Source organism: Cribrihabitans pelagius, from assembly GCF_048820915.1.
Lineage (GTDB): Bacteria > Pseudomonadota > Alphaproteobacteria > Rhodobacterales > Rhodobacteraceae > Cribrihabitans_A > Cribrihabitans_A pelagius.
This window is the reverse complement of the sequence record NZ_JBMERR010000021.1, coordinates 18,821-75,896: the sequence shown is the minus strand read 5'-3', so window position 1 is coordinate 75,896 and position 57,076 is coordinate 18,821. Positions and strand designations below refer to the sequence as shown.

Sequence of the window (57,076 nt, the reverse complement as noted above, 5' to 3'; positions counted from 1 at the left end):
GACACGCTCGCGGCAGCGCTGACCGCGGCCGATCTGGTGGAAACCCTGAAGGGTGACGGCCCGTTCACCGTCTTTGCGCCCACCGACGAGGCCTTTGCGAAGCTGCCCGAGGGCACTGTCGACACGTTGCTGAAACCGGAAAACAAGGATCAGCTGACGCGTATCCTCACCTATCACGTGGTGCCGGGCAAGGTGATGTCCTCCGGCATCAGCGACGGCATGACCGCCGCCACGGTGATGGGCGACGATCTGACATTCAACACCTCGGACGGGGTGAAAGTGAACGATGCCACCGTGGTCCAGGCCGATATCGAGACCTCGAACGGTGTGATCCACGTGGTGGATTCAGTGATCCTGCCCTGAGCAGGGGCAGTCAGGACTGATCGAAGACAGGGCGGCACGCAGGCAGGCGCCTGCCGGTTATTTCTCCCCCAAGCCCTGGCTGTCCGCAAGGTGGCCCGGGGCCCGGCAGGTGCCGCCGCGGCCGCCCAGCTGACCGGCCTGCGCAATTCATCCCGCGCGCGCACGCCGGCAGCACCCTCTCCCGCCCGGGCGGGAGAGGGCTTCGGTTTTTTGCAGCTTTCCATTGCTGACGATTGCGGCTTCTCAGTTCGCAACGGAAAGAGCTGACCGGCCCGGCTCACTCCCTCTGCGGACGCCTCATGCTTCGCCTGTCAGGCCGGCTGCGTCGATACCGGCCAGCGCAGCCTTTGCGTCATTTTCCGAGGTATCGCCCGTGACCCCAACCGCGCCGATCACCTGCCCCTGTGGTCCGCGGATCAGCACGCCGCCCGGCACCGGCACCACCTGGCCGCCGTAGACGCCGTTCACCGCAGCCATGAAATAGGGCTGGCTTTCCGCCCGCGCCATCTGCGCCACCCCGCCCATGCCCAGCATCACCGTGCCGAATGCCTTGCCCTGGGCAATGGCAAAGCGTCCCGGTGCTGCGCCGTCCTCGCGCTCGAAGGCGAGCACATGGCCGCCGCTGTCCAGCACCACAACCGACAAGGGCTTCAGCGCCTGCGCCCGGCCTTCCTCCAATGTCGCGCGGATGATGCCGCGCGCCTGTGTCAAAGTCAGTTCCGCCATTCGTGGTAGTCCTCCCGATCCCGTGACGTTGCGTAACACGACGAAAAAGGAGGCCAAACGGCCCCCTTTGACTACCCGCAAATTTGCGGAAACTGTTTCTTGCGGTCAGTTCGCCGCAGCCTCACCCTTCAGCTCAAGGCGGCGGGCGTGGAGCACCGGCTCGGTATAGCCGGAGGGCTGCTCGCGGCCCTTGAATACCAGATCGCAAGCGGCCTGGAAGGCGATGCCGTCAAAACCCGGCGCCATCGGCCGGTAGGCCGGATCATCCGCATTCTGCTGATCCACCACCGCGGCCATCTTGCGCATCGCGGCCATCACGTTCTCGCGCGAGACCACTTCGTGGTGCAGCCAGTTTGCCAGGTGCTGGGCGCTGATCCGGCAGGTGGCGCGGTCTTCCATCAGGCCGACGTTGTTGATGTCGGGCACCTTGGAGCATCCGACGCCCTGGTCGATCCAGCGCACCACATAGCCAAGGATGCCTTGGGCGTTGTTCTCCACCTCGCGCCGGATCTGTTCCGGGGTCCACTTGCGGAAGGCCGCCAGCGGAATTTCGAGGATACCATCCACATGGGCGCGGCGGCCGCCGGCCTTGAGCCGCTCCTGCACCGCAAACACATCGACCTTGTGGTAATGCAGCGCATGCAGGGTGGCGGCGGTCGGGCTCGGCACCCAGGCGCAGTTGGCGCCGGATTTCGGGTGCTCGATCTTCTGTTCCAGCATCGCCGCCATCATGTCCGGCATCGCCCACATGCCCTTGCCGATCTGCGCCTTGCCCGAAAGCCCGCACTCCAGGCCGATATCGACGTTCAGCGCCTCATAGGCGCCGAGCCATGCCTTGCGCTTGATGAAATCCTTGCGCGAAAACGGGCCTGCCTCCATCGAGGTGTGGATCTCATCGCCAGTGCGGTCCAGGAAGCCGGTGTTGATGAAGGCCACCCGGTGCTTGGCGGCGCGGATGCATTCCTTGAGGTTCACCGAGGTGCGGCGCTCCTCGTCCATGATGCCGATCTTCACGGTGTGGCGCGGCAGGCCCAGGATGTCCTCGACCTTGTCAAAGATGCGGTCGGCAAAGGCGACTTCCTCCGGACCATGCATCTTCGGCTTCACCACATAGACCGAGCCATGCGCCGAGTTGCCGCCCTCGCGGGCCAGATCATGCATGGCGATGGTGACGGTGATCAGCGCGTCCAGCAGCCCCTCGAAAGCCTCGTTGCCGTCCTTGTCCAGCACCGCCGGGTTGGTCATCAGATGGCCCACGTTGCGCACCCACAGAAGGGCGCGGCCCTTCAGGGTCAGCGCGCTGCCGTCCGGCGCGCTGTAGCCGCGGTCGGGGTTGAGCCGGCGGGTGACGGTCTTGCCGCCCTTCTCCAGCCTGGCCTCCAGATCTCCGCGCATCAGGCCCAGCCAATTGGAATAGGCCTGCACCTTGTCGGCGGCATCGACACAGGCCACGGAGTCCTCGCAGTCCATGATCGCGGACATGGCACTTTCCAGCCGCACATCCGCCAGCCCCGCCTGATCGCGTGCGCCGATGGCATGGGCACGGTCAAAAACCAGTTCGACGTGCAGGCCGTTGTTGCGCAAGAGAACCGCTTCCGGCGCCTTGGGGTTGCCGCGGAAGCCTGCGAATTTCTCCGGCTGCGCCAGCGGCAGGTCGTCCACCAGCAGCTGGCCGTCCTGCACGTGGTAGCGGCGCACATCCGCATGGCTGGCGCCGTCAATCGGGAAGGTCTCGTCCAGGAACACCCGCGCGCGCGCCACCACCCGGGCACCGCGGCCCTTGTCGTAGCCGCCCTTGGGCGCCGGGCTGCCCATCGCGTCGGTTCCGTAGAACCCATCGTAAAGACTGCCCCAGCGCGCATTCGCAGCGTTCAGCGCATAACGCGCGTTGGTGATCGGCACCACCAGCTGCGGGCCGGGCACCGTGGCGATCTCGGGGTCGACGTTTCGGGTTTCGATCTGGAAATCCTCTCCCTCGGGCAGCAGGTAGCCGATCTCCGCCAGGAACGCCTTATAGGCCTCGTGGTCATGCGGCTTCTCGCGGTGGGCGATGTGCCAGGCGTCGATCTTCTGCTGGATCTCTTCCCGCTTTTCGAGCAGCGCATGGTTTTCCGGCCCGAAGCCGTTCACCAGCTCCGCAAGGCCCTTCCAGAACGCCTCCGCCGCGATCCCGGTACCGGGCAGCGCCTGGTTCTCGATGAAGTCCGCCAGCTCCGGCGCAACCTGAATTCCCTGTTTTTCGACCCGGCTCATGATTTGCTCCTTCCGGCGGTACACCACTGTATGCTGCCACCTAACTAGGGCAGAAGTTTCCGATCAGCAACAAAACAGCCTCCCGCTGAAACCAAACGCAATTTCTTGTTTTTCAAGAAAGTGCCAAAAGGATTTCCGAAAGTGCTACAGCGGCCGCCACCTGCCGGCCTTCGCCTCCAACGCAGCAAAAAGGGCGCACAGGTTGCCCTGCCCGCCCTGAGATTCACGCGGATGGCGGCTCCAGTCAATCGGCGGCGCCATCGATCACCGTTTGCACCTCGGCTGCGGCGGCGGGTTCTTCCGCCTTGTCCTGCTCGCCGCCCCGGTCGAACACCATCAACAGCATCAGTCCCAGCAGAACCAGCGCAAAGATCACTACCGCACCGATCCCCAGAAGAGGCGGCTTATGGTTCTTTTTCTGACGTTCGACATTGGTATCCGGCGCCGACATGGCTGAACTCCCTTCCAAACATTTCCTGGCAAGGAGCGGCTTGCCGCCCTGCCCCTACCACTATGAATAACTACGTGCCGGACACCGCTCCGGTTCCCTGAAAACGAGGTCCCCGCCGTGAACGACGCATCCCCCGCCACCGCCCCCGAGACCTTCTACCTGAAGGACTACACGCCGTTCGGCTTTGAGGTGGAGGAGGTCCACCTGACCTTCCGCCTCACGCCGGAGACCACCCGGGTTATGAGCAAGATCCGCTTCTCCCCCAAGCCGGACGCCACGGACAAGACCTTCTTCCTGCACGGCGAAGAGCTGAAGCTGATCTGGGCAAAGATCGACGGCCAGGCGGTAACGCCGGAGCTGGTGGCGGGCGGGCTCAAGTGCGATGTGCCCGGCACCCCCTTCACCTGGGAAGCCGAGGTGGAGATCAACCCGGCCGGCAATACCGCGCTGGAGGGGCTTTACATGTCCAACCGCATGTATTGCACCCAATGCGAGGCCGAGGGCTTCCGCAAGATCACCTATTACCCCGACCGCCCCGATGTGATGTCCACCTTCACCGTGCGGATCGAAGGCGATGAACCTGTGCTTCTGTCCAATGGCAACCCCACGGGCCGGGGTGAAGGCTGGGCCGAATGGCACGACCCGTGGCCGAAGCCGGCCTATCTGTTTGCCCTGGTCGCGGGTGATCTGGTCAACTACCCCGGCCAGTTCACAACCAGGTCGGGCAAGGAGGTGGAGCTGAACATCTGGGTCCGCCCCGGCCCGGACGAGGGCAAATGCGCGTTCGGCATGGAGGCGCTGAAGAAGTCGATGAAATGGGACGAGGATGTCTATGGCCGCGAATACGACCTCGACATCTTCAACATCGTCGCGGTGGATGATTTCAACATGGGCGCGATGGAGAACAAGGGGCTGAACATCTTCAACTCCTCCTGCGTGCTGGCCTCGCCCGAGACCTCCACCGATGGCAACTTCGAACGGATCGAGGCGATTATCGCGCATGAGTATTTCCACAACTGGACCGGCAACCGCATCACCTGCCGCGACTGGTTCCAGCTCTGCCTGAAGGAGGGGCTGACGGTGTTCCGCGACGCGCAGTTCACTGCCGACATGCGCTCGGAGCCGGTGAAGCGGATCGAGGACGTGATTGCGCTGCGCGCCCGCCAATTCCCGGAGGACAACGGCCCCCTCGCCCATCCGCCGCGGCCCGAACAGTTCCAGGAAATCAACAACTTCTACACCGCCACCGTCTATGAAAAAGGCGCCGAGGTGATCGGCATGCTGAAGCGTCTGGTGGGGGACGGCAACTATGCCAAGGCACTGGACCTCTACTTCGAGCGCCACGACGGTGAGGCCTGCACGATCGAAGACTGGCTGAAGGTCTTCGAGGACGCCACCGGCCGCGACCTCAGCCAATTCAAGCTGTGGTACAGCCAGGCTGGCACCCCGCGCCTGAAGGTTACCGAAGACTATGCCGATGGCACCTACACCCTCACCTTCGAACAATCGACACCGCCAACGCCCGGGCAGCCGGAAAAGGCGCCGCGGGTGATCCCTGTGGCGGTCGGGCTGCTGTCGCCCAACGGCGGCGAGGTGCGCGGCACCGAGGTGCTGGAGCTGACCGAGGCCAAGCAGAGCTTCGCCTTCGACGGCCTCGCCGCCAAACCGGTTCCTTCCATCCTGCGTGAATTCTCCGCCCCGGTGATCCTGGAGCGCGAGACCTCCAACGCGGAGCGCGCCTTCCTGCTGGCCCATGACACCGACCCTTTCAACCGCTGGGAGGCGGGCAACGCGCTGGCCAAGGAAACCCGCGTGGCAATGGTGCTTGACGGCGCGGCGCCGGATGCGGACTATCTGGACGCGCTCGCCAAGCTCGTGCGCGACGACGCGCTGGACCCGGCCTTCCGGGCTCTGGTGCTGACCCCGCCCAGCCAGTCCGACATTGCCCAGACCCTGGCAGAGCGCGGCTTCACCCCCGATCCGCAGAAGATCTACGATGCGGCGGAGACCTTCACCCAGACGCTGGCGCAGCAGCTGGAGACTAGCCTGCCCCGGCTCTATGCGGCGACCACGGTTGACGGGCCTTACGAGCCGGACGCCGAGGGCGCGGGCAAACGCGCGCTGAACGGCCGCGTGCTGTCGCTCCTGACCCGGCTTGACGGCGGCGCCGAGGCCGCGCGCCAGTATGAGGCCGCGGACAACATGACCCAGCAATATGCCGCGCTCTCCTGCCTGATGAAGGCAGAGAAAGGCACGGAGCAATCGCAGGCCTTCTTTGACCAATGGCAGGACGACCGGCTGGTGATGGACAAGTGGTTTGCCCTGCAGATCGCCTGCGCCGCCCCGGAGAAGGCCGCGGCCACGGCCAGGACGCTGACCGGGCACGCGCTGTTCGACATCAAGAACCCGAACCGCTTCCGCGCCGTCCTTGGCGCGCTGGCGGGCAATCACGCAGGCTTCCACCATGCCAGCGGCGACGGCTACCGGCTGCTTGCGGAAAACCTTATCGCGCTGGACAAGCTCAATCCGCAGACTACCGCCCGCATGTGCGCGGCCTTCCAGACCTGGAAACGCTACGATGCCGCCCGCCAGTCGCTGATCCGCGCCCAGCTGAGCCGTATCGCTGGCACCGAAGCGCTGAGCCGCGACACTACCGAAATGGTCAGCCGTATCCTCGATGCCTGATCCCTCCCCCGCCGCGCCGGACGGGGACGGCTACCGCTTCACCCGGCAGGGCCGCTCCACCGGGGCCCTGCTGGCGGCGGCAGCCTGGCTTGCGGGGCTTGCGGGCTTGTGGTTCGGGCTTGGCGCCGCGGGCTGGCTGGTGGCGCTGCTGGCCCTGCCGGTCATCCCTGCGGTGCTGGACCTGCTGCGCAACCCCTCCGCCGGGATGACCCTCACCGAAGAGCGGATCGCCTGGTATTCCGGCAGCCTCAGGGACAGCGTGCCGCTGGCGGAAATCGAGCGGGTGCGGTTTGACACGCGCCTGGATCTCTCTGTCCGCACGACGCTGCTCCTGCATGGCGGCAAGCGCCTGCGGCTGCCGCAGGAAGCGACGCCGCCCAACGCAGAGTTGGAGCGCGAGCTGACCCGGCGCGGGCTAACGACCGAGCGCCACCACTTCATGATTTTCTGAGATACCGCAGCAGCTTGGCGGTTTCCCGCCTGCCAGTGCCCGAAAGGGGCGATTATCGGGATTGGGGCCGCAACTTCCCCACTGCCGCCATCTTTGCGCCCCATTGCACCGCCAGCCTGAGAGCATCCAATATGACCGCCACACGACCGGATGCGCGCATGCTGAAAACCTCTCCCCGGGCGCGGGACCTGATGTCCCTCGTATCCCAGTTCCTGCCCGGCCAGGGCAGACCCGCCGCCCCTGCCGCCGCAGCCGCAGCCGCCGTGACACCTCAGGCCGTGCCGGGCCCGGACCCGGCGCCTGTCCGCACCGTTGCCCGCCCAGCGCCTGTAACCGCACTGCCGGCGGGGACTGACGCGCCCGTTCCGATCCCGCCGTGTGCCGAGCCCGCAGACCCCGCCGCCGACCAGGCCCAGGACCGCGGCCAGTTTCTGGCCCGCCAGGAGCGCTGGGAGGACCTCTCCGGCCTGATCCGCGCCGCCGATACAGCCCGCGAGGCCGCCCGCGGCGCCTTGCCGCTGGCTGATCTCATCGCTTATGGCGCCCGCGCCGATGTCGTGGGCGCCGCCGAAGACGCGCTGAGCGTCGATGCCGCCTTTGCGGGCCGCGGGCTTATCCGCGGCGTGATGGAGTTCGAAGCCCTGCGCGCAGGCCATTGCCGCGACCCCTACCTGACCGCGCTGGTGGCGTTGGCCCATATCGACATCGCCTGGGCCTGGCGCAGCAGCTGCGCGGCCGGAAAGCGCAGCTCTGCGGCGCATTTTGCCCGGGCGGAGCAGCTCCTGGCGCCCTTTGCGGACAGCGCGCTCTCGCTCGGCAGCCCGTTTCTGCAAGCCGCACACTGCGCCCTGCTGGCCGGACGCCCGGCCGATCCGGCCACGGCCGGGCGGGCGGAAGAAAGCTATGGCCGGCTGATCGCGCTTGATCCGCGCAACCCGCGTGCGATGCGGGCTTTGGGGGCGCAGCTGCTGCCGGGCGGCGGCGGCTCTTATGCGATGCTGGAACAGGCCGCCCGCCGTACCGCTGCCGCGACTGACGGCGCCTGGGGCGCGGGCGGCTACGCCTGGGCTTATTTCGACGCTCTCGCACTCGACCCCGAGGCCTGTGCCCATGTGGATGCGGAGCTGTTCCTGGAGGGCTTGCGCGACATCCTGCGAACCGATGCCTCGCAGGACATGGTGAACCTGCTTGCGGCCTATTGCACCGTCGCCCTGCCCGCCGGGGCCGGGAAAGCAGGCACCGCCCAGCGTCTGCGCATCTGCGGTGCGGCGCATTGGCTTGTGCACGGCCGCCTGACCGAACTGCACCCCATGGTCTGGGCCCTTGCTGCCGAGGGCTTCGGCAACAGCGCCCGGGTCGGCGCGCTGCCGCGCTTTGCCAGCCGCGGCGAGGCCATCGCGCGCGCGGCCCTGGCGGATCTGTTCCGGGACGGCTCCGCGGACGCAGAGCCGGGAGTGTCCGCTCCCCGCGATCGGGCGGGCGCGGCGGGCTGACGCGCAGGAGGGGGCTCTGCCCCCGGCCCTCGCGGGCCTCCCCCGGGATATTTGGGGCCAGAAGAAGCGGCAGATGGCGGGGCTGGATAGCCAGGGGCCGGCCGCCGAAGAAGCGCGGGCATCTGAGGCCGTTGGAGCGCAGGAGAGGCGCTGCCCCCGGCCCTCGCGGGCCTCCCCCGGGATATTTGGGGCAAGAGGAAAAGGCGGTCGCAGGCGTCTCAGGCAGAGTGGGGGCTCGTCGCCCCCCTTGCCCGCGCGCGCGGTCATTTTTTCTTGAAAGCGTCCATCAGGGCCGCGCCCAGCGCGCCGGTTTGCTGCTCTCGGTTTTGGCCTTTGTGTTGGCCCTTGCCCTGGCCCTTGTCTGGGCCGCTGTTCCGGCCGTTGCGCGGGGCGTTGCCGCTGCGTCCGCCCGTTTTGGGCTTGCCGTTGTCCCGGCCGCCTTGGCGGGTGGCGCGTTCCTCGCGGGCCGAGGCGCCGCCGTCCTTGCGCATGGTAAGCCCGATGCGCTTGCGCGGCACATCGACCTCGGTCACCGTGACCTTCACAACCTGGCCGGTCTTCACCACCTCATGCGGGTCCTTCACGAAGCGGTCGGCCAGCTGGCTGACATGCACCAGCCCGTCCTGGTGCACGCCAATGTCGACAAAGGCCCCGAAGGCCGCGACATTGGTCACCGTGCCTTCGAGCACCATTCCGGGTTTGAGGTCGGTGATCGCCTCCACCCCGTCGGTGAAGCTTGCGGTGACGAAGGAGGGCCGCGGGTCGCGGCCCGGTTTTTCCAGTTCCGCCAGGATATCGCGCACCGTGGGCAGGCCGGCCCCGGCCGAGACGAAATCCTCGGCCCGCAGGGATTTCAGCGCGCCCTCATTGCCCATGATCTGACGGATATCGCGGCCGCAGGCGGAAACGATGCGGCGCGCCACGGCATAGGATTCCGGGTGCACAGCCGAGGCATCCAGCGGTTCCTTGCCGTCCTGGATGCGCAGGAAGCCCGCGCATTGCTCAAACGCTTTCGGCCCCAGCCGTGCCACTTTCAGCAAGTCCCGGCGGGAGGCAAAGGCGCCGTTCTGATCCCGGTGTGCCACGATCGCCTCGGCCAGCCCCGGGCCGAGTCCCGAGACATGCGCGAGAAGCGGCGCCGAGGCCATGTTGAGATCGACGCCGACGGCGTTCACCACATCCTCGATCACCGCCTCCAGCGATTTCGACAGTTTGTGCTGGTCGACATCGTGCTGGTACTGGCCGACGCCGATGCTTCTGGGTTCGATCTTCACCAGTTCCGCCAGCGGGTCCTGCAGCCGGCGGGCGATGGAAACCGCGCCGCGCAAGCTGACGTCCAAGTCCGGGAACTCCCGCGCCGCCAGTTCGGAAGCCGAGTAGACCGAGGCGCCAGCCTCGCTCACCACCACCTTGGTGGGCGCCTTTACCTTGGCGGGCAGGTGTTTCAGCACCTCCGCCACCATGCGTTCGGTCTCGCGGCTGGCGGTGCCGTTGCCGATCGCAACGAGCTCCACGCCGTGTTCCGCGATCAGTTTCACGATGGCTGCCTGCGCCCCGCGCAGATCGTTCTTGGGCTGGAACGGGTACAGTGTTTCGGTCGCAACCAGTTTGCCGGTTGCATCCACCACGGCTGCCTTGACGCCGGTGCGGATGCCCGGGTCAAGGCCCAATGTGGGCCGCGCACCGGCGGGTGCCGCAAACAAGAGGTCCTTGAGGTTGCGGGCAAAGACCTGGATCGCATCCTCCTGCGCGCGGGCGCGCAGGCTGCCCATCAGTTCCAGCATCATTGAAAGCGACAGTTTCACCCGCCAGGCCCAGCCCGCCACCTTGCGCAGCCACGCATCGCCCGGCCCGTTGCCGGAAGCGCCGAGTTCCGCGGCCACCATCGCCTCCGCCCTGGCGGCGCCCGCTTCGGGCTCCGGCCCCACGTCCAGCGTCAGCACGCCTTCGTTCGAGCCGCGCAGCATCGCCAGCGCCCGGTGCGAGGGCACGTCGCGCCAGCGTTCGGAATGCTCGAAGTAGTCGGAGAACTTGGCGCCCTCCTGCTCCTTGCCGTCGACCACCTTGGCGGTGAGCACGGCTTCCTGCTGCAGGAACTGCCGCAGGCGGCCGAGCAGGTTTGCGTTTTCGGTCAGCCGCTCGGTCAGGATGTCCCGCGCACCGTTCAGCGCGTCCTTCACCGCGGGCACGGCTTCGGTGATGCAGCCCGCGGCAAGTTTTTCCGGATCGGCGCCACGGTTGGCCAGGATGGCGTCGGCCAGCGGCTCCAGCCCGTTTTCCTTCGCGATCATCGCCTTGGTGCGGCGCTTGGGCTTGTAGGGCAGGTAGATGTCTTCCAGCTGCGCCTTGGTTTCCGCCTTGGCAATGGAGGCTGCCAGCTCATCGGACAGCTTGTCCTGGCTCCTGATCGAGTCAAGAATGGCGGCGCGGCGCTTTTCCATCTCGCGCAGATAGTCGAGCCGCTCGGACAGGGTGCGCAGCTGGGTGTCGTCCAAGCCCCCGGTCGCCTCCTTGCGGTAGCGCGCAACGAAGGGCACGGTGGCGCCCTCGTCCAGCAGCGCAACGGCAGCGCTTACCTGCTTGGCAGCGGCGCCGATTTCTTGGGCAATGGTCTGACTGATGCGGGCGGAAGTGTCCAAGGCGGCCTCCTGTTGGTCTGCTCGGCCTGCCAGTTCTAGCTGCCCGCCTGCGCCGGGCCAAGAGGACAATGCACCTGCGGCGGCGGGCTGCCAGCGCCGTCAGGACCCTTCCGGAAAATCCGGAGCATGCAGTTCTCCCCAGGTGCGGATGGCATTCATGACCGGGGCAAGCGCTCTCCCGCGCTCAGTGAGATGGTATTCCCACCGCGGCGGGTTCTGCGAATAGGCCCGCCGTTCGAGCACTCCGCTGTCTTCCAGCTTGCGCAGCCGCCCTGACAACGTGTTGGGCGACACTTTCAGCACGTCCTGAAGGTCCTGAAACCTGCGCGCGCCCTCCAGAAAGAACTCGCGCAGGATCAGCAGGGTCCACTGATCCCCCATCACAGTCGAAGCCCGCAGCACCGGGCAGTTCTGGCGTATTTCCTGGCTCATGCAGGAAATCTAGTTACCGGACTTGCAAATGTGAAGTCACTACTTATTTGATAGTAACTTCCAAAATGGAACTTACAGAGACCTCGGATCCACAGGAGTAAGGACATGTTTGAAACGATCGCAACTGCCTGGGTGCAGGCCTTCGCCGTCATACTGCCCGCCTTCGCGGTTGGCATCATCAGCATCGGAGCCCTCAGGTCCGGTCTTCCGGTCTGGCAATCGGCCGCGGGGGTGGCCGTGGCGGCAGCCGTACTGGGGCTCTGGCACCCGCTGGTGGTTATGCTGGCCAAAGCCGGGGTTCTGATGCCGCCGCTGGCGATAACCGACCCGCCATACGCCCTGATGCCGCTGTTCGGCGGGGCCATCCTGCTTTGGGGGCTGGGCCGGCTGACGGTCACCGGCCGGGCAATTCTCGGCAGTTTGGATCACGCCCTGCTGATCAGCATTCAGAGCCTCCGGCTGATGGGGGGCGTGTTTCTTCTGGGCTGGCTGATGGGGGCCCTGCCCTGGCAATTCGCGCTGCCCGCCGGCATCGGTGACATTCTGGCCGGTATTGCCGCGATCCAGGCCCTGCGCGCCCTCAATCGCGGCGACGCGAATTCAGAGGATCTGGTGCGCCGCGCCAGCTACATCGGCCTGCTCGACTTTACCCTCGCCGTCAGCCTGGGCATCGCCACCTCCGCAGGCGCTTTGCAGTTCATGGCCTTCGATAATCCCAACATCATCAACGCCTACCCGCTGGCCCTGTTCCCAGAATATTTCGTGCCGGTGTTCATTGCCTTCCAGCTGTTCTCCCTCGGCGCCCTGCGCCGCAGCAGCCGCAGGCTTGCTGCCGCGTGAACACATTAGAGCGGCAGTCCTTTGGCATTGCCGCTCCGAGCCGGCCGCCTCGGGTCTTTGCCGCAACCGTCAGTCAACCCGGCCCGTATTGGTCCGCGCACCGCTCCTCCGCAGCCTTGCGGCTCTTGCTACCCCTGCCGCGCTGGCCTAGAACGCTTGCCAAACAGAGACATTCGGATACGGCGGAACACCATGCTCGACCTGACATATGAACTCCCCAAGCCCAAGGTGATCGCGGGCGCCAAGCATGACTGGGAACTGGTCATCGGCATGGAGGTGCATGCCCAGGTCAGTTCCAAATCCAAGCTGTTCTCAGGCGCCTCCACCAAATTCGGCGCCGAGCCGAACTCCAACGTGGCCTTCGTCGATGCGGCGATGCCCGGCATGCTGCCGGTGATCAACGAGTTCTGCGTCGAGCAAGCCGTGCGCACCGGGCTGGGGCTGAAGGCGGAGATCAACCTGTGGTCGGCCTTCGACCGCAAGAACTACTTCTACCCGGATCTGCCGCAGGGTTACCAGATTTCCCAGCTTTATCATCCCATTGTGGGCGAAGGCGAAGTGCTGGTGGAGCTGGGCGACGGCACCGCGCGCAACGTGCGGGTCGAGCGCATCCACATGGAGCAGGACGCGGGCAAGTCGATCCACGACATGGACCCGAACATGTCCTTCGTCGACCTGAACCGCACCGGTGTCTGCCTGATGGAGATCGTCTCCCGCCCCGACATCCGCGGGCCGGAGGAAGCCGCGGCGTACATCGCCAAGCTGCGCCAGATCATGCAGTATCTCGGCACCTGCGACGGCAACATGCAGAACGGCAACCTGCGCGCCGACGTGAACGTCTCGGTCTGTCTGCCGGGCCAGTACGAGAAGTACCAGGAAACCCAGGACTTCTCGCACTTGGGCACCCGCTGCGAGATCAAGAACATGAACTCGATGCGCTTCATCCAGCAGGCCATTGAGGTCGAGGCGCGCCGCCAGATTGCGATCATCGAGGCTGGCGGAAAGATCGACCAGGAAACCCGGCTGTATGACCCGGACAAGGGCGAAACCCGCTCCATGCGCTCCAAGGAAGAGGCGCATGACTACCGCTACTTCCCCGACCCCGATCTGCTGCCGCTGGAGATCGAGCAGGACTGGGTCGACGGCATCAAGGCCAGCCTCCCGGAGCTGCCGGACGAGAAGAAGGCACGCTTCATCAACGACTTCGGCCTCAGCGACTATGACGCCTCAGTGCTGACGGCGGATGTGGAATCGGCGGCCTATTTCGAAGCCGTGGCATCGGGCCGCAACGGCAAGCTGGCCGCGAACTGGGTCATCAACGAGCTGTTCGGCCGCCTGAAGAAGGAAGACCATGCGATCACCGAGTCGCCGGTCTCCCCGGCACAGCTTGGCGGCATCATCGACCTGATCGCCTCGGACGCGATTTCCGGCAAGATCGCCAAGGACCTCTTTGAGATCGTCTACACCGAAGGCGGCGACCCGGCGCAGATCGTTGAAGAGCGCGGCATGAAGCAGGTGACGGATACTGGCGCCATCGAGACCGCCCTGGACGAGATCATCGCCGCCAACCCGGCGCAGGTGGAAAAGGCCAAGGTGAACCCGAAGCTGGCAGGCTGGTTTGTCGGCCAGGTGATGAAAGCCACCGGCGGCAAGGCCAACCCCAAGGCGGTGAACGAGCTGGTGGCAAAGAAACTGGGCGGCTGACCGCGGCGGAATTGATTGCAGAAGGGCGCCCCGGAGGCGCCCTTTTTTAGGTGTGTACGCATATCGCATTGGCCGTCCAACCCGCCGAATGCGTGCCCCGAAGCGACCAGCCGCGCATCGGCGGCGCGCGCGGTGGCGATGCGAACCGGTATGGCTGGCAGTTTATCCCGGCAAAGTCCGTACATCCTCTCGAGGGACCGTCCAGCCGCTGCCAAATCGCCACCGCGTGGGGGCGCGCCGGCGATGCGCGGCGGCCTTGTCCCGCGCCGGTTGGGTCAATACCGGAAGCAGGACAGAGAGGCGCTTCCTCCTCCCCCGCCTTGACCTTCCCCGCGCCAGCCGCTTTGCTCCGGTCAAAATCCCAGGGAGGTTTCATGGACCGCACATTCGATCAGGAACTCGAGGACCGGCTGGTCCGCTACGCCGCCATCGACAGCCAGAGCGACGAAACCTCGTCCACCACTCCCAGCACCAAGATCCAGTTCGACATGCTGCGCCTCTTGGAAGCAGAATTGCGGGAGATCGGCGCGCGGGACGTGCAACTCACCGATTACGGCGTGGTCCTGGCGACCATCCCCGGCACTGCGCCGGGGCCGGCCGTCGGCTTCCTCGCCCATGTCGACACCGCGCCCCAGTTCAATGCAACCGGCGTCAAACCGCGGGTGATAAAAAATTACGATGGCGGCGATATCACCTACCCTGACAACCCGGCTCTCGTGCTGTCACCTCGGAAATCCCCGTACCTTGCCTCCAAGAAAGGCGACGACCTGATCACCGCCTCCGGCCTCACGCTGCTGGGCGCGGACGACAAGGCAGGCGTTGCCATCGTGATGACGCTGGCGCGGCACCTGCTGGCGAACCCGGAGATCAAACACCCGAAAATCCGCCTCGCCTTCACCCCGGACGAGGAGATCGGCCGCGGCGTCACCGAACAGCTGCCCAAGGACCTTGGCGTGGACTTCGCCTATACGCTCGACGGCGGCGAGGCGGGCGAGATCGTCTACGAGAGCTTCTCCGCCGACCGCGCGGTGGTGACGGTGAAGGGCGTCTCGATCCACCCCGGCTGGGCCAAGGAAAAGATGGTGAACGCCGCGCATCTGGCGGCGAAGATCGTCCAGACCCTGCCGCAGGCCACCATGACGCCGGAGACCACCGAGGGGCGCGAAGGCTTCCTGCATGTCACCGACATGAACGGCGGCTCCTCGGAAATGGAGATCAAGCTGATCCTGCGCGACTTCGAGCGCGACGGGCTGGCCGCCAAGGGCGATCTCCTGCGCAAGGTCTGCGCGGCGGTGCAGGCGTCCGAGCCGCGGGCGGAGATCACCTGCGAGATCCACCCGCAGTACCGCAACATGCGCTACTGGCTGGAGAACGACATGACCCCGGTCGACCTGGCGCTGGCGGCTTGCAAAGCGCAGGGGATTGCGCCCGTCTCCGCGCCGATCCGCGGCGGCACCGACGGCTCCCGGCTGACCGAGTTCGGCGTGCCCACGCCCAACATCTTCACCGGCATGCAGAACGTGCACGGGCCGCTGGAATGGATTTCGGTACAGGACATGGCCAAGGCCACGGAGGTGTGCCTGACGCTGGTGCAGACGGCGGCGGCAAAGGACTGAGGTCGCGGCGGGAGCCGGAATACTGCAAAAATTCCGGCCCGGAAGAATCGCATTTTTCCGGGCCGTTTCCCTCGCTGAAACCAGCGCCCCGGCGGGCGCGGCCAAATCGCCGCGTCCCTTGACCCTTACCCCCATTCCGCTAAACCTGCAGGCCCAGACAGGAGAGGCTCATGCAAGCTTTTGAGTACAAGGTCGTCCCCGCCCCCGCCAAGGGCACCAAGGCGAAAGGGCTGAAAGGTCCTGAGGCGCGCTTTGCCAATTCGATCGAGCTCCTGCTGAACGAGATGGCCGCTGAGGGCTGGGAGTTCCAGCGCGCCGAGATTCTGCCGAGCGAAGAGCGCGCGGGGCTCGCAAGCTCCACCACCAATTGGCGCAATCTCCTGGTGTTCCGCCGCGCCGTGGCTGCAGAGAGGCCCGGGGACGCGCCGGGCGGCAGCCGCAGGGAACCGGCGGCCCCGGCCGTATCCTTCCGCCACAGCGAAGCCGCCGCACCGCCGCTGGCGGCAGCGCCGGACACCCGCGAAGCACCGGCCCTGCGCAGGGCAGAGCCGGCCAGGCCGCTTGGCGCAGCAGGCGGCGAGGCGCAGCCGGACGTCCGCCCGGCACCAAGGCTCGACACCGGGTCCGGCGCGGCAGAGGCCCGGCCGGGCGCGCAGGCGGAAGAACCCGGCGCGGACGCCGCCGCCAAGACACCCGGCGAGAGGGACTGAGCGGCCCGGCCGTTCCCGGCGCGTGCCCCTTCAGCCCTCCCGCTCCTCAGGCGCCGATGTCGAGCGCGAGCGCGTGGATGCGCGGGACGATATCGCCCAGCGCCTTGTGCACCGCCCGGTGCCGCTTCACCCGGCTCATGCCCTCGAAGGCAGCGGCGCGGATGCGCACCCGGAAATGGCTCTCCCCGGAGCCATCGTCGCCGGCATGACCTGCATGTTTGTGGCTTTCGTTTTCCACCTCCAGCTCGGCCGGCGCAAAGGCCATTTGCAGCCGCGCCTCGATTTCGCTGCTTACGTTCATTTTCCGCTCATCCTCATAAAAAGTGCCGGCGCCCCCCTTCTATCTCCCGCCCCTTAGACTAAACTGCTGCCTCCGAGTCGAATAGATGCGTCTAGAAGGTGCGCCCCATGAGCAAATCCGATCCCTTCGGTTTCGATATGTCCATCCGATCCGCGAAGAAGAAGAATCCGCGCGGGCGGCGGGCCGCCACCGGCGCGTCCGAGACCTCCGTCCGCGTCTGCGACAAGGACGGCTGCAACGAGCCCGGCAAGTTCCGCGCCCCCAAGGCGCCGGACGTGCTGGACGACTTCTACTGGTTCTGCCAGGAGCACGTGCGCGAGTACAACAACTCGTGGAATTTCTTCGAAGGCACCACCGAGGCGGAGCTGAACGCGCAGCAGTCCAAGGACAAGGTGTGGGAGCGCACCACCCGCCCGCTGGGCGACCCGGAAGCGCGCGCCTGGGCCCGGCTCGGCATCGAGGACCCGCATCAGGTACTGGGCGCCAATGCCACCCGCAACCCCGGCCGCTCTGCCGCCACCGGCCGCCGCCTGCCGCCGACCGAACGCCGCGCGGTCGAGATTCTGGAAGCCAAGGACGACTGGTCCAAGGCCGACATCCGCAAGGCCTACAAGAAGCTGATCAAGGTGCTGCACCCGGACATGAACGGCGGCGACCGCAGCCAGGAAGAACAGCTGCAGGAGGTCATGTGGGCCTGGGACCAGCTGAAGGACAGCCGCAGCTTCAAATAAGGCCCTGCGGGCAGGGGCCGAAGTCGGAACACGGATTTTTTTGTGGGGGCGGCGTTGGCCGCCCCCTTTGCGTTCCTGGAGATCGGTAAATGGGGGGCCGCAGTTAATCGCGCTGGCAGACTTTCCTTCGCAGACAACCGGCTCACCGGCGTGTTTCTGGCACAGGCGCAGCAAATACCGCGCACGCTCCGGCGCCCCAATCTCCCCGGCGCGGGACAAGGCCGCACGGCCGCCGCGCATGGCCGGCGCGCACCGTCGAAGCGCAGCTTCTCGTCTCTGGCAGGCATCCAAGCCCGCGCGCCGGCACCAAAGCCGCCCGCCGCGCAAACCCAAGGCGTGCCGGGCTATCCTTCCGGTCACGGCCTGCGGCATCCGCGCGCCGCACAAGGCCCCGCCCATACTTCCGCGACCGCGCATCGTTCCGGATTTTCCCTTAATTTGAACTTATCCCGAAGACGGACAGCAAAAGGGTCCGCCGCCCGGGTCCGCTGCCAGCGCCCGCCCCCGGGCATCAGACCAGTCAGGAGAGTTCACATGCACCGTTTCGTTATCGCCATCCAGCCCGCCTCCCCCCTGCGCCCGCTGGAGATCGGCAAATTCATCGCCGCTGCCCGCCCCCGGGCCCAGGCCGGCGGCGTGACCGGCATGATGACCGGTGGCGGGGCCACCTACTACCAGGTGCTGGAAGGCCCGCAGGACGTGCTGAACCAGATGCTGGACCAGTTGCACGCCGCCGGCCGCTTTGCTTCGGTCCGGGTGATCTCCAGCCGCCCCGCCAAGACGCGCGCCTTTGACAGGCTGAACATGGTCTACGCCAACCCGGCATACCTGGCCCCAGCCGTCCGCACGAGCTTTGCCGCCCTGGAAGAAGCCCGCAGCAACACGCAGCAGGCAGAGGCGGCCGAGGCCTTTGTCGCCACCCACGCCCGGACCGCAGCCTGATCGCTTCCATCTGCCACCCGGTGTGAGGGGCGTCCCGGTGCAGGCCGGGGCGCCCCGCTTTGCCGTTCTGCTCCCCCGGCGCGGAGCAAGGCCGCGGGCTGCCGCGCATCGCCGCCACGCTTCCACGCGGCGGCGATTAGACTGAGGCTGGACACACCGCCGAGAAGGCGCACGGGTTTGGCCAGGATAAACCGCCAGCCACGCCCGTTCAGATCGCCTTCCGCGCGCGCCGCCGAAGCGCTGCTTCCCCGCTTTGGCAGGCGTCCGGGCCCGCCCCGCAGCTCCAAAGCAGACCGCAGCACGAACCAAAGTCGCTGCGGGCTATCCGTTTGGTCACATTCGGCAAAATCTGCGCGCCGCAAGAGCCCCCGGACATACCTTCGCGCCCGCGCGCTCCTTCGGGTTTTCCGCTAATTTTGAGGTGTAGCAGCGGAGACCGCTGCTGCCGCACACATCGGGCGGCATTCCCAAAATCCAACTGCCGCCCGGTGTGAGGGGCGCCCCGGCGCAATCCGGGGCGCCCCGCTTTGCCGTCCCGCACCATCGCGCCTTCGCCCGCTGCCGGTTCAGGATACGCCAATCGCCGCGTCAGCAGGACCCATGGCACGGTTCCCCTTGCCCTTGCGCCCCAGATCAGGCACCAATCCAGCAGATTTGGCCCCTGGACGCAGGGCAGAAGGATAAGGATCGACGGCGATGACCGATGGCTTTGTGGATATGAATGCGAAACCGACCGAAACCATTTCGGTCCGCGATGTCTTCGGTATCGAAACCGACATGACGATCAAGGGCTTCGCCGAGGGCACCGAGCGGGTCCCGGCGCTGGACCCGACCTATAAATTCGACCCCGAGACCACCCTGGCGATTCTCGCAGGGTTCGGCCACAACCGCCGCGTGATGATCCAAGGCTACCACGGCACCGGCAAGTCGACCCATATCGAGCAGGTCGCGGCCCGTCTGAACTGGCCTGCGGTGCGGGTGAACCTCGACAGCCACATCTCCCGCATCGACCTCATCGGCAAGGACGCGATCAAGCTGCGCGACGGCAAGCAGGTGACCGAATTCCACGAGGGCATCCTGCCCTGGGCGCTGCGCAACCCGGTCGCCATCGTGTTCGACGAATACGACGCGGGCCGCGCCGACGTGATGTTCGTGATCCAGCGGGTGCTGGAGCATGACGGCAAGCTGACCCTCTTGGATCAGAACGAGATCATCACCCCGAACCCTTACTTCCGCCTGTTTGCGACCGCCAACACCGTGGGCCTCGGCGATACCACCGGGCTCTATCACGGCACCCAGCAGATCAACCAGGCGCAGATGGACCGCTGGTCGCTGGTCTCAACCCTGAACTACCTGAGCCATGATGCCGAAAGCGCCATCGTCCTGTCGAAGGCGCCGCATTACAACACCGAGAAGGGCCGCAAGACGATCAGCCAGATGGTCTCGGTTGCGGATCTGACCCGCACCGCCTTCATGAACGGCGACCTGTCCACCGTGATGAGCCCCCGGACAGTGATCAACTGGGCCCAGAACGCCGAGATCTTCCGCGACGTCGGCTATGCCTTCCGCCTGTCGTTCCTCAACAAATGCGACGAGCTGGAGCGCCAGACCGTGGCCGAGTTCTACCAGCGCTGCTTCGACGAGGAGCTGCCGGAGAGCGCCGCCAGCGTGAGCCTGGGCTGAGCGGCGGGACCGGGCGGATGCACATCGGCTTGATCGGCGGGATCGGGGTTGCGGCCACTATCGCCTACTACCAGCGCCTGACGGCGGCGGTGGAGCGGCGCGGCGGCACTCTGGATCTCACCATCAGCCACGGCGACATCCAGACCCTGATCCGCAACAACCTGGCAGACGCGCGCGCGCCGCAGGCGGACATCTTCGCGCGCCAGATCGACCGGCTGAAGGGGGCGGGCTGCGACTGCGTGGCACTCACCTCGCTGGGGGCGCACTACTGCGTGGAAGAGATGAATGCGCTGTCGCCGCTGCCCGTGATCTCCGGCGCCGACCCGCTCGATGCGCATTTCGCCGCCCAAGGGGTAAGGCGCATCGGCCTGCTCGGCACCCGCGTGGTGATGCGTACCCGGCTCTACGGCCAGCTGGCGCAGACGGAGGCCGTGGCGCTGGATGACGAAATCGAGACCCTGGGCCAGGCCTATCAGGAGGTGGCCGTGGCCGGGCACTGCACACCGGAGCAGCGCGCGCTCTTCCTCGATGCCGGGCGCCGCATGGTGCAGGATCTGGGCGCCGAGGCCATCGTGCTGGCCGGAACCGACCTGAACCTGGCCTTTGACAACCAGGCCCCGGGCTATACCGTAATTGACGCGCTGGATGTGCATGTATCGGTGCTCGCCGATCTCGCCACCGGGCGCCTCAGCCTTGATGAAGCGGCGATGAAGCAATGAAAAAACCGAACGACAACCCCGCCGATCCGTTCAAGAAGGCGCTCGCCGAAGCCACCAAGGTGATGGCCGACGACCCGGAACTCTCGGTCAGCTACACGGTCGACCCCTCGGGGCTCTCAGGCGATACCATGCGGCTGCCGCAGGTCTCCCGCCGAATGACCCGCGAGGAGGTGCTGCTGGCCCGCGGCACCGCCGATGCGCTGGCGCTGCGGCACAAGTTCCACGATGACGCCACCCACGCAAAGTATGTCCCGCAGGGCGAAATGGCCCGCGACCTCTACGAGGCGATGGAGACCGCCCGCTGCGAGGCGATGGGCGCGCGCCACATGCCGGGCACGGCCTCGAACATCGACGTGAAGATCCGCAACGAGGCGATCCGGCGCGGCTACGACCAGATGAAGACCTCCTCCGAAGCGCCGCTTGCGGCCTCGGCCGGCTACCTGATCCGCCATCTCGCCACCGGCCGCCCGCTGCCGGAAGGGGCTGCCAACATCATGGAGCTGTGGCGCGGCTTTATCGAAGCCCAGGCCGGCGGCACGCTGGAAGACCTTCAGGACAAGATCGCCGATCAAGCCGAATTTGCCAGATTCGCCCGCCAGGTGATCTCCGACCTCGGCTACGGCGATCAGCTCGGCGACGACCCGGACGAGCTCAGCGACGACCAGGACGATCAGTCCGACGACAGCGCCGAGGAGCAGGACGATCCCGACAGCACCGGCCAGGACGAGTCCGAGGATGAACAGGCCGACGCCAGCCCCGAGCAGAGCCAGGAGCAGCAGCAGGACGAAAGCCAGGCCCAGGTCTCGATGGACGACATGGCCGAGGACGATCTCGCCGAAGAAACCGAGATGCCCGACGGCGAGGCGCCGCTGGAGCCGCCTGCGCCGCCGCCCGCCTCCGAGGCCGACCCGGATTACAAGGTGTTCTTCGACACCCACGACGAGGAAGTCGCCGCCGAGGACCTGGCGGAACCGGCCGAGCTGGAGCGCCTGCGCGCCTATCTCGACCAGCAGCTGGAGCCGCTGAAAGGCGCGGTTTCGCGTCTGGCCAACAAGCTGCAGCGCCGCCTGCAGGCACAGCAGAACCGCTCCTGGGAGTTCGACCGCGAGGAAGGCATCCTGGATGCCGGCCGCCTCGCCCGCGTGGTCGCCAACCCCACCACGCCCTTGAGCTTCAAGGTCGAAAAAGACACCGAATTCCGCGACACGGTGGTGACGCTGCTGCTCGACAACTCCGGCTCGATGCGCGGCCGCCCGATTTCCATCGCGGCGATCTGCGCCGACGTGCTGGCCCGCACGCTGGAGCGCTGCAACGTGAAGGTGGAGATCCTCGGCTTCACCACCCGTGCCTGGAAAGGCGGGCTCGCGCGGGAGGCCTGGCTGAACGAGGGCCGGCCGCAGCAGCCCGGCCGCCTGAACGACCTGCGCCACATCGTCTACAAGGGCGCCGACGCCCCGATGCGCCGCACCCGCGCCAACCTGGGCCTGATGATGAAGGAAGGCCTGCTGAAGGAAAACATCGACGGCGAGGCGCTGGAATGGGCCCACCGCCGCATGGCGGCGCGGCGCGAGGCGCGCAAGATCCTGATGGTGATCTCGGACGGCGCGCCGGTGGACGATTCGACGCTGTCGGTGAACCCCGCGAACTACCTGGAAAAACACCTGCGCGATGTGATCGCCATGGTTGAAAAACGCAAGCAGGTGGAGCTTCTGGCGATCGGCATCGGCCATGACGTCACCCGCTACTATGACCGCGCGGTGACGATCACCGATGTGGAACAGCTGGCGGGCGCGATGACCGAACAGCTCGCCGCGCTCTTCGACAGCGACCCCCGCGCCCGCGCAAGGGTGATGGGGATAGAACGCGCAGTCTGAGCCGCCGCGCCCGGCCGCGAACCGAACACCCAAAAGCAAAAGCCCCCGCCCAGCCTCCGGCGGGGGCTTTTGCCTGCAAAGCGGCGCGCGCGGCCAATCCCCCCGGCCGCAGCCCCTTTCTGACCGCAAATACCCCCGCCGGAGGCCGCGCCCGCAGGGGTGCCCTGTTTGCCTGCCCGCATGACCGCTCCCCGCCAGCCCGCCCGCGCGGCCTCTGCCGCAGCAGGCTTGCCTCCTGCCCGGGAGTTTGGAACAACAGGTCAGCAGCCTGCCGCGCCCGCGCGCAGCGCTTTCCGGGCCGGCGCGCTGGCGGCGGCCTGTCCCAGCAGGAGAGACGCCCATGTTCCAGAATTTCGACGTGACCGCCCGCCCGGAACAGGGCCCGCCCCGGTTGGCCGCCCTGAGGGCCGAGATCGCGGCCGAAGGGCTGGACGGCTTCCTGGTGCCGCGTGCCGACGCGCATCAGGGGGAATACGTGGCACCGCGGGACGAGCGCCTCGCCTGGCTCACCGGCTTCACCGGCTCGGCCGGCTTCTGCGCGGTGCTGGAGAAAAGCGCGGGCGTCTTTGTCGATGGCCGCTACCGCACCCAGGTCAAGCGGCAGGTCGCAGAGGACTTCACCCCCGTGCCCTGGCCCGAAGTGCAGCTGGCGGAATGGCTGAAGCAACAGCTCCCCGGAGGCGGCAAGGTGGGCTATGATGCCTGGCTGCATTCGGCCGGTCAGATCAAGAGCCTCACCAGCGACCTGAAAGGCAGCGGCATCACCCTGGTGCAATGTGCCAATCTTGCAGACCGGGTCTGGCCGGACCAGCCCGCGCCGCCGATGGCGCCGGTCTCTGCCCATCCGATTGAATACGCAGGCGAAACCGCGGAGGACAAATGCGCGCGCCTGGCCCGGGGACTGAAGGAGGCAGGCCAGGCCGCCGCCGTCATCACCCTGCCCGACAGCATCATGTGGCTATTGAACATCCGAGGCGCCGACATCGCCCGCAACCCGGTGGCGCATGGCTTTGCCATCCTGCATTGCGACGGCCGGGTCGATCTGTTCATGGCAGGAGCGAAGCTCGAGGGGCTGGACGGCCATTTCGCCGCCTCCGTCCGGCTGGAGCCGCCGGAGGCCTTCCTGGCCGCGGTGGCAGGCCTCAACGGCCGGGTTGCGGCGGATGCACAAACGCTGCCGCAGATCGTGGCCGATGCGCTGGGGGACCGGTTGGACGCCTCGGGCGATCCCTGCGCCCTGCCAAAGGCACGCAAGAATGCGGCCGAGATCGCGGGCAGCGCCGCTGCCCATCTGCGCGATGGAGCCGCAGTGGTGGAACTTCTGGCCTGGCTCGATGCCCAGCCCGCGGGCAGCCTCAGCGAAATCGCGGTGGTAGAGAAGCTCGAAGCCTTGCGCCGCCAGGACCCCGCCCTGCGCGACATCAGTTTCGAGACCATCGCGGGCACCGGCGAGAACGGCGCCGTCATGCACTACCGCGTGACCACGGAGACCGACACAAGGCTGGAAGACGGCCACCTGCTGGTGCTGGACAGCGGCGGCCAGTACTTCGACGGCACCACCGACATCACCCGCACCGTCGCGATCGGCACACCAGGCGACGCCGAGCGCGCCGCCTTTACCCGGGTCCTGCAGGGGATGATCGCCATGTCCCGCCTGCGCTGGCCAAAAGGGCTTGCGGGCCGCGACATCGAAGCCATCGGCCGGATGCCCCTGTGGCTGGCCGGGCAGGACTTCAACCACGGGCTCGGCCACGGCGTGGGCGCCTATCTCAGCGTGCATGAAGGCCCGCAGCGTCTCAGCCGCACCAGCCACATCGCCCTGGAACCGGGCATGATCCTGTCGAACGAGCCCGGTTACTACCGCGAAGGCGCCTTTGGCATCCGGATCGAAAACCTTCTGGTGGTGGAAGAGGCCCCCGCCCTTGACACCGGCGACCCAGAGCGCGACATGCTATGCTGGCGCACGCTGACATTCGCCCCGGTGGACCGGCGGCTGATTGAGGTGCCGATGCTCAGCTCCGAAGAGAAAAGCTGGCTCAACGCGTATCATCAGGAGGTGCGGGCGAAGATCGCCCCTCGGGTGAGCGCTCCGGCGAAAGCGTGGCTTGATGCCGCAACCGCCGTGATCTGAGACCTGGGTGTCACAGTGCCCGGCTACTGTCCGAAACGAACGAACATGATGGGAAGATAAAACATGACCGCGATCCGTATCCGTAAATCCGAAGGCACTTGGGTGGTCCGCTCCGGCGGCGCCGTTCTGGGCGAGACCAAGAATGCGCTGGAGCTGACGGAGGACGGACACGCGCCGGTGATCTACTTCCCGCGCGGCGACATCGCGATGGCCTTTCTGGATCGCAGCAAGAAGACCAGCCATTGCCCGCTGAAGGGTGACACCACCTATTTTTCCATCGTGAACAAATCCTCGATCACGCCCGATGCCGCCTGGAGCTATGAGAACCCGGTGGGCGAAGCCGCGGCGATCAAGGATCACGTGGCCTTCCATCTCAGCGACTCGGTGAAGGTCGAACAGGTCTGATCCGGCCACAGGCCCAAGACGGCCAGCACGGCACCGGCGGCCCGCTCCAGGGCCGCCGTTTTTGTGTCGGAAAGCGGGCTGCAAAACCGGAGCCTGCAAGGCGGCCAGCGGGCGCGCCCGGGTCTTGCGGACAGCCCCAGACCCGCCCCGGCTGACCCGGCGTCTTTGGAAATCGTGAATGTGCGCTGTTGGCTGCGAGGGCCGCCGTGTCCCGGAGGCGGCCCTGGCATGTCCCGGCGCGCCGGAGCGCGCGCATGCCGGGTTCAGATCGGGCCAGGATCAGGCCAGAACGGAATTGCTGAGATAAAGCCGCGCCTTTTCCACCGCCTCGCCGCAGCCGAGTCCGTCCCGGTCGCGCGCGCATTGCAGGGTATAGTCGATCACGGCCATCAGGGCCGCGCGCTCGTTCTCAGATTTGTTCGCTTTCTTGTGGTCTTCGGCCTCTTGCGGGCCAACTGCGGTATTGCGCATTATGTTCCTGCCGAAGGTTGTTAACCTTTGTTATCGCCTGTTTAACATTTTTGGCTCCGGCGCGATTTCGATCAATTGGAATCTGCAACCCGCGGCTGCGACGGGTAAATCTGCGGCGAAACCGTGGCAAAAAAGCGGCGCTCTTCCGCCGATGCCCCTGCCTCCGCGGAGCATTCAAGCTTGAAATCGCTGCATAACGGTTTCGAAAAGAGACCAAATGCGCCAGTCAAGCCCGGAAGCGCGAATCCCCGGCGCGCGGAAAATGCGGGAAATGTGCAAATCGGCCCCTGGCCCGCATCAGAGCATTCGCCCCTCCGCCTGCCGCCGTCAAAGCGGCCTCAGCGGTGCTCTTCCGCGGCGGTGGCGGCGAGCGCGCGGCTGTAGGCCTTCAGCGCATCCACGTGGTAGAGCGCGCCGATCAGCTCGCTGCCGTCGTTCTCCGCCGTCAGCACCGGCAGGAAGGCGACCTCGGCGCGGTCAAAGACCGGCATCGCAGCCTCCAGCGAGCCGGACCCGCGCAAGAACAGCCCCTCCGCAACCAGCGCCGCGCACTCCTCGCGGCTGGCACAGCGGCTGCTGCCCAGAGGCCGCATCACCGCGCCGGTGCGGATCAGCGCCAGCAGATAGGCCTGGGGACCCGCCGCGCAGTGGATGTTGCGCCGCTCGAGCTGCGACAGGAAGAAGGAGCGGTGCACCAGCCGCGAGGCAAGCGCGGTGGACATCGACACCGACACCATCACCGCAAGACCGATCTGCCAGTCGCCGGTCAGCTCGAACACGATGAGCGTGGTCGAGATCGGCGCGCCCAGCACCGCCGCGGTTACCGCCCCCATGCCGGCAAAAGCATAAAGCGTGTGGGTGCCAGAGACGTCCGGCAGCACCGAGGTGGCAATGAGCCCGAACGCCAACCCGGTCAGCGCTCCGATCATCAGCGAGGGCGAGAACACGCCGCCGCCCATGCGCCCGCCCATGGTGATCGCCAGCGCCGCGGTCTTGACCACGGCAAAGATGATCGCCTGCCCCAGAAGCAGCCCGCCGGTCAGCGCCAGCACCGTGGTCTCGTAGCCGACGCCGATAATATGCGGATACCAGATCGCGATCACCCCCAGCATCGCGCCGGAGACTGCCGGGCGCAGCCAGCGCGGCAGGCGGATGCGCTCCTGCACCGAGGTGCCGATGCGGTCGGCCAGGAAGATCGAGCGGATCACCACGGCCGCGACCAGCCCGCAGATCAGCCCGAGCAGCAGAAAGGCCGGCAGCTCGACATAGAATTGCAGCGCGCCGGGGGTGTTGAGGGTGAATTCGGTGACATCGCCGTATTCCAGCCGGTTGATCACCGTGCCCGCGACCGAGGCGATGACGATGGGGCCAAACGCATTGACCGCGAAGTGCCGCAGCACCACCTCCAGCGCAAACAGCGCGCCCGCGATCGGCGCATTGAAGCTGGCCGAGACCGCGGCCGCCACCGCACAGCCCAGAAGGTCGCGCCCGGTGATGCCGTTGGCGTTGATGCGGTTGCTGACCCAGGTGGAGATCACCGCCGCCATATGCACCACCGGCCCCTCGCGCCCGGTGGAACCACCGGTCGACAGCGTCAGAAAGGAGGCCAGCGCCGAGGCCGCGCCTTCGCGCACCTCCACCCGGCCGTCGTGCAGCGCCGCACCCTCGATCACATCGGCCACCGAGCGCACCCGGCCGTCGGGCGTGAAGCGGTCGAGGATCAGCCCGACGACCAGCCCGCCGCCGGCGGCGATGCCGACCAGCACGTACCACGGCAGGTCCTGGGCGAAACTGTGCAGATGCCGCAGATCCGGCGCGCCGTAGACCCAGGCCTGCAGCGCGGTGATGCCCTTGCGGAAGAACAGCGCGGCAAAGCCTGCGGCAATGCCGATCAAGAGCGCGATCAGCCAGAACTGGAACTGGCTGGGGCCGCGGTTGCGCAGGATGCGCCAGACGTCTTTGAGCGCCGCACGCCAGTGCGCGTGCTGGGCAGAGAGGAAGGAACGCAGATCATGCACCATGGGGGCCCGGTGGTCTTTTTCGTCTTTTAAATCATGACACTGCCACCCCGGCAGTTAAAAATCCATCACCTGCAGCAAGCAGGGCCAGGCGCGGGCACGGACTGCGGCCCGGAAGCGTCAGCCAGGCTCAGCCCGCCAGCAGGGCGCGGGCGGCGGCGCGGGCCTCTTCGGTGATGGTGTCGCCCGACACCATCCGGGCCAGTTCGTCGACCCGCTCGGCAGCGGCCAGCGGCACCACTTGCGACAGCGTCATGCCCTCGACCACCTGCTTGCGCACCTGCCAGTGATGGCCGCCAAGCGCCGCCACCTGCGGCGAATGGGTCACGACCAGCACCTGCCCGCCCGCCGCCAAGTCGCGCAGGCGCCGGCCAACAGCATTGGCAGTGGCGCCGCCGACGCCGCGGTCGATCTCGTCAAAGATCAGTGTCTTGCCGCTTTCTTCGCCGCGCAGGCAGACTTTCAGCGCCAGAAGGAACCGGCTGAGCTCGCCGCCGGAGGCGATCTTGTTCAAGGGGCCTGCCGGGGCGCCGGGGTTGGTGGCGACGGTGAAGGCCACCGCGTCCTTGCCCTCGGGGCCGGGCTCGCTGTCCTCGATGCGGGTCTCGAAAACCGCGCGTTCCATCTTCAGCGGCGCCAGTTCGGCCATCACCGCAGCATCCAGCGCCGCGGCACTCTTGCGGCGGGCATCGCTCAGCGCATCAGCCGCAGCGGCATAGGCGGCCTCGGCCGCTTTCAACGTGGCTTCCTGATCGGCCAGGTTCTGCCCGCCCGCATCCAGCGCCGCGAGCTTCTGGCGCAGGCTGTCGGCGTAATCACCCAGATCATCGGGCTGCACCCCATGCTTGCGGGCCTGGGCACGGATCTCGAACAGGCGCTCCTCGCAGTCTTCCAGATCGCCCGGGTTGAACTCCAGCCGTTCCAGCACCGCCTCGACGCCGCCCTGGGCCTCGCCCAGCTCGATCATCGCGCGGCTGAGGGCCGAAAGCGGCTCGTCCAGGCCGGTGTCCTCTTCGCGGCCCGCGACACTTTCCAGCCAGCGCTGCGCTTCGCCCATCGCGGATTCGGCACCCTCGCTGAGCAGTGCAAAGGCGCGGGCAACGTCGCCGCGGATGCGCTCCGCACCCTGCATCCCGCGGCGGCGCGCGTCCAGCGCCGCGTCTTCGCCCGGCTGCGGGTCGAGCTTGTCGAGCTCCGCCACCGCGTGGCGCAGGAACTCCTCCTCGGCCCGCACGGCGTCGAGCGCGGCACGGGTCTCCGCCACCGTCTTGCGGGCGCGGGCGGCGGCGGTCCAGGCGGCGCGCACGGCGGCCAGCTCGGGGCTCACGCGGGCAAACTCATCCAACAGAGCACGGTGGCCGCGCGGGTTCAGAAGGCCGCGGTCGTCGTGCTGGCCGTGCAGTTCCACCAGGGTTTCGGACAGCGCCCTGAGCACCTCTCCCGAACAGCGGCGGTCGTTGACCCAGGCGGTCTTGCGGCCCTCGGCGGTGTTGACGCGGCGCAGGATCAGTTCGCGCCCGCCAGGCAGGCCCGCGTCCTCCAGCACCCGGTGCGCGGCGTGGCCTTCGGGCAGGTCGAACTCTGCCACCACCTCCCCCTGAGCCGCCCCCTGGCGCACCAGCTCGGCGCGGCCGCGCCAGCCCAGCACAAAGCCCAGAGAGTCGAGCAGGATCGACTTGCCCGCGCCGGTCTCGCCAGTGAGCACATTGAGCCCGGGCTGAAAGTTCAGCTCCAGATGGTCGATGATCAAGATATCCCGGATATCCAGCGCGCGCAGCATGGCCCCGCCCCTACACAACGGCTGTTGCTACAGCCACTGCCCCTTGACCGTCTGCCGGTAGATCTGGCTCAGCCAGTTGTTGCCGCGGTCCCTGAGCTCAAGCCCCTGAGCCGTCAGCAGCCTGTAGCTGTCCTGATACCATTCGGTCGATTGATAGTTATGGCCCAGAATGGCGCCCGCGGTCTGTGCCTCGTCGGTGAGGCCCAGCGACAGATACGCCTCCACCAGCCGGTGCAGCGCCTCGGGCGTGTGGCTGGTGGTCTGGAAGTCCTCCACCACCACGCGGAAGCGGTTGATGGCCGAGGTGAAATGCTTGCGGCGCAGGTAGTAGCGCCCGATCTCCATCTCCTTCGCCGCGAGATGGTCGAACGCGAGGTCGAATTTCAGGATCGCCGAATTGGCGTACTGGCTTTCCGGGTAGACCTCGATCACCGTGCGCAGCGCCTGCAGCGCCTGGAAGGTCAGGCCCTGGTCGCGGCCGACCTCGTCGATCTGGTCGTAGTAGCTCAGCGCCAGCAGGTACTGGGCATAGGCCGCGTCCTCGTCCGCCGGGTAGACATCGATAAAGCGCTGCGCGGCGGCGCGGCTATTCTCGTAGTCGCGGGCCTGGTGATAGGCGAAGGCCTGCATGATCAGCGCCTGCTTGGCCCACTCGGAATAGGGATAGAGACGCTCGATCTCGGCGAAATAATAGGCCGCGTCCTTGGTGCGGTCGCGGGCCAGTTCGAATTCGCCGCGCTCGTAGATCTGTTCCGGCGAGTAGGTCTCCAGCGACTCGGCGCGCCTGACCGCGTCGCCATCGGCGCCGCCGCAGCCCGCCAGGACCGCCAACAGAAGAACCGTGCCCAGCGTTTTGGCTGCTGCCCTGATGCCGTTCATCTTGCCTAACCTCACCGTCTTCGACTTGCGGGTGTCCGCCCCGGTTGCCCCGGGTCTAGCACATCCATAAGACCTGCAAAACGCCATAAACGCGTCCGCCCTCAAATGGCAGAGAATGCGCCCCGGGGTCAAGGCAGCAGCGGGATGCGCCGCCCAGGCGGAGACAGGCGGAGCGAGGTTCATCGGGCCGCCGGGCCGCCCGCGCTCAGCAAAAGACCCGGGACAGGGTCCCGGGCCAGTTTGCCGCTCGCTCCAGGTTCTCCGCCTTATGCGACACGCCGGCTTTCCGCCGGAATTTCCGACCAGACCAGACCTTGGCCCGGCAGCCGTGCCGCCATTGCTGCGCCGCAGGAAACCTCGCGGACCGCCCCCGGCTCCGCAAACAAGGCCCGCAGCAGCGTGTTGGTCAGCGCATGCCCCGCACGCTCGCCGACATAGCGCCCCAGGATCGGCCCCCCGGCCAGTGCAAGATCCCCCAGCGCGTCCAGCATCTTGTGGCGGACCGGTTCGTCGGCGTGGCGCAGCCCGGCGCCGCTTTCGACGCGGTCGCCGTCAAACACAACCGCGTTTTCGCCCGGCACGCCGCCAAGCGCCAGCCCGTTCGCCTGCATCGCCTCCACGTCGGCGCGGCGGCAGAAGGTGCGGCTGTCGCAGAGCTCACGCGCAAAGGCGCCGTTGCGCAGGTCCAGCACCTTGCTCTGGCGGCCGATGGCGGCTTCGGCAAAGTCGATGTGGAACTCGATCATCAGGCGGTCGCAGGGCAGAAGCGTGGCGCGGGCGCCATCCTTTTCCACGGTGACCGGCTTCAGCACCTCGTATGCGGTGGCGGGCACCCCCAGCCGCTGGATGCCCTGCTGCATGATGCCGCGCACGAAATGCGCCGAGGAACCGTCGAGGATCGGCACTTCCGGCCCGTCAATCTCGATCAATGCGTTGTGGATGCCGCAGCCGGCCAGCGCCGCCATGATATGCTCCACGGTGGAAACGCCGACGCCAGCCTCGTTGACCAGGCGGGTGCATAGCGCGGTGCGCTCCACAACATCCCAGCGCGCCGGGACAAGGGTGTTGCCCAATGCGATGTCAGTGCGCTTGAAGCGGATGCCATGACCGGCCGGCGCCGGATTCAAAACCATGCGCGCAGGCTTGCCGGTATGAAGACCGGCCCCGTCAAATGCCACTGCTGCCTTGAGCGTATTCTGCACCTTGCGCCTCTTTGAGCTGTTTCCGGCCTGTGTGACCGTGTTGCGACAAACAGGTAAGGTTTTGCCAACATTCTCACAACTCAATCTTTGTAACGGTTTGAAACATGCACAAATGCGGATGGCGGAACCCCGCGCATGCCGACGCAACCCCTTGAACTGAAACGAAAAAGGCCGCCTTTCGGCGGCCCGTTCCGGTCACATTCGTGAATGCTCAGTTGGCCTGGCGGCGCAGGAAAGCGGGGATTTCGATGCGTTCCTGGTCCGGATCGGCCTGCTGCTGCTGCTGTTGCTGCGGCTGCTGCGCGGGCGCCTGGGCCTGCATTGCGGGCTGCTGGCGCACCGGCTGCTGCGGCTTGGAGGCCTGGGCATCGGCGCCGCTGCCGGTCATCCGGTGGATCAGCGAATTCAGGCCAAAGCGGCGCTGGCCTTCCGGCTGGACCTGCTGCTGCGGCTGCTGCTGGTGATGCGGCTGCTGGCCGCGCTGCTGCACCGGAGCGGCGGGCGCCTGGCGCGGCTGCGCCTGCTGGGCCTGAGCGCGCTGGGTCGCGGCCTGCAAGCGCACGATGGCATCCTGCGAGGGCGTGCCGGGGGCCGGCGCCTTGGGTGCAACAAAGGCTTCGGGCTGCTGCGGCGCCACATCCGACTGCGGGCGGAACTCGGGCACCTGCGGGCGGTAGGCCGGCGGCGGCAGGCCGTCATCGGCCAGCGGCTCGGCCTCCTCGAAGACCTCGCCTGCGTCGTCCTGCGCCTGCGGCACGTTCATCTCGGCAAAGAGCGAGGGCTCTTCCTGAGCGGAGGGTGCCGCGGCGGCGGACTGGACCGGAGCCGAGGGGGCTGCGGGCCGGGCCGCCTGCGGGGCGGGCTCCTGCGCAACGGCGGGCTGCTGCTGCTGCGAGGCGGCCTCGGTGCGGGTTTCCTCGACGCTGACGGTCTGGCGCAGCGGCGAGGACATCGGGCGGCGCGGCACCGGCATTTCGGTGTTCACATCGGTCGCATCGATACCGGTGGCCACAACGGAGACGCGCATGCGCCCGTCCATTTCGGTGTCCAGCGTCGAGCCGACGATGATGTTGGCGTCCGGGTCCACTTCCTCGCGGATGCGGTTGGCGGCCTCGTCCAGTTCGAAAAGGGTCAGGTCGTGGCTGCCGGTGATGTTGATCAGCACGCCCTTGGCGCCTTTGAGGCTGATCTCGTCCAGGAGCGGGTTGGCAATCGCCTTCTCGGCCGCCTGGATGGCGCGGTCTTCGCCCTCGCCCTCGCCGGTGCCCATCATCGCCTTGCCCATCTCGTCCATCACCGCGCGCACGTCGGCGAAGTCGAGGTTGATAAGGCCCGGGCGCACCATCAGGTCGGTCACGCCTTTCACACCCTGGTAGAGCACGTCATCGGCCATCGAGAAGGCCTCGGTGAAGGTGGTCTTCTCGTTGGCGAGGCGGAACAGGTTCTGGTTCGGGATGATGATCAGCGTGTCGACCACCTTCTGCAGGCTCTCGACGCCGAACTCGGCCTGGCGCATCCGCTTCACGCCCTCGAACTGGAACGGCTTGGTGACCACGCCGACGGTCAGCACGCCCAGCTCCCGCGCGGCCTGCGCGATGATCGGCGCAGCACCGGTGCCGGTGCCGCCGCCCATGCCAGCGGTGATGAAGCACATATGCGCGCCCGCCAGGTGATCGACGATCTGTTCGATGCTTTCCTCGGCAGCGGCGGAGCCGACTTGCGGGCGGGCGCCCGCGCCCAGCCCCTCGGTCACCTTGATGCCAAGCTGGATGCGGCTTTTCGCGGCGCTCTGCTGCAGCGCCTGGGCATCCGTATTGGCGACGACGAACTCCACGCCGTCCAGTTCCTTGGCGATCATGTTGTTGACGGCGTTGCCGCCAGCGCCGCCCACGCCGAAGACGGTGATCTTCGGTTTCAGTTCTTCATGCCCGGGCATCGAAAGGTTCAACGTCATGCTCTTCCCGCCTGTGTTTGCGTGCCCTCCCGCAAAGGGCTTTTTCCTGTCCTATCCGCTTCAATCCTACCGCGCTGCAGATGATGCGTCATCCCAAAAAGCGTTAGGAACCACAAAATACAGCTTCGTTCTGAAGCCGCTCATGCGGTATTTCGCCGAATCGAGCAGATATTGCGGTTCTGACCCAACCCACACACAAAATGTCCTTGAGGCCCGCTGCAACGCTGCTGCGGGATCCATTCCGGTGATTTCTGGCTGGCCACTGCCCGGCCTGCTGACTCGCCGCATTTCGCGGACGTTAACGTCACCCTAATGCCTGTGGCGGCCAGTGTCACGTGCTCATTGCCCGCTCCGGGCGACTCCGGCGGCGGCCCTCAGGCGGCAGCACTCACCAATTGTCGCTGAACCACTTGATCGCCCGGCCCAGGGTTCCGGCCGGGTAGCGGTCGACCGGCATGTCGAAATCCCACCATTCGTCCTGCGGGTGCGCGGCAAACAGGCTCAGCCCCACCGCCGCGGCAAAAGCCGGACCGGTGACCGATTGCGGCAGGCCGTGCACGCGCAGCGGGCGGCCGAGCCGCACCTGCTGGCCCAGAATGCGGCTGGCCAGCCCGTCGAGCCCAAGGATCTGGCTGGAGCCGCCGGTCAGCACGATCTGCTGACTCGGCAGATATTCGAACCCCGCCGCATCGAGCCGCGCCCGCACCTCTTCGAGGATTTCCTCCACTCGGGGCCGCATGATGCCGATCAGCTCGGCCCGGCTGGCGGAGCGGCGGTCATGCTCCCAGTCACCAGTGTCGCCGCCGATGTCGATCATCTCGCGGTCGTCCGCGCCAGTGGCATGCACACCGCCGTTCATCGTCTTGATCCGCTCGGCGCTGGCCATCGGCACGCTGAGCCCCATCGAGATGTCGCTGGTGATGTGATCGCCGCCGAGCCGCACCGCGTCGGCATAGATCATGTGCTTCTTCATGAAGATCGAGATCGAGGTCGAGCCGCCGCCCATGTCGATGCAGGCCGCGCCCAGCTCCTGTTCGTCCTCCACCAGCGCCGAGAAGCCCGCCGCATAGGCCGAGGAGGCAATCCCAGCCAGCTCCAGGTCGCAGCGCTGGATGCAGCGCACCAGGTTCTGCACCGCCATCGCATCGACGGTCAGCATGTGCATGTCCGCCGCCAGCGTCTGCCCCATCTGGCCGCGCGGATCGGCAAGACCCGAGCGGTTGTCGAGCGCGAAGTTCACCGGCTGCGCGTGCAGCACCTCGCGGCCAGCGCCGTATTCCGGCACCTCGCAGGCGGCGAGCACCTGGGCCACTTCGTTTTCCGAAACCACCTGTCCCTGCAGTTCCACCTTGGCATCGAGCCCGTAGGAGCGCGGGCTGGCGCCGGCAAAGCAGGCGATCACGTGGTCGACCCGCACCCCGGCCATCTTCTGCGCCGCCTGCACCGCGGTGCGGATCGCGCGCTCGGTCTCCTGCATTGCGGTGATCTCGCCAAACTGCACCCCGCGCGAGCGGGTGGTGGCGGCGCCGATCACCCGGAAACCGGACTGCCCTGCCAGGGAGCCGATGGAGCCGTCCTCGCTCAGCTTTGCGCTGCCGTCGAAACGCAGCACCAGGCAGGCGATCTTGGAGCTGCCCACGTCCAGGATCGCCACCACGCCGCGCTGCAATGCCTGGCGGCGGATCTGGCGCATGGCCCGCTGAGATTGGTAGAGATCCGTCATCTTATTGCCCGCCCCCGTTCAACTGCCTGATGCGCCACCAGTTTTCCACTGCGTTTTCAGTCATCCGCACGGTCGGGCGGGCGGCCAGGCGCATGTCGACGGCCGCCACGTCCCGCTCCAGAAGTTCCTGCACCTCGCTCACCGCCAGCACCCGCTCCAGCGCCGGCACCGGCTCGCGCGCGGGCAGCATGATGCGCTGCTTGCGGTCCAGCACCACGTCCCAGCGCCGCTCCCCGACCCGCACCAGCCCGCGCAGCCGTGCTCCCAGCGGCTGCGCCGCAGCAAACAGCTGCATGGCTTCCGGCACCGCGTCGCGGGCACCGCGGCCGGCGATCAGCGGCAGATCGGGATGCAGACTGCGGCGGCCGAGCTCGGCCACGTGGATGCCGTTCTCATCCAGAAGCGCCAGCCCCTCACGGCTGCGCCAGATCACCGCCGGCTTGCGCTCCTCGACATCGACCTGCAGCACGCCGCCGGGGCGGATGCGCACGCTCGCGGTCTTCACAGGGTCGAGCCCGGTAATCACGTCGCGGATCTGCGCGAGATCCAGATCGAAGGAGCTGACCGGGAAATCGAGCGGCACGACCTCGCGGATATCCTGCGCCACGCTGGGCCCGGCTCCGTCCACCGCCATCACCTTGACCATGAACTCGGGCCGTTCCTCGATCGCGGCGCGGGCGCTGTTGACCAGCTGCTGCAGCCCGTCGCGGCGGCCCTCATCGGCGAGATAGGCGCTGCCCGCCGCCAGCATCAGGCACAGCGGCACTCCGAAGCGCAGACCAAAGCGGATACCCGGCGTCAGCATCCAGCGCTGCAGCCGGTATTTCAGCCGCGAGGGCGCCGGGTCCGCCCGCCCCTCTCCGCCGCTGCTGCCGTGAAAGCGCCGTTTCAGCGATTGCATGAGGCATCCTCCACCATCCAGGCGCAAAGGGCGCCAAAGCTCATGCCGCAAAATGCCGCCTGCTCAGGCACCAGAGACGTCGGCGTCATGCCGGGCTGGGTGTTGGTCTCCAGGAGGATCAGCCCCGCGGCGCCGCGCGCCTCGTCCCAGCGGAAATCGGTGCGGCTCACGCCCCGGCATCCCAGGACCCGGTGCGCCGCCAGCGCGTAGCCGAGGCAGAGGTCATGAATTTCCTGCGGGATCTGCGCGGGCAGCACATGGCGGGAGCCGCCGGGCTTGTACTTGGCATCGTAGTCGTACCAGCCGTCGGTGAGGATGTCGGTCACAGTCAGCGCCCGGTCCCCGATCACGGTGGTGGTGAGCTCGCGACCCGGCGCGTAGGTCTCCACCATCAATTGCTCCGGCATCTCCGCCGACAGCTGCGGCGGGCCATTGGCGGCCTCATGCACGATATAGATGCCGACGCTGGAGCCTTCGTTGTTGGGCTTCACCACATAAGGCGGCGGCATCACGTGGCCTGCGCTGACGGCCTCCTTGGCAAACAGCCCGCTTTCGACCACCGGCAGCCCGGCGGCGCGGTAGGCCTCCTTGGAGCGCTGCTTGTCCATAGCCAGCGCCGAGGCCAGCACACCGGAGTGGGTATAGGGCAGGCCCAGCCATTCCAGCATGCCCTGCACGCAGCCGTCCTCGCCCCAGCGCCCGTGCAGCGCGTTGAAGACCACATCCGGCTTCACGTCCTGCAGCCGCGCGCAGAGGTCTGTCCCCGCGTCGATCTCCACGACCTCGAATCCCTCGCCCCGAAGCGCCGCCGCGCATTCCCGGCCGCTCGACAGCGAAACCTCGCGTTCGGCCGAAGGGCCGCCTTTCAGCACCGCCACTTTCGGGAGTGTCCCGCTCGACTTACTCACCACTCGCGCCTTCTTGCCTGGGGGCTTTTTAGCCCCTGATTGTTGGAGCCGGCTCGCGGGCCCGCCCTTGGTTCCTGCACCGCGGCCCGGCCTTCCGGGAGGCTCCGCCGCAGCAGCCCGGCAGCCTAACGCCGGGCCCCGGCACATTAGTGCCGAAATCCTTACCGGGGCGTTAACGCTGCCTTTACCAAGATTAAAACGGCCGCTGCCCCGCCGTGCATCCCGGCCCAGCGCCGCAGGCGCGTCGGCCGGTAAATGCCTTTGGTTTTTATCGCTTATTCGGGAAGCGGATCACCTATCCGCATGATTTCCCACTCTAGCGTGATGCCAGAATCTTCGTAAACCTTTTGTCGCACATCTTCCCCCAGCCCCTCAAGATCTGCGGCACTTGCGCCACCGGTATTGATCAGAAAGTTGGAATGCTTCTCGCTCATCTGGGCGCCGCCGCGGCGGGCGCCGCGCATGCCGGCGTCGTCGATCACCTTCCAGGCCTTGAGGTCATGCACGTCATCCGCCCGCCCGGTCGAAGAAAACCCCGCCGGGTTGCGGAAGGTGGAGCCGGCCGAGCGGTCGCGGGTGGGCTGGCTGGCGTCGCGCGCCTCCAGCTGCGCCTGCATGCGCGCGTGCAGCTCCTCCGGATCGCCTTCCGCCCCGCGCAGCGTGGCCGAGACCAGCACTGCGCCCTCGGGAAACTCGGTCTGCCGGTAGCCGAAGCGAAGCTCTTCGGCATTGACCTCGCGGATCTCGCCCTGGCGGGTCACGATGGTGGCGGATTGGAAGACATCTGCGAGATAGCTGCCATAGCAGCCCGCGTTCATTCTTACCGCGCCGCCAATAGTGCCCGGAATGGTGCGCAGAAAGGTAAGGTCGATGCCCGCATCCGCTGCCCGCCGCGCCACATGCGCATCCAGCGCGGCCGCGCCCGCCACCACGGTGCCGCCCTCGGTCTCGATGCTGTTGAAGCCGCGGCCCAGCCGGATCACCACCGCCCGCAGCCCGCCGTCGCGCACGATGAGGTTGGAACCCACGCCGATTGGAAACACCGGCACCTCCGGGTCGAGATCGCGCAGGAACTGCGCCAGATCCCCGGCATCGGCGGGCTGGAAGAAATGGTCAGCGGGCCCGCCGACGCGCAGCCATGTCAATTCGGAAAGCTGTTTGCCTGCCGCCAGCCGCCCGCGGACGCCTGGCAGTTCCTTGCCGGAAGTTGCCGCCATCTTTTTTCTGTCCCTCTTTGCAGACATCCTGCGGCCCTAGTCCGTAGCCGAGCCGGGCGCCAAAATAAAGAGGCAAGGCGCGCACCGGCCGCGGGCGGCGGGTGGCGGCTCAGCGGCCGAAGGTCTCGCGCAGCCAGCGGCCCAGACGGATCAGCGGCCAGCGCAGCACCGACATGCCCGCCAGCAGCAGGGCCAGTCCCCACCAGGGGCCGTTTTCATAGGTCACATAGCCCAGGAGCGGGATGCCCAGCACGATCAGCACATAGGCGCGGGTCCAGTGGTTGTCGCGGCTCGGCAGCATCGCCAGCACGTTGGCCGCCAGCGCCCAGACCGCGGCCAGGGTGAGCGAGGCGGTCACTGCGCCGCCTCCCCGGCCCGGCGGGCCCTTGTGAATCGTTCAGCCTGGCGATGCCGCACCCGCTAGGCCTCCAGCCGTGCGGGCAGCGCGTTGGCCCAGGTGCTGATGGTGCCCGCGCCGAGGCAGACCACCATGTCGCCCGGCCGCGCCTGCTCGCGCACCAGCCGCTCCAGGTCGTCCTCGCTCAGGATTGCGCGGGCGTGGCGGTGGCCGTGGCGGATCAGCCCCGCCACCAGATCGTCGCGGCCCGCGCCCTCGATCGGATCTTCGCCGGCCGAAAACACCTCGGCGATGGCGACCACGTCGGCTTCATTGAAGCAGGCGCAGAAATCGTCGAACAGGTTGGACAGCCGCGAGTAACGGTGCGGCTGGTGGACCGCGATCACCCGGCCCTCGCAGGCCTGGCGCGCCGCCTTCAGCACCGCGGCGATTTCCACCGGGTGATGGCCGTAATCGTCGATGATGGAGACGCCGCCAACCTCGCCCACCTTGGTGAAGCGCCGGTTGACGCCGCGGAATTCGGCAAGCGCGGTGCGGATCTCGCTGCTGTTCATGCCCAGATGCCGCGCCACGGCGACAGCGGACAGCGCGTTGGAGACATTGTGATCGCCCGGCATCGGCAGGGTGCAGCCCTCGATCACCCGGTCCTCGGCGCGCAAGACGACATCGAAATGCGCGATGCCCCCCTTGTAGGTCAGGTTCACCGCCCGAACGTCAGCCTGGGCGTTGAACCCATAGGTGACAACACGGCGGTCGGAGATCCGCCCCACCAGCGCCTGCACCTCGGCATGGTCGGTGCAGCAGACTGCGATGCCGTAGAAGGGGATGTTGGAGACAAACTCCAGGAAGCCTTCGCGCAGCCGGTCGAAATCGCCCCAGTGCTCCATGTGCTCGGGGTCGATATTGGTGACCACGGCGATGGTCGCGGGCAGGCGGTTGAAGGTGCCGTCGGACTCGTCGGCCTCCACCACCATCCACTCGCCCTGCCCCATCCGCGCGTTCGAACCGTAGGCATGGATGATGCCGCCATTGACCACGGTCGGGTCGAACCCGCCCGCCACCATCAGCTCCGCCATCATCGTTGTGGTGGTGGTCTTGCCGTGGGTGCCGGCAATCGCGATGTTCGATTTCAGCCGCATCAGCTCGGCCAGCATCTCGGCCCGGCGCACCACCGGCAGGCCGCGGCGGCGGGCCTCGTCCAGCTCGTCGTTGCCCGGCTTGATCGCCGAGGAGATCACCACCACGGCAGCGCCCTCGAGGTTCTCCGCCCGCTGGCCGGTGAAGATACGCGCGCCCAGCTCCTCCAGGCGGCCGGTGATCTTGGAGGCCTTCAGGTCCGAGCCCTGCACGCTGTAGCCCAGGTTCAACAGCACCTCGGCGATGCCCGACATGCCGATGCCGCCGATGCCTACAAAATGGATCGGGCCAACATCACCGGGCAGTTTGGTTGCAGGGTTCATACTTTCATCCTTCCTCGGCCAGTTGCTCGACCAGCGCCACCAGCCTCTCGGTGGCGTCCGGAACACCGGCGTTCAGTGCAGCAGACGCCATCTGCGCGGCGGCCTGCGGGTTACTCAGAATTGCGCCCATATGCTCTGCCAGGACCGGAACATCAAGCGCGCTTTCCGGGATCATCACGGCAGCATTGGCGCTCACCAGACCGCGGGCATTGGCAGTCTGGTGGTCGCCTGCGGCGGCGGCAAAGGGGATCAGGACCGACGGCCGCCCGATCGCGGCAATGTCCGCAACCGAAGAGGCGCCGGAGCGCGAAATCACCAGCTGCGCTTCCGACATGCGGGCGGGCACATCGGTGAAAAAGCTCTGCACATCGGCGTCGATGCCATGGCTGGCGTAAAACTCCGCCACCCGGGCACGGTCCTCCTCGCGCGCCTGATGCGAGACGCGCAGATGGCGGCGCAGCGGCTCCGGCAGCGCCGCCATCGCCGCGGGCACCACGTCCGACAGGATCCGCGCGCCCTGGCTGCCGCCGATCACCAGCACCGACATCGGGTAGTCGCCCGGCGGAATATAGGCCGCACCCGCGCGCTCGGCCACCGCGGCGCGCACCGGGTTGCCGACATGCTCATGCGCGACGCCCGCGGGCAGGTCGGTCGGCCAGGTGCCGCAGGCCACGCCCGAGACGCGCTTGGCAAAAAGCTGGTTCACCCGGCCAAGGACACCGTTCTGCTCGTGGATCATCCGCGGCAGCTTCAAGAGCACCGCCGCCCCCAGCGCCGGGATCGACGGGTAGCCGCCAAAACCGATCACCGCATCGGGACGGTCGCGGCGCATCTGCCGCGCCATCGACAGCACGCCTGCCGCGATCTTCGGCCCCGCCAGCGCCTTGGCCGCCAGCCCGCCGCGGGCAAAGGTGGCGGAGGAGACCTCGGTGATCTCGGTTGAATGGGGGAAGCCGCCGGTATAGCGGGCGCCGCGCGCGTCGGTCGACAGCTTCACCCGCCAGCCGCGCTTCAGCATCGCCTCGGCGAGCGCCTGCGCCGGGAACATATGCCCGCCGGTGCCGCCAGCCGCCATCAAAAGCAGTTTCTGTGCCATCCGTGATGGTCTCTTTCTTTGTTCGCCTGCACCTGTTCTCAACCGGGACGGCGCCGTCCCGGTTCCAGCGCAGGTGACTTTTTTCCGCATTCAGCCCGGCCCGCAGGCCCGCTCTCGGTCCTGGCGGCCAGCGCCGGCCGTCAGCCCCGGCCGCGCCCGTTCAGGAAATCGGCGATCTCGCCCTGCGGCCGCGCCCGGGTGAAGGCCAGCAGCATCCCCACCGCAATGCCGGTCGCGATCAGCGAGGAGCCGCCATAGCTCACAAACGGCAGCGTCATGCCCTTGGCGGGCAGCAGCCGCACCGCAACGCCCATGTTGATCATCGCCTGCACCCCGAAGACGCAGACCAGCCCGGTGCCCGCAAGGCGGATGAAAGTGTCCCGCTCGCGCATCAGCCGGAACAGCGAGCGCACCACGATCAACGCATAAAGCGCAATCAGCACCACCACCAGCACCAGCCCGTATTCCTCGGCTGCAACCGCGACGATAAAATCGGTATGAGCATCGGGCAGCGACCATTTCACCTGCCCCTCGCCGACACCGACGCCGAACAGCCCGCCCTCGCGGATTGCGTTGGTGGCATAGCCAAGCTGGGTGGTCGGGTCGACATCGGGGTTCAGGAAGCCGTCGATGCGGCGGGCAAAATGCTCCGAACTGGAATAGGCAAAGATGCCGCCCATCACCACCACCGCCGCCATGCAGACCAGGAGCAGCATCGGCGCGCCAGCGACGAAATACATCACCCCCCAGCCAAACAGGATCAGGCAGGCCTGGCCGAAGTCCGGCTGCATCACCAGCATCAGCACCACGGTCACACAAAGGCCAAAGGACATCAGCTTGCCCGGCGGACCGTTGATCTGCTGGCTGGCCGCGATCATCCAGGCGGCCACCACCACGAACCCGGGCTTCAGGAATTCCGACGGCTGCAGAGAGGCAAAGCCAAGCGAGTACCAGCGCGTGGCCCCCTTGCCGAAATCGGTGCCAAACACCGGCAGAAATGCAAGCGCAACAAAAGCCGCGGCAAAACCGATCACCGCCAGCCGCCGCACCAGCGTGGGCGACATCATCGAGGTGATCAGCATCGCCACAAGGGCCGTGACACCGAAGACCGCCTGCCGCTCCACATAATGGAAGTTGTCAAAACCGTTGCGCGCCGCCAGCGGCACCGAGGCCGCCAGCCCCAGGAGCAGGCCGAGCACAAACAGCATCAGGATGCAGGACATCGTCCACTTGTCCAGCGTCCGCCACCATTTCGGGAGAATCGGCTCGCCCGTCTGCACGGGAACCGCGCCATAGACCATCTCAGTCATGGAAATACCGCCACTATCTGCCTCGTTCCGCCCCTTTGCCGGGGTCTATGAACAAAAGCCTAACCGGAAAGCTGTAATCAAGCCAGCCTCTTCCGCCCTGCGCGGCGGGAATTCGCACAGCGCGCGCTTGCACGCTTGCCCGTTCCGTGGTCGATGCCCGCCATGCAGATTGATACCCTGATTCTCGGCGCCGGCGCAGCCGGCATGATGTGCGCCGCCCATACCCGCGGCCGCACCCTGGTGATCGACCACGCCAAGGCTCCGGGCGAGAAGATCCGCATCTCCGGCGGCGGCCGCTGCAACTTCACCAACATGTATGCCGCGCCGGAGAACTACCTCTCCGCCAATCCGCATTTCTGCAAGTCGGCGATGGCGCGTTACACCCAGTGGGATTTCATCGCGCTGGTGGACCGGCACGGCATCGCCTGGCACGAAAAGACCCTGGGCCAGCTGTTCTGCGACGGCTCCGCCAAGCAGATCATCCAGATGCTGGTCAGGGAGATGCAGGACGCGGGCGCCGATCTCTGGCTGCAAACCTCGGTGGAGGCCGTCGAGCGCATCGGGGATAGCTTCAAGGTCAGCCTGCTGCGCGAGGGGAAGCCGCAGGCCGTCACCTGCCGCAACCTTGTAGTGGCGACCGGCGGCAAGTCGATTCCCAAGATGGGCGCCACCGGGCTCGCCTATGACCTCGCCCGCCAGTTCGGTCTGCCGGTCACCGAAACCCGCCCCGCGCTCGTGCCCTTCACCTTCCCGGACGGCCGCTTCAAGCCGCTCTCCGGCGTTGCCCTGCCCGCGCGGCTGTCGAACGACCGCACGTCCTTCGACGAGGCGCTCCTGTTCACCCACCGCGGCCTCTCCGGCCCCTCCGTGCTGCAGCTCTCCTCCTACTGGCGCGAGGGCGAGGAGATCCGGGTCAACCTGATCCCGGAAACACCGCTTTATGACCTCCTGCGGGAGCAGCGCCAGGCCGGGGGCGGCCGCGACTTCACCACCGAGCTCGCCCGCCACCTGCCCGCGCGCCTCGTCGAGTTCCTCGCGCCGGAACTCGGCCTCAACGGCCGCCTCGCCGACCAGTCCGACACCGCCCTGCGCGCGTTTTGCGACGTCCTGCAAAACTGGGTGCTGCTGCCCGCCGGCACCGAGGGCTACCGCACCGCCGAGGTCACGCTGGGCGGCATCGACACCGATGCGCTGTCGTCGCGCAGCATGGAAGCCAAGACCGTCCCGGGGCTCTACGCCATCGGCGAGGCGGTGGATGTGACCGGATGGCTCGGCGGCTACAACTTCCAATGGGCCTGGGCCTCCGGCTTTGCTGCCGGCACTGCCATCGCCGCGGCCGCCTGACCCTCAGGATTTTCCGCTTCGGAGCCGCCTTCGCTTGGACATCGGCGGCCAGAGACAGCCGCCGCCCGCAAGCGGAATTGCCGAGGGGCCCCGCCCCGGCGGGGAGACGGCCATTGTGCTTGCGGGCGGGGGATGGCTCTGGCAGGCAGGGGACAAGTGAAGGCGGCTCCGGAGCGGATTTTCCGCTTTGGTGAGCCTGAAGCCCCTTACTTCCACCCTACCCTGACCGCGTTATCCCAGCCGCTTCCGCACCTCGGCGGTAAAGTCCTCGCCGCGGCGTTCGAAGTTGTCGTACTGATCGAAACTGGCTGCCGCAGGGGCCAGCAGCACGGTATCGCCCGGCTCCGCTTCCGCCATCGCCCGCTCCACCGCCGCCGCCATGGTGGTGCAGACCTCGGCCTCGCCCTCCAGCTGCATGGCAAAGCCCGCCGCCTCGCGTCCGATCACATAGGCCTTCACCACGTTGCCGGTTTGCCCGTTCAGGCCCTCCAGCCCGCCCTCCTTCTCCAACCCGCCGCAGATCCAGCGGATGCGGGAAAACGCGCTCAGCGCCTTCACCGCGCTGTCGACATTGGTGGCCTTGCTGTCGTTCACGTACCGCACCCCGCCGGCTTCAGCGATGGTCTGGCTGCGGTGCGGCAGGCCGGGATAGCTGGCGAGCCCCGCCTCGATCACCCGGGGCGCCAGCCCCAGGGTGCGCGCCGCGGCATAGGCGTTGCAGGCGTTCTGGTGGTTGTGCGTGCCCGGCAGGCCGGTGATGCCGCGCAAATCGATCGAGCCCGCCTGCCGGCCCTTGCGGTACTCGCTCAAGAAGCCCTTCCGCGCAAACACCTGCCAGCCTGCCCCGGTGAGTTTGCGCGCGGCGGAGGTCCGGATCACCCGGTCGTCGCCCGCCCCTTCGGAAAGCTGCCCCGCAAGAAACAGGCCCTCGTCTTCATCGACGCCGATCACCGCGCGGTCCGGCCCGCCCTCGGCAAAGAGACGGCGCTTGGCGGCGAAATAGCCGCCCATGCCCGCGTGCCGGTCGAGGTGATCGGGCGACAGGTTGGTGAAAACCGCCACATCCGGCGTCAGCGCGCGGGCCAGCTCGGTCTGGTAGCTCGACAGCTCCAGCACCACCACGCCGCCCTCGCCCGGCGGGTCGATGTCCAGCACGCCCCGGCCGATGTTGCCTGCGAGCTGGCTGTCGCGGCCCGCCTCCTGCAGGATGTGGTGCAACAGCGCCACCGTGGTGGACTTGCCGTTGGAGCCCGTGACCGCCACCACTTTGGGCGGCTGCTCCATCATGCCCCAGTCCCCTTCCGCAATGGAGCGGAAAAACAGCCCGATATCGTTGTCGACCGGCACCCCGGCCTCAAGTGCTGCACGCACCACCGGGTTCGGCTTGGGGTAGAGATGCGGGATACCGGGCGAGACGATCAGCGCGGCCACCGCATCGAATGCGCCCTGGCGCAGCAGGTCCGCGCAGGCAAAGCCCTCGCCCTCGGCGGCCTCCCGCGCGGCGGGATTGTCATCCCAGCACAGGGGCTCGGCGCCGCCAGCCCGGAGCGCCCGCGCCGTCGCCAGACCCGAGCGCCCCAGCCCCAGCACAGCCACATTCGCGCCTTCGAAACCTTTCACCGGGATCATTGCCTGCTCTCCCATCTTAACCCTTGCCAGCACCGCTACCCGATCCCTCCCGGCTTTGCCAGTCTCCTCAGATTGACAAGCCGCGGCCCATGCCCGAGATTCCCCCTTCAGGCAGAGGAGGCCTCCGCGTGGCACCGCATTTGCAGACATTGCTCGACCACATCAGCGCGGACATGCGCCGCCGCTCCGACCGGGGCGAAGTAGCCAGCTACATTCCCGAACTCGGACAGGTCGACCCGGACCAGTTCGGCATCGCGGTGGCGACGGCGGATGGGGATCTGTTTCACGCGGGCGACGCGCGCACAAGATTCTCGGCGCAGAGCATCACCAAGGTCTTCACCCTTGCGATTGCGCTGGGACGCGCGGGCGACCAGCTCTGGCACCGGGTCGGGCGCGAGCCCTCCGGCACCGCCTTCAACTCCATTGTCCAGCTCGAGCACGAGCGCGGCCGCCCGCGCAACCCGTTTGTAAACGCCGGCGCCATCGTCACCACCGACGAGCTGCTGGCCGGGCGCGAGCCGAAGGACGCGCTGGCGGAGATTCTCGGCTTCATCCGGGCGGCGGCGGAAGATGATGACATCCACATCAACAAGGCGGTGGCGCGTTCGGAAACCCGCCACGGGTACCGCAACTTTGCCCATGCCAACTTTCTCGCGTCCTTCGGCAACCTGAAGAACCCGCCGGAGAAGACGCTCGGCACCTACTTCCACCAATGCGCCACGGAGATGACCACGGTTCAGCTGGCCAGGGCGGGGCGCTTCCTGATCGGTGCGGATGCGGGGCCAAGCCTGGTGGCGCAGGGACGGGTCCGGCGTCTGAATGCGCTGATGCTGACCTGCGGCCACTACGATGGATCGGGGGAGTTCGCCTACCGCGTCGGCCTGCCCGCCAAAAGCGGTGTCGGCGGCGGTATCCTCGCCATCGTGCCGGGCAAGGCGAGCGTTGCGGTGTGGTCGCCCGGTCTGGATCACAACGGCAACTCCAAGCTTGGCACCGAGGCGATGGAACGGCTGGCACGGGAGATGGACTGGTCGGTATTCTGAACCGTTTCGCGCTGAGGTCCAGCGCGGTCTGCGGCGTCGCGGCGGTGTACAGGGGGTGTACGGGCGGTGCACGCAAGGCACCGCCCGAATGGCGCCTCAGCGCACCTTCAGCGTTGCAAGCCCGATCATCGCCAGGATCAGCGAGATGATCCAGAAACGGATCACGATGGTGGGCTCGGCCCAGCCCTTCTTCTCGTAGTGGTGATGGATCGGCGCCATCAGGAACACCCGCTTGCCGGTGCGCTTGAAGTAGAGCACCTGCACGATCACCGAGAGCGCCTCCACCACGAAGAGCCCGCCGACAATCGCCAGCACCAGCTCGTGCTTGGTGGCAACCGCAATGGCCCCCAGCGCGCCGCCAAGCGCGAGCGAGCCGGTATCGCCCATAAAGACCGCCGCGGGCGGCGCGTTGTACCACAGGAAACCCAGCCCGCCGCCAAAAAGTGCTGCGGAGAAGATCAGGATCTCGCCGGTGCCGGGCACATAATGCACGTCCAGGTATTCGGTGAAATCGACCCGCCCCACGGCATAGGCGATAACGCCCAAAGTGCCCGCCGCGATCATCACCGGCATGATCGCCAGCCCGTCCAGCCCGTCGGTCAGATTGACCGCATTGGCCGCGCCGACGACCACGCAGATCGAAAACGGCACATACAGCAGGCCAAGGTTGATCAGCGTATCCTTGAAGACCGGCAGCGCCAGCTGGTTCTGCAGGTTTTCCGGATGGTTATAGGCCGCCCAGACCGCTGCGATCACCGCGATCAGAATGCCAAGCGCAAGCCGCAGCTTACCCGGCACGCCGGCGGTGTTCTGTTTGGAAACCTTGGCATAATCATCGGCAAAACCGATCAGCCCGAAGGCCATGGTGACAAACAGCACCAGCCAGACAAAGGGGTTGTCCCAGCGCGCCCACAGCAGCGTCGCGGTGAGCAGCGCGCCCACGATCAGCAAGCCCCCCATGGTCGGCGTGCCGGCCTTGGTGAAATGCGCCTCCGGCCCGTCGTCGCGGATCGGCTGGCCCTTGCCCTGGCGCTTGCGCAGCACGTTGATCAGCGGTTTGCCGAACAGGAAGCCGAAAACCAGCGCCGTCATGAAGGCACCGCCAGCGCGGAAGGTGATATAGCGGAACAGATTGAAAAAATCGCCCCCGTCCGACAAAGCGGTCAGCCAATAGAGCATCTCCGGCCCTCTCTCAGTTTTTATGTTCTTTTTCTGATGTGCCGTTGCCATGGCCCAATTCGCGGATGCCGTCAATAATCCGTGCCAGCGCCATGCTGAGCGAGCCTTTGGCCAGCACGATATCGCCGCCTTCCACTTGCGCGGCAAGGTCCGGCAGCGCCTCCGCACTGGTGGCGTACCACTGGCCGCGCTTTTCCTCCGGCAGTGCTTCGTGCAGCGCCTGCATCAGGGGGCCGATGCAGTGGACGCGGCCGATTTGCTGCATGGCGTCAAGGCGCGCAAGCCCCGCGTGCAAATCGCGCTCCTGCGGGCCGAGCTCCTTCATGTCACCAAGATAGGCAATCCGGCGGCCCTTGCCCGGAGTGGCTGCCAGTACCGCCAGTGCCGCCGCCATCGAGGCGGGGTTGGCGTTGTAGCTGTCATCGAGCAGGGTGATGCCGCCGCCCTCCAACGGGATGGTCTCGCGCACGCCGCGGCCCTTGACCGGCGACCAGAGCGCGAGGCTCTCCACCGCGCGCGCGGGGTCCGCTCCCAGCGCCTCCACACAGGCGAGCGCGCCGAGGCCGTTCATCGCGAAATGGGCGCCAAGAGACTGAATGTGCAGCTCCACGCCGCGCCCGCCTGCCGTGGCGCGGGCCACCGTCTCCCCGCCTTCGATACCGGCGGAGTGCAGCGTGTAGTCCGCAGCACTCTTGCCGAACCAGCGCGCCGCGGCGCCGAGATCCGCCGCAACTGTGCGCAGCACGCCCGCCTCGGCGATATCAGCGTTCAGCACCGCCACGCCGCCGGGCTCCAGCCCTTCCATGATCGCGGCCTTTTCGCGGGCGATGCCCGCCACGTCGTCAAAGGCTTCCAGATGCACCGGCGCGACGGTTGTGACCATTGCCACATGGGGGCGCGCCATCCGCGCAAGCGGCCCGATCTCGCCGGGGTGGTTCATGCCGATCTCGATCACCGCATATTCGGTATCGCGCGGCATCCGCGCCAGCGTCAGCGGAACGCCCCAATGATTGTTGTAGCTGGCGACCGCGGCATGGGTGCGGCCCTGGTCCATCAGCATCCGCGCCAGCATCTCCTTGGTCGAGGTCTTGCCGACCGAGCCGGTCACCGCGACGACCTTGGCCTGCGTGCGGGCGCGGGCGGCGCGGCCCAGGGCTTCGAGCCCAGCCTGCACGTCGTCCACGATCAGGAGCGGAGCATCCGCGGGCAAGCCTTCGGGAATGCGGGAGACCAGCGCGGCAGCTGCGCCTTTCTCCAAGGCTTGCGCCACGAAGTCATGCCCGTCGCGCGCGGCCCTGAGGGCGACGAACATGTCGCCGGCCTCAATAGTGCGGGTGTCGATCGAGAGGCCCGAGACGGCCCACTCCCCTTGCGCGCGGCCTCCGGTGGCGGCAGCGGCCTCGGCCGCGGTCCAGAGCTTCATGCGATCCTCCCGTCCAGCGCCGCCACCGCAATGCTGGCCTGTTCCACATCGTCGAAGGGCAGCACACTGTCGCCCACGGTCTGGCCGGTTTCATGGCCCTTGCCGCAGATGATCAGCGCATCGCCCGGGCCCAGCATGCCTGCACCGCGCAGGATGGCCTCGGCACGGTCGCCGATCTCGACACAATCGGGCGCGCCGCCCTTGACCGCGGCGCGGATGGCTGCCGGGTCCTCGCTGCGGGGATTGTCGTCGGTGACGATCACCACATCGGCGTTTTCATGCGCGGCCTGCCCCATCAGCGGCCGCTTCGAGGCATCGCGGTCCCCGCCCGCGCCGACGATGGCAATGAGCCGGCCCAGCACATGCGGGCGCAGCGCCTTCAGCGCACTTGCCACCGCGTCGGGCGTGTGGGCGTAGTCGACATAGACCGCGGCACCATTGCCGCGCTCGGCGGCGAGCTGCATCCGGCCGCGCACGGTTTCGAGATGCGGCAGGGTCTCGAACACGCGCTCGGGGTCCTCGCCGCCTGCAATCACCAGCCCGCAGGCCAGGAGCACGTTTTCCGCCTGGAAGCCGCCGATCAGGTTCAGCCGCAGCTGGTACGGCCGGTCGTGCCAGGCAAAGCGGATGTCCTGGCCGGTGCCGTCATAGCGCATGCCCAAGAGGCTGAGGTCGCCCTCCCCGCGCCCGACCGTGATGATCTCCTGGCCGCGCGCCTCTGCCACCGCGCGCATGTCGGCGCCGCGCGGATCGGCCAGATTGATGACGGCCACGCCCTCGTCCGGCAGCACCCGGGAGAACAGGGCGGATTTGGCGGCGAAATAGGCCTCGAAGGTTTCGTGGTAGTCGAGGTGGTCCTGCGTAAAGTTGGTGAAGCCGGCCGCTGCCAGCTGCACCCCGTCGAGCCGCCGCTGGTCGAGCCCGTGCGAAGACGCCTCCATCGCCGCATGGGTGACGCCCTCCTCCGCGGCCGCGGCCAGCGCGCGGTGCAGGGTGACCGGCTCCGGCGTGGTGTGGGACAGCGGGTAGCTCCAGGCGCCTTCGATGCCGGTGGTGCCCATGTTCACGGCCTTGTGGCCCAGCTCCATCCAGATCTGGCGCACGAAGCTCGCAACCGAGGTCTTGCCATTGGTGCCGGTGACCGCGACCACGGTCTGCGGCTGGGCCCCGAACCACAGCGCCGCGGCATAGGCGAGCGCCTGGCGCGGGTCTTCGACCACCACCAGCGCGGCGTGGCTGTCGGCCAGCACCTTGGCGGCAATCCCGGCGCCGGCGGCATCAGAGAGGATGGCGGTTGCGCCCCGCTCCAGCGCCGCCGGAATGTATTTGGCACCATGCTGCCTGCTGCCCGGAAGGGCAGCAAATAGAAAGCCCGGGCGGACCTGATGGCTGTCCACCGCCAAGCCGCTGATCTGCGGGTCGGCGCCGCCGCGGGCGGTCAGCCCCAATTGGCTCAGAGGCTGATCTGGTCTCTTGCTGCTCATGGCGGCCCTCACCTGTCTAGTTCGAGGTCAGGGTTATACCAGTCACCTCTGCGGGTTCAACTTGCGGCCGCAGGCCCAGCAGCGGCGCCACCCGGCCGATCATCTCGGCCGCGACCGGCGTGGCGGTCCAGCCTGCGGTGCGGCGCTCTTCGCCATGGGCGATGACCGAGGGCTCGTCGAGCGTCACGATCAGCACGTATTTGGGGTCATGTGCCGGGAAAATAGAGGCAAAAGTGGCAATGACCTTGTCCTCGTAGTAACCGCCGCGGGGGCGCGGCTTGTCGGCGGTGCCGGTCTTGCCGCCGACCTGGTAGCCCGGCACTTCGGCAAAGCTGGCGGTGCCGCTGGTCACCACCTTGCGCAACATTTTGCGCGCCGCCTCAGCCGAGGCCGCGCTCAACACCCGCTCGCCGGGCTGCGCGCCTGTCTGCTTCAGAATCGTCGGGCTGACATAGCGGCCGCCATTGGCAATCGCCGCATAGCCCGCCGCAAGATGCATCGGCGTGGTCGAGATGCCGTGGCCGTAAGAGATCGTCATCGCCGACAGCTCGGACCAGTTGGCGGGCAGCAGCGGCTGGCCGCCCTGCGCCTCGGAGATTTCGAACGGCGTCGGCTCCAGCATGCCAAGCGTGTCGAGGAAAGCCTTCTGCCGCTCCACCCCAATCTGCTGCGCCAGCCGCGCGGTGCCGATGTTGGAGGATTTGACGATGATCTTGGTCACCGACATTTCGTTGCCATAGTTGCGGAAATCGCGGATTGCGAAGCGGCCCCAGCGCAGCGGGCCGCGGGTGTCGATGATGGTATCCTCCTCCACCAGGCCGAGGTCCATCGCTTGCGCGGTGGTGAAGATCTTGAAGGTCGAACCCAGCTCGTAAACCCCCTGCACCGCGCGGTTGAACAGCGGGCTGACCGAAGGGTCAAAGCCCGAAGCCGGCGGGCGCGGCCGGTTGTTGGGGTCGAAGTCGGGCAGCGACACTACCGAGATCACCTCGCCCGTGTGCACATCCATCAGGATGGAGGTGGCGCCCTTGGCGTTCATCAGCTTCACGCCGCCATAGAGCACCTGCTCCGCCGCGGCCTGCACCGAGACATCGAGCGACAGCTGCAACGGCTTCCCGGCATTGGCGGGGTCGCGCAGGTAATCGTCGAACTGCCGCTCCACCCCGGCGACGCCAATCACCTCGGCCGCACTCACGCCTTCCTTGCCGAACCCGGCCCCGCCCAGCACATGCGCCGCCAGGCTGCCGTTGGGATAAAGCCGCATCTCGCGGGGGCCGAACAGCAGGCCGGGGTCGCCAATGTCATGCACCGCCTGCTTCTGCTCGGGGCTGATTTTCTTCTTCACCCACAGGAACTTGCGCTTGCCGGTGAAGTCCTTCACCAGGCGCTCGCGGTCAAGGTCGGGGAAGATCTCCACCAGCTTGTCCGCGGCGCCCACCGGGTCGATCATTTGCGGCGGCTGGGCATAAAGCGAGTGGGTCTCGAAGTTGGTCGCAAGCAGCGTGCCGTTGCGGTCGACGATATCGGCACGCTGCATGGCGATGATGCTGCCCGGCGCGCGGGCCACCGGCTCGGCGGGTTCGGACACCGCCATGATGCCCATGCGCCCGGCAATCGCGCCAAAGGCACAGAGGAAGAACAGCCCCAGTACCAGCAGCCGCCCCTCCGCCCGCTGGCGGGCGCGGGTCTGCATCTCCTGGTGGCGCAGGCTGATGTTTTCCTTTTCGATCGCATCCGGGTTTGCGCCGGTAGCGCGGGCGTGCAGGACACGGGCGAGCGGGCGCAGCGGGGTGCGGATCATGGCAGCTGGCTCCCTGCGCGGGCGGCGGCGTTGAGCGAGGACACCTCGATGCCGCCGGTGACTTCCAGCTCGGGCGGCTCGGGATAGGTCACCTCGTCGACGCGGCCGAACTGGTCCGGGCGCAGCGGCAGCAGGCCGAGCCGGTCGAAATTGATCTCGGCCAGGTCGCGCAGCCGCGCCGGGCGGTTCAAATAGGCCCATTCGGCGCGCAACACGCTGAGCCGCACCTGCGCGGCGCCGATCTGGCGCTGCAATGCGCGGGTTTCCTTCAGGACCTGCTGAGTGGCGTAATTCTCGCGGTAGGCCCAGAAGGCCAGGCCAAAGACGGCGAGCGCGGTGGCAGCATAGAGCAAGGTCTTCATTTGCGGGCCTCTTTCAACTGCGGCATGCCCAGTTCCTTGGCGGTGATCGGGCCGGGTTCGGCATCGGTGCGGCGGCCGACGCGCAGCCGGGCGGAGCGGGCGCGCGGGTTTTCCGCCAGCTCCTGTTCGTCCGGGCCCACGGCCTTGCGGGTCACCAGCTCGAACTGGGAGGGGGTCTCTTCCTGCTCGGGCGCATAGCGGTTGGCGCGGCCGGTCTTGCCCGCGCGGTGCTGGAAGAAGCGTTTGACCATGCGGTCCTCGACCGAGTGGAAGGTAACGACAGCCAGCAGCCCGCCGGGCTTCAGCGCGCGTTCGGCCGCCAGGAGACCCTCGAACAGCTCGTCGTACTCGGCGTTAACCGCGATGCGCAGGCCTTGGAAGCTGCGGGTCGCCGGGTGCGACTGTCCGGGCTTGGGGCGCGGCAGGCAGCTCTCGATGATGCCGGCCAGGCGCAGGGTCGTGGTGACCGGCTCGATCCCGCGTTCCCTGACGATCGCCTTGGCAATGCGGCGGCTGGCGCGCTCCTCGCCGTAGTGGAACAGGATATCCGCGATCTGCTCCTCGGTCAGTTCGGCAATTAGGTCCGCCGCCGAAGGCCCGGACTGCGACATGCGCATGTCGAGCGGGCCGTCCTTCATGAAGGAGAACCCGCGCTCCGCCAGATCGAGCTGCATGGAGGAGACGCCGAGGTCCAGCACCACGCCATCGAGGTCCTGCGCGTATTCGTCCATGCGCGAGAACACGCCCTGCTGCAGCACCAGCCGCGCGCCGTATTCTCCGGCCCAGGGTTTCGCGAGCTCAAAGGCAAGCGGGTCGCGGTCGACGCCGATCACCTGGTCGGCGCCGGCTTCCAAGAGCCCGCGGGTGTAGCCGCCGGCACCGAAGGTGCCATCGAGCCAGCGGCCCGAGACCGGCGCCACCGCCTTCAGCAGCGGCCTCAGCAGAACGGGGATGTGGGGACCGGAAGGAGCAGAGGGGCGGTCCGTCATGATCTATGCGCCTCCGGCGCCGTCTAGGAATTCAAGGGGGTCGAAGTCTTCCGGGAGCTCTTCCATCAGCTTCTCGGCTTCGGCCATCTCGACCTCTTCGTAGGTCTCGGGCTTCCAGATCTGGAAGGTATCGCCGGAGGCGATGAAGAAGGCCTCGCCCTCCAGCCCAATCTTCTGCCGCAGTTTCGCGGGCAGGACAAGGCGGCCGGTCTCATCGACGGTGGTCGGCAAGGATTGGCCGTTGAACATGCGTTCGAGGATCTTGCGGCCCTTGGAGCCCCGGGGCAGCGCGGCGATCTTGGCGTCGACCTCCTCGATCGCCTCCATCGTGTAGCATTCCAGGAACTGGCGGCGGTGGTCGCCGTAGACGATCACCAGCTCGGGGTTGCCGCCGGGGTCGCAGTTGGGGTCCGAGGCCTCCAGCACACGGCGAAAAGAGGCCGGGATCGACACCCGCCCCTTGCTGTCCACCTTATGGTGGCTTTCGCCTCTGAACCTGCGGCCCAAGCCTTCTGCCCCTTCTCCTGCGCCCCGCGCGCCTTGCCGTTCCCCAGAATGGAAAGCGGCGGGTTGATCTGCTGCCACCGATCAACCCGCCGCCTTGACCCGCTGTGCGGGATGTCCGGCTGCGCGCACCATCTGGGGGGATGTCTGCTCGCCCGCGCGCCGGATCTCTTCTTGTCTGATGAAAGCGAAGGCCTGTATGAAACCTGCTTTATTGTTTTTGACTGGGGTCTTGTGTGCGCCCCGTCCCTCGTCTCATCCGATGAATAAGGGATACTATGGGAATTGATGGTCCCGCAACTGTTTTTTGCACAGAATCGGGGCGCCGGTGTCAGGAACGCACAGATTCTGCAAGAGATTCGGGTCGGATCTTGCAAGTATTTGGCCGGTGTAGTCACGATTGCATCCAAAAACACAACATATAGATGCTGATTGCCTCCGCATTTTTCTTCCCATAATTTCCCGCGATTCTATCACTCGACTCGGAATAAGATCGGAAGTTCACACTATGTTCCCAAAACACCCGGCCAGAATGGCGCAAATCCGCCAGAAGCAGCGGATCTCCGGGTGATTCGCGGACGCCGGCAGCAGGAAGCCGCGCGCACGGGCCACGATTTCCCATGGCTCCCATGATTTCCCAAGCGTCCCGCGATTTCCCGCCGGCGCCATGACCTCCCGCCCGTCCCATACCGTACTGCGCAGGCGCGGCAGCAGCCTTGGGCCCGCCCGCCCGTAGCAGCCCGGACCCCACCCCTGCGGCGGGGCAGCGGACAGCGGACAGCAAAAGGCCCGCCAGCGGGCGGGCCTTTCCGGTTCAAGAAGAATACGGCGGTTCAGGCCATGCCGCCCTTGATCAGCCCGGCCGCGATCCGGGCATAGGCCTCCGCCGTCGCCCCCTCACCCGCCGCCACCGGCGTGCCGCTGTCGCCCGCCAGACGGGTCTCAAGATCGATCGGCAGCGCACCCAGGAGCGGCAGCCCCAGCGTCTCCGCCTCGGCCGCTACGCCGCCATGGCCGAAGATATGGTGCTCGCCGCCGCAATCGGGGCAAGTGAAGAAGGACATGTTCTCGATCAGCCCAAGCACCGGGGTGTTCAGCGTCTTGAACATATCCATCGCCTTGCGCGCATCCAGAAGCGCCACATCCTGCGGGGTGGAGACCACGATGGCGCCCGAAAGTTCGGTCCTGGTGCAGAGCGTCAGCTGCACATCGCCGGTGCCGGGCGGCAGGTCGACGATCAGCACGTCCAACTCGCCCCAGTTCACCTGCCCCAGCATCTGCTGCAAGGCGCCCATCAGCATCGGGCCGCGCCAGATCACGGCCTTGCCCTCCTCCAGCATGAAGCCGATCGACATCAGGGTGACACCATGGGCATGCAGCGGCTCAATGGTCTTGCCGTCGGGGCTGGCGGGGCGGCCCTTGGCGCCCATCATCCGCGGCTGGCTCGGCCCGTAGATATCGGCATCCAGAAGCCCCACCTTGCGGCCCTGCCTGGCCAGCGCCACGGCGAGGTTGGAGGCAATGGTGGATTTGCCGACGCCGCCCTTGCCCGACGCCACCGCCAGAATACGCTGCACGCCTGACGGCTTCATCGGCCCGGCCTGCGGCTTGGCATGGCCGCCAATCTTCAGGCTGGGCGCTTTCGCCTGCGGCGCATGGGCGGTGAGCGCGGCGCTCACGCCCGAGACGCCCGGCAGCGCCAGCACCGCCGCCTCCGCCGCCTTGCGCAATGGCTCCATCAGCTTGGCGATCTCCGGGCTCGGCGCCTCGATCACGAAGCTGACCTTGCCGTCCTCGACCCTGAGCGCCCGCAGCATATCGCGCGACACGAGGGTGCCGCCGTCGGGCAGCTCCAGCCGCTCCAGCGCGGCGTGTATCTCTTCCTGGGTGACCGGCATTTGCGCCCTCCTGCTTTGCTTGCGCCTTATATATGCGCGCGGCGCCCGGCACGAAAGCGCAGTACGCCCCGGCCCGCCCGCGCTGATGCAAAAAAGGTATCGGGGACGGTCCCGGGACCGGCTGCCGGGCGCCGCCGGGCCGCAGCCGCGGGAGGACGCGGACGGGCTGCGCTAAGGGCCGTCAGACCGGCAGACCGGATCAGAAACTGCCCCGAAATCCGGCACGCTGGTGCGGTCCGCCCAAATTTGCCGCAGCTTTCCAATAGCATACGTAGCGTCACCCATGCAGATGCTGCATAGCAGCAATGACGAGTCATGGGATTGTCCCGCCCCGGGATTTCCTTAAATTGGTGTTCAAGAAACGGCGCCGCAGCGCAGCAACGCAACAGACTGACCGAGGATAGACCGATGGCAGCGATACAACAGATCAGCATGGCGAAACCCGCAGCATCCTTTGGCTGGCTGCAGGCGCTGGTGGTCCGGGTGAACCGCTACCGCCTCTATAACCGGACCGTCAGCGAGCTCTCCGCGCTGAGCGGCCGCGAGCTGGCCGACCTCGGCCTGAACCGGTCGGAAATCAAACGCGTGGCCTATCAGGCCGCCTACGAACACAACTGATAGAGATCAGGTCCTCACTCCTCCTCCCTTGAGGGCCTGCACTACGCGGTGGCATCCTCCTCCTCCCTGATGCCACCGCACCCTATACCGGCGCAAAGCCGGGCATGAATGCACCGGGATCTCCTCCTCCCTGATTTCCGGTGCTTGACAGAACGGCGGTGCCCCCTCCTCCTCCCTGGGCGCCGCCGTTTCTTGTTCCCCCCCTTTTTTCATCTCATGGATATGCCGGCACACGGCCGCACGCAGCCCGCCCGCGGGATGCTGTTTGCGCTGTGTGGTGAGGAAAGGGTGGCGGGGGGGGGGGGGGGGGGGGGGGGGGGGGGGGGGGGGGGGGGGGGGGGGGGGGGGGGGGGGGGGGGGGGGGGGGGGGGGGGGG

At 67.1% G+C, this 57,076-nt stretch carries 47 protein-coding genes (1 of these 47 only partly in view); 18 read left to right on the top strand and 29 right to left on the bottom strand.

Features of this window, described 5'->3' with window-relative positions; all coding sequences use genetic code 11:
- Positions 1-363, top strand: partial view of a fasciclin domain-containing protein gene (locus tag ACOHX0_RS17540; RefSeq protein WP_420678443.1) — the 3' portion only. The gene continues 120 nt to the left of window position 1, outside the view; 363 of the gene's 483 nt are visible here — the last part of the coding sequence; its start codon lies off the left edge, out of view; the stop codon is at positions 361-363.
- A 297-nt stretch (positions 364-660) separates the two neighbouring features.
- Here the strand turns inward: ACOHX0_RS17540 and ACOHX0_RS17535 are convergent, their stop codons facing one another.
- The 3 genes from ACOHX0_RS17535 to ACOHX0_RS17525 form a co-directional block, all read right to left on the bottom strand.
- Positions 661-1,089, bottom strand: a complete 429-nt coding sequence (locus ACOHX0_RS17535) for a GlcG/HbpS family heme-binding protein (RefSeq protein ID WP_420678442.1) — start codon at positions 1,087-1,089, stop codon at positions 661-663.
- A 105-nt stretch (positions 1,090-1,194) separates the two neighbouring features.
- A complete protein-coding gene (locus ACOHX0_RS17530; protein WP_420678441.1) occupies positions 1,195-3,342 on the bottom strand; it encodes a malate synthase G in 2,148 nt (715 codons plus the stop codon).
- 244 nt (positions 3,343-3,586) lie between these two features.
- A complete protein-coding gene (locus ACOHX0_RS17525; protein ID WP_420678440.1) occupies positions 3,587-3,793 on the bottom strand; it encodes a hypothetical protein in 207 nt (68 codons plus the stop codon).
- A gap of 117 nt (positions 3,794-3,910) precedes the next feature.
- Between ACOHX0_RS17525 and pepN the strand changes: the two genes are divergently transcribed.
- From pepN to ACOHX0_RS17510, 3 genes are all read left to right on the top strand, one after another.
- Positions 3,911-6,478: an aminopeptidase N gene (pepN, locus tag ACOHX0_RS17520; RefSeq protein WP_420678439.1), complete on the top strand. Its 2,568-nt coding sequence runs from the start codon at positions 3,911-3,913 to the stop codon at positions 6,476-6,478.
- A complete protein-coding gene (locus ACOHX0_RS17515) occupies positions 6,471-6,929 on the top strand; it encodes a hypothetical protein (RefSeq protein WP_420678438.1) in 459 nt (152 codons plus the stop codon). The genes pepN and ACOHX0_RS17515 overlap by 8 nt, the downstream gene beginning before the upstream one ends.
- Before the next feature lie 131 nt (positions 6,930-7,060).
- Positions 7,061-8,422: a flagellar biosynthesis protein FlhF gene (locus ACOHX0_RS17510; protein ID WP_420678437.1), complete on the top strand. Its 1,362-nt coding sequence runs from the start codon at positions 7,061-7,063 to the stop codon at positions 8,420-8,422.
- A 263-nt stretch (positions 8,423-8,685) separates the two neighbouring features.
- Here ACOHX0_RS17510 and ACOHX0_RS17505 read toward each other — a convergent pair whose 3' ends face one another.
- Complete coding sequence (locus tag ACOHX0_RS17505; RefSeq protein ID WP_420678436.1) at positions 8,686-11,061, bottom strand: Tex family protein; 2,376 nt, start codon at positions 11,059-11,061, stop codon at positions 8,686-8,688.
- 99 nt (positions 11,062-11,160) lie between these two features.
- The gene (locus ACOHX0_RS17500) at positions 11,161-11,493 is read right to left on the bottom strand and encodes a winged helix-turn-helix transcriptional regulator (RefSeq protein WP_420678435.1); all 333 of its coding nucleotides are present in this window, start codon (positions 11,491-11,493) and stop codon (positions 11,161-11,163) included.
- Between the two features lie 105 nt (positions 11,494-11,598).
- On the opposite strand from ACOHX0_RS17500, the gene ACOHX0_RS17495 reads away from it, so the two are divergent.
- From ACOHX0_RS17495 to ACOHX0_RS17480, 4 genes are all read left to right on the top strand, one after another.
- Complete coding sequence (locus ACOHX0_RS17495) at positions 11,599-12,333, top strand: hypothetical protein (protein ID WP_420678434.1); 735 nt, start codon at positions 11,599-11,601, stop codon at positions 12,331-12,333.
- Positions 12,334-12,525: 192 nt separating this feature from the next.
- Positions 12,526-14,037, top strand: coding sequence for an Asp-tRNA(Asn)/Glu-tRNA(Gln) amidotransferase subunit GatB (gatB, locus tag ACOHX0_RS17490; RefSeq protein ID WP_420678433.1), 1,512 nt, complete (start codon positions 12,526-12,528; stop codon positions 14,035-14,037).
- A 374-nt stretch (positions 14,038-14,411) separates the two neighbouring features.
- Complete coding sequence (pepT, locus tag ACOHX0_RS17485; RefSeq protein ID WP_420678432.1) at positions 14,412-15,653, top strand: peptidase T; 1,242 nt, start codon at positions 14,412-14,414, stop codon at positions 15,651-15,653.
- A 170-nt stretch (positions 15,654-15,823) separates the two neighbouring features.
- Complete coding sequence (locus ACOHX0_RS17480) at positions 15,824-16,363, top strand: DUF4177 domain-containing protein (RefSeq protein ID WP_420678431.1); 540 nt, start codon at positions 15,824-15,826, stop codon at positions 16,361-16,363.
- 46 nt (positions 16,364-16,409) lie between these two features.
- On the opposite strand, the gene ACOHX0_RS17475 is transcribed toward ACOHX0_RS17480, so the two are convergent.
- Entirely contained in the window at positions 16,410-16,664 is a 255-nt protein-coding gene (locus tag ACOHX0_RS17475; RefSeq protein ID WP_420678430.1) for a BolA family protein, read from the bottom strand.
- Between the two features lie 107 nt (positions 16,665-16,771).
- On the opposite strand from ACOHX0_RS17475, the gene ACOHX0_RS17470 reads away from it, so the two are divergent.
- The 7 genes from ACOHX0_RS17470 to ACOHX0_RS17440 all read left to right on the top strand — a co-directional run bounded on the left by ACOHX0_RS17470 (position 16,772) and on the right by ACOHX0_RS17440 (position 25,149).
- Positions 16,772-17,395, top strand: coding sequence for a DnaJ domain-containing protein (locus tag ACOHX0_RS17470; RefSeq protein WP_420678429.1), 624 nt, complete (start codon positions 16,772-16,774; stop codon positions 17,393-17,395).
- A 534-nt stretch (positions 17,396-17,929) separates the two neighbouring features.
- The gene (locus tag ACOHX0_RS17465; RefSeq protein WP_420678427.1) at positions 17,930-18,337 is read left to right on the top strand and encodes a BLUF domain-containing protein; all 408 of its coding nucleotides are present in this window, start codon (positions 17,930-17,932) and stop codon (positions 18,335-18,337) included.
- Between the two features lie 696 nt (positions 18,338-19,033).
- Complete coding sequence (gene cobS / locus ACOHX0_RS17460) at positions 19,034-20,020, top strand: cobaltochelatase subunit CobS (protein WP_420678426.1); 987 nt, start codon at positions 19,034-19,036, stop codon at positions 20,018-20,020.
- 17 nt (positions 20,021-20,037) lie between these two features.
- Entirely contained in the window at positions 20,038-20,739 is a 702-nt protein-coding gene (locus ACOHX0_RS17455; protein ID WP_420678425.1) for an aspartate/glutamate racemase family protein, read from the top strand.
- On the top strand, positions 20,736-22,613 hold the full coding sequence (cobT, locus tag ACOHX0_RS17450; protein ID WP_420678424.1) for a cobaltochelatase subunit CobT: 1,878 nt from the start codon (positions 20,736-20,738) through the stop codon (positions 22,611-22,613). The genes ACOHX0_RS17455 and cobT overlap by 4 nt, the downstream gene beginning before the upstream one ends.
- 340 nt (positions 22,614-22,953) lie before the next feature.
- Positions 22,954-24,744 (top strand): aminopeptidase P family protein, encoded by a 1,791-nt coding sequence (locus tag ACOHX0_RS17445; RefSeq protein WP_420678423.1) that lies wholly within the window; start codon positions 22,954-22,956, stop codon positions 24,742-24,744.
- 63 nt (positions 24,745-24,807) lie between these two features.
- On the top strand, positions 24,808-25,149 hold the full coding sequence (locus ACOHX0_RS17440; RefSeq protein ID WP_420678422.1) for a DUF427 domain-containing protein: 342 nt from the start codon (positions 24,808-24,810) through the stop codon (positions 25,147-25,149).
- A 279-nt stretch (positions 25,150-25,428) separates the two neighbouring features.
- On the opposite strand, the gene ACOHX0_RS17435 is transcribed toward ACOHX0_RS17440, so the two are convergent.
- From ACOHX0_RS17435 to ftsW, 14 genes are all read right to left on the bottom strand, one after another.
- A complete protein-coding gene (locus ACOHX0_RS17435) occupies positions 25,429-25,620 on the bottom strand; it encodes a hypothetical protein (protein ID WP_420678420.1) in 192 nt (63 codons plus the stop codon).
- A gap of 338 nt (positions 25,621-25,958) precedes the next feature.
- Positions 25,959-27,641 carry a chloride channel protein gene (locus ACOHX0_RS17430; RefSeq protein WP_420678419.1) on the bottom strand — a complete coding sequence of 561 codons (1,683 nt, stop codon included), beginning with the start codon at positions 27,639-27,641 and terminating at the stop codon, positions 25,959-25,961.
- Positions 27,642-27,768: 127 nt separating this feature from the next.
- Positions 27,769-29,418: a DNA repair protein RecN gene (recN, locus tag ACOHX0_RS17425; protein WP_420678418.1), complete on the bottom strand. Its 1,650-nt coding sequence runs from the start codon at positions 29,416-29,418 to the stop codon at positions 27,769-27,771.
- 27 nt (positions 29,419-29,445) lie between these two features.
- Positions 29,446-30,297 (bottom strand): outer membrane protein assembly factor BamD, encoded by an 852-nt coding sequence (locus tag ACOHX0_RS17420; protein ID WP_420678417.1) that lies wholly within the window; start codon positions 30,295-30,297, stop codon positions 29,446-29,448.
- A 266-nt stretch (positions 30,298-30,563) separates the two neighbouring features.
- Positions 30,564-31,499: a UDP-3-O-acyl-N-acetylglucosamine deacetylase gene (gene lpxC / locus ACOHX0_RS17415; RefSeq protein ID WP_420678416.1), complete on the bottom strand. Its 936-nt coding sequence runs from the start codon at positions 31,497-31,499 to the stop codon at positions 30,564-30,566.
- Between the two features lie 211 nt (positions 31,500-31,710).
- The gene (ftsZ, locus tag ACOHX0_RS17410) at positions 31,711-33,453 is read right to left on the bottom strand and encodes a cell division protein FtsZ (RefSeq protein WP_420678415.1); all 1,743 of its coding nucleotides are present in this window, start codon (positions 33,451-33,453) and stop codon (positions 31,711-31,713) included.
- A gap of 388 nt (positions 33,454-33,841) precedes the next feature.
- Positions 33,842-35,176 carry a cell division protein FtsA gene (gene ftsA / locus ACOHX0_RS17405; protein WP_420678414.1) on the bottom strand — a complete coding sequence of 445 codons (1,335 nt, stop codon included), beginning with the start codon at positions 35,174-35,176 and terminating at the stop codon, positions 33,842-33,844.
- A gap of 1 nt (position 35,177) precedes the next feature.
- Positions 35,178-36,077, bottom strand: coding sequence for a cell division protein FtsQ/DivIB (locus ACOHX0_RS17400; RefSeq protein ID WP_420678413.1), 900 nt, complete (start codon positions 36,075-36,077; stop codon positions 35,178-35,180).
- A complete protein-coding gene (locus ACOHX0_RS17395) occupies positions 36,065-36,985 on the bottom strand; it encodes a D-alanine--D-alanine ligase (RefSeq protein WP_420678412.1) in 921 nt (306 codons plus the stop codon). Before ACOHX0_RS17395 ends, ACOHX0_RS17400 begins: the two co-directional genes overlap by 13 nt.
- A 275-nt stretch (positions 36,986-37,260) precedes the next feature.
- Positions 37,261-38,202 carry a UDP-N-acetylmuramate dehydrogenase gene (murB, locus tag ACOHX0_RS17390; RefSeq protein WP_420678411.1) on the bottom strand — a complete coding sequence of 314 codons (942 nt, stop codon included), beginning with the start codon at positions 38,200-38,202 and terminating at the stop codon, positions 37,261-37,263.
- Between the two features lie 109 nt (positions 38,203-38,311).
- On the bottom strand, positions 38,312-38,560 hold the full coding sequence (locus ACOHX0_RS17385) for a DUF2484 family protein (RefSeq protein WP_420678410.1): 249 nt from the start codon (positions 38,558-38,560) through the stop codon (positions 38,312-38,314).
- A gap of 62 nt (positions 38,561-38,622) precedes the next feature.
- Complete coding sequence (gene murC / locus ACOHX0_RS17380) at positions 38,623-40,020, bottom strand: UDP-N-acetylmuramate--L-alanine ligase (RefSeq protein ID WP_420678409.1); 1,398 nt, start codon at positions 40,018-40,020, stop codon at positions 38,623-38,625.
- 4 nt (positions 40,021-40,024) lie between these two features.
- Complete coding sequence (locus ACOHX0_RS17375) at positions 40,025-41,116, bottom strand: UDP-N-acetylglucosamine--N-acetylmuramyl-(pentapeptide) pyrophosphoryl-undecaprenol N-acetylglucosamine transferase (protein ID WP_420678408.1); 1,092 nt, start codon at positions 41,114-41,116, stop codon at positions 40,025-40,027.
- Positions 41,117-41,256: 140 nt separating this feature from the next.
- Positions 41,257-42,426 carry a putative lipid II flippase FtsW gene (gene ftsW, locus ACOHX0_RS17370; RefSeq protein ID WP_420678407.1) on the bottom strand — a complete coding sequence of 390 codons (1,170 nt, stop codon included), beginning with the start codon at positions 42,424-42,426 and terminating at the stop codon, positions 41,257-41,259.
- Positions 42,427-42,588: 162 nt separating this feature from the next.
- On the opposite strand from ftsW, the gene ACOHX0_RS17365 reads away from it, so the two are divergent.
- Positions 42,589-43,770 (top strand): BaiN/RdsA family NAD(P)/FAD-dependent oxidoreductase, encoded by a 1,182-nt coding sequence (locus ACOHX0_RS17365; protein WP_420678406.1) that lies wholly within the window; start codon positions 42,589-42,591, stop codon positions 43,768-43,770.
- A gap of 231 nt (positions 43,771-44,001) precedes the next feature.
- Here the strand turns inward: ACOHX0_RS17365 and murD are convergent, their stop codons facing one another.
- On the bottom strand, positions 44,002-45,399 hold the full coding sequence (murD, locus tag ACOHX0_RS17360) for a UDP-N-acetylmuramoyl-L-alanine--D-glutamate ligase (RefSeq protein ID WP_420678405.1): 1,398 nt from the start codon (positions 45,397-45,399) through the stop codon (positions 44,002-44,004).
- 128 nt (positions 45,400-45,527) lie between these two features.
- Here murD and ACOHX0_RS17355 point away from each other — a divergent pair, with 128 nt between their 5' ends.
- Positions 45,528-46,442: a glutaminase gene (locus ACOHX0_RS17355; RefSeq protein WP_420678404.1), complete on the top strand. Its 915-nt coding sequence runs from the start codon at positions 45,528-45,530 to the stop codon at positions 46,440-46,442.
- Positions 46,443-46,538: 96 nt separating this feature from the next.
- On the opposite strand, the gene mraY is transcribed toward ACOHX0_RS17355, so the two are convergent.
- From mraY to ACOHX0_RS17315, 8 genes are all read right to left on the bottom strand, one after another.
- A complete protein-coding gene (mraY, locus tag ACOHX0_RS17350) occupies positions 46,539-47,621 on the bottom strand; it encodes a phospho-N-acetylmuramoyl-pentapeptide-transferase (RefSeq protein ID WP_420678403.1) in 1,083 nt (360 codons plus the stop codon).
- 13 nt (positions 47,622-47,634) lie between these two features.
- Positions 47,635-49,044 (bottom strand): UDP-N-acetylmuramoyl-tripeptide--D-alanyl-D-alanine ligase, encoded by a 1,410-nt coding sequence (locus tag ACOHX0_RS17345; RefSeq protein WP_420678402.1) that lies wholly within the window; start codon positions 49,042-49,044, stop codon positions 47,635-47,637.
- A complete protein-coding gene (locus ACOHX0_RS17340; protein WP_420678401.1) occupies positions 49,041-50,528 on the bottom strand; it encodes a UDP-N-acetylmuramoyl-L-alanyl-D-glutamate--2,6-diaminopimelate ligase in 1,488 nt (495 codons plus the stop codon). The genes ACOHX0_RS17345 and ACOHX0_RS17340 overlap by 4 nt, the downstream gene beginning before the upstream one ends.
- Positions 50,529-50,544: 16 nt before the next feature.
- A complete protein-coding gene (locus tag ACOHX0_RS17335; RefSeq protein WP_420678400.1) occupies positions 50,545-52,329 on the bottom strand; it encodes a peptidoglycan D,D-transpeptidase FtsI family protein in 1,785 nt (594 codons plus the stop codon).
- Positions 52,326-52,691, bottom strand: a complete 366-nt coding sequence (gene ftsL, locus ACOHX0_RS17330) for a cell division protein FtsL (protein WP_420678399.1) — start codon at positions 52,689-52,691, stop codon at positions 52,326-52,328. Before ftsL ends, ACOHX0_RS17335 begins: the two co-directional genes overlap by 4 nt.
- A complete protein-coding gene (rsmH, locus tag ACOHX0_RS17325) occupies positions 52,688-53,680 on the bottom strand; it encodes a 16S rRNA (cytosine(1402)-N(4))-methyltransferase RsmH (protein ID WP_420678398.1) in 993 nt (330 codons plus the stop codon). Before rsmH ends, ftsL begins: the two co-directional genes overlap by 4 nt.
- A gap of 3 nt (positions 53,681-53,683) precedes the next feature.
- Entirely contained in the window at positions 53,684-54,187 is a 504-nt protein-coding gene (gene mraZ / locus ACOHX0_RS17320) for a division/cell wall cluster transcriptional repressor MraZ (protein WP_083792689.1), read from the bottom strand.
- A gap of 830 nt (positions 54,188-55,017) precedes the next feature.
- Complete coding sequence (locus ACOHX0_RS17315; RefSeq protein WP_420678396.1) at positions 55,018-56,082, bottom strand: Mrp/NBP35 family ATP-binding protein; 1,065 nt, start codon at positions 56,080-56,082, stop codon at positions 55,018-55,020.
- Between the two features lie 408 nt (positions 56,083-56,490).
- On the opposite strand from ACOHX0_RS17315, the gene ACOHX0_RS17310 reads away from it, so the two are divergent.
- Positions 56,491-56,700, top strand: coding sequence for a DUF1127 domain-containing protein (locus ACOHX0_RS17310; RefSeq protein WP_420678395.1), 210 nt, complete (start codon positions 56,491-56,493; stop codon positions 56,698-56,700).
- Positions 56,701-57,076: the final 376 nt, after the last annotated feature.

Excerpts from the sequence above, each read along its gene's own strand:
- ACOHX0_RS17515 (WP_420678438.1), top strand. The coding sequence starts at position 6,471 with ATGCCTGATCCCTCCCCCGCCGCGCCGGACGGGGACGGCTACCGCTTC.
- ftsA (WP_420678414.1), bottom strand. The coding sequence starts at position 35,176 with ATGACGGATCTCTACCAATCTCAGCGGGCCATGCGCCAGATCCGCCGC.
- ACOHX0_RS17510 (WP_420678437.1), top strand. The coding sequence starts at position 7,061 with ATGACCGCCACACGACCGGATGCGCGCATGCTGAAAACCTCTCCCCGG.
- ACOHX0_RS17445 (WP_420678423.1), top strand. The coding sequence starts at position 22,954 with ATGTTCCAGAATTTCGACGTGACCGCCCGCCCGGAACAGGGCCCGCCC.
- recN (WP_420678418.1), bottom strand. The coding sequence starts at position 29,418 with ATGCTGCGCGCGCTGGATATCCGGGATATCTTGATCATCGACCATCTG.
- murB (WP_420678411.1), bottom strand. The coding sequence starts at position 38,202 with ATGGCGGCAACTTCCGGCAAGGAACTGCCAGGCGTCCGCGGGCGGCTG.
- ACOHX0_RS17495 (WP_420678434.1), top strand. The coding sequence starts at position 11,599 with ATGTTTGAAACGATCGCAACTGCCTGGGTGCAGGCCTTCGCCGTCATA.
- murC (WP_420678409.1), bottom strand. The coding sequence starts at position 40,020 with ATGAACCCTGCAACCAAACTGCCCGGTGATGTTGGCCCGATCCATTTT.
- ACOHX0_RS17480 (WP_420678431.1), top strand. The coding sequence starts at position 15,824 with ATGCAAGCTTTTGAGTACAAGGTCGTCCCCGCCCCCGCCAAGGGCACC.
- ACOHX0_RS17335 (WP_420678400.1), bottom strand. The coding sequence starts at position 52,329 with ATGATCCGCACCCCGCTGCGCCCGCTCGCCCGTGTCCTGCACGCCCGC.
- ACOHX0_RS17315 (WP_420678396.1), bottom strand. The coding sequence starts at position 56,082 with ATGCCGGTCACCCAGGAAGAGATACACGCCGCGCTGGAGCGGCTGGAG.
- ftsZ (WP_420678415.1), bottom strand. The coding sequence starts at position 33,453 with ATGACGTTGAACCTTTCGATGCCCGGGCATGAAGAACTGAAACCGAAG.
- ACOHX0_RS17435 (WP_420678420.1), bottom strand. The coding sequence starts at position 25,620 with ATGCGCAATACCGCAGTTGGCCCGCAAGAGGCCGAAGACCACAAGAAA.
- ACOHX0_RS17465 (WP_420678427.1), top strand. The coding sequence starts at position 17,930 with ATGCACCGTTTCGTTATCGCCATCCAGCCCGCCTCCCCCCTGCGCCCG.
- ftsW (WP_420678407.1), bottom strand. The coding sequence starts at position 42,426 with ATGACTGAGATGGTCTATGGCGCGGTTCCCGTGCAGACGGGCGAGCCG.
- murD (WP_420678405.1), bottom strand. The coding sequence starts at position 45,399 with ATGATCCCGGTGAAAGGTTTCGAAGGCGCGAATGTGGCTGTGCTGGGG.
- ACOHX0_RS17475 (WP_420678430.1), bottom strand. The coding sequence starts at position 16,664 with ATGAACGTAAGCAGCGAAATCGAGGCGCGGCTGCAAATGGCCTTTGCG.
- ACOHX0_RS17345 (WP_420678402.1), bottom strand. The coding sequence starts at position 49,044 with ATGAAGCTCTGGACCGCGGCCGAGGCCGCTGCCGCCACCGGAGGCCGC.
- ACOHX0_RS17310 (WP_420678395.1), top strand. The coding sequence starts at position 56,491 with ATGGCAGCGATACAACAGATCAGCATGGCGAAACCCGCAGCATCCTTT.
- ACOHX0_RS17535 (WP_420678442.1), bottom strand. The coding sequence starts at position 1,089 with ATGGCGGAACTGACTTTGACACAGGCGCGCGGCATCATCCGCGCGACA.
- ACOHX0_RS17400 (WP_420678413.1), bottom strand. The coding sequence starts at position 36,077 with ATGCAATCGCTGAAACGGCGCTTTCACGGCAGCAGCGGCGGAGAGGGG.
- cobT (WP_420678424.1), top strand. The coding sequence starts at position 20,736 with ATGAAAAAACCGAACGACAACCCCGCCGATCCGTTCAAGAAGGCGCTC.
- pepT (WP_420678432.1), top strand. The coding sequence starts at position 14,412 with ATGGACCGCACATTCGATCAGGAACTCGAGGACCGGCTGGTCCGCTAC.
- ACOHX0_RS17455 (WP_420678425.1), top strand. The coding sequence starts at position 20,038 with ATGCACATCGGCTTGATCGGCGGGATCGGGGTTGCGGCCACTATCGCC.
- ACOHX0_RS17530 (WP_420678441.1), bottom strand. The coding sequence starts at position 3,342 with ATGAGCCGGGTCGAAAAACAGGGAATTCAGGTTGCGCCGGAGCTGGCG.
- ACOHX0_RS17500 (WP_420678435.1), bottom strand. The coding sequence starts at position 11,493 with ATGAGCCAGGAAATACGCCAGAACTGCCCGGTGCTGCGGGCTTCGACT.
- mraY (WP_420678403.1), bottom strand. The coding sequence starts at position 47,621 with ATGCTCTATTGGCTGACCGCTTTGTCGGACGGGGGCGATTTTTTCAAT.
- ACOHX0_RS17440 (WP_420678422.1), top strand. The coding sequence starts at position 24,808 with ATGACCGCGATCCGTATCCGTAAATCCGAAGGCACTTGGGTGGTCCGC.
- ACOHX0_RS17340 (WP_420678401.1), bottom strand. The coding sequence starts at position 50,528 with ATGAGCAGCAAGAGACCAGATCAGCCTCTGAGCCAATTGGGGCTGACC.
- rsmH (WP_420678398.1), bottom strand. The coding sequence starts at position 53,680 with ATGACGGACCGCCCCTCTGCTCCTTCCGGTCCCCACATCCCCGTTCTG.
- ACOHX0_RS17430 (WP_420678419.1), bottom strand. The coding sequence starts at position 27,641 with ATGGTGCATGATCTGCGTTCCTTCCTCTCTGCCCAGCACGCGCACTGG.
- ACOHX0_RS17470 (WP_420678429.1), top strand. The coding sequence starts at position 16,772 with ATGAGCAAATCCGATCCCTTCGGTTTCGATATGTCCATCCGATCCGCG.
- ftsL (WP_420678399.1), bottom strand. The coding sequence starts at position 52,691 with ATGAAGACCTTGCTCTATGCTGCCACCGCGCTCGCCGTCTTTGGCCTG.
- ACOHX0_RS17525 (WP_420678440.1), bottom strand. The coding sequence starts at position 3,793 with ATGTCGGCGCCGGATACCAATGTCGAACGTCAGAAAAAGAACCATAAG.
- ACOHX0_RS17365 (WP_420678406.1), top strand. The coding sequence starts at position 42,589 with ATGCAGATTGATACCCTGATTCTCGGCGCCGGCGCAGCCGGCATGATG.
- cobS (WP_420678426.1), top strand. The coding sequence starts at position 19,034 with ATGACCGATGGCTTTGTGGATATGAATGCGAAACCGACCGAAACCATT.
- ACOHX0_RS17375 (WP_420678408.1), bottom strand. The coding sequence starts at position 41,116 with ATGGCACAGAAACTGCTTTTGATGGCGGCTGGCGGCACCGGCGGGCAT.
- gatB (WP_420678433.1), top strand. The coding sequence starts at position 12,526 with ATGCTCGACCTGACATATGAACTCCCCAAGCCCAAGGTGATCGCGGGC.
- ACOHX0_RS17420 (WP_420678417.1), bottom strand. The coding sequence starts at position 30,297 with ATGAACGGCATCAGGGCAGCAGCCAAAACGCTGGGCACGGTTCTTCTG.